Origin of the sequence: Flavobacterium zhoui, from assembly GCF_042787235.1 — a bacterium.
Lineage (GTDB): Bacteria > Bacteroidota > Bacteroidia > Flavobacteriales > Flavobacteriaceae > Flavobacterium > Flavobacterium zhoui.
In genome coordinates this window covers 173,014-230,684 of the sequence record NZ_JBHZPY010000004.1, presented here as the reverse complement: position 1 = coordinate 230,684, position 57,671 = coordinate 173,014, and the positions used below count along the sequence as shown (strand labels likewise).

At 33.7% G+C, this 57,671-nt stretch carries 52 protein-coding genes (2 of these 52 only partly in view); 24 read left to right on the top strand and 28 right to left on the bottom strand.

The genetic code is table 11. The features are described 5' to 3' along the window. The 3 genes from ACFX5F_RS07035 to ACFX5F_RS07025 all read right to left on the bottom strand — a co-directional run. Window positions 1-253 carry the 5' portion of a DoxX family protein gene (locus ACFX5F_RS07035; RefSeq protein ID WP_379851239.1) on the bottom strand. 104 nt of this gene lie to the left of the window's left edge, so the window shows 253 of its 357 coding nt (coding positions 1-253); the start codon lies at window positions 251-253; the stop codon falls past the left edge of the window. Between the two features lie 62 nt (window positions 254-315). Then, a complete protein-coding gene (locus ACFX5F_RS07030; RefSeq protein WP_379851237.1) occupies window positions 316-1,212 on the bottom strand; it encodes an EamA family transporter in 897 nt (298 codons plus the stop codon). Between the two features lie 92 nt (window positions 1,213-1,304). After that, window positions 1,305-1,706, bottom strand: a complete 402-nt coding sequence (locus tag ACFX5F_RS07025) for a DUF2721 domain-containing protein (protein WP_073210054.1) — start codon at window positions 1,704-1,706, stop codon at window positions 1,305-1,307. A 286-nt stretch (window positions 1,707-1,992) separates the two neighbouring features. Here ACFX5F_RS07025 and ACFX5F_RS07020 point away from each other — a divergent pair, with 286 nt between their 5' ends. Next, the gene (locus tag ACFX5F_RS07020) at window positions 1,993-3,546 is read left to right on the top strand and encodes a DUF2254 family protein (protein WP_379851235.1); all 1,554 of its coding nucleotides are present in this window, start codon (window positions 1,993-1,995) and stop codon (window positions 3,544-3,546) included. A 77-nt stretch (window positions 3,547-3,623) separates the two neighbouring features. Here the strand turns inward: ACFX5F_RS07020 and ACFX5F_RS07015 are convergent, their stop codons facing one another. Then, entirely contained in the window at window positions 3,624-4,544 is a 921-nt protein-coding gene (locus tag ACFX5F_RS07015) for a LysR family transcriptional regulator (RefSeq protein WP_379851233.1), read from the bottom strand. Window positions 4,545-4,631: 87 nt separating this feature from the next. Between ACFX5F_RS07015 and ACFX5F_RS07010 the strand changes: the two genes are divergently transcribed. The 6 genes from ACFX5F_RS07010 to ACFX5F_RS06985 are packed head-to-tail and all read left to right on the top strand — an operon-like array spanning window position 4,632 to window position 9,366. Beyond that, window positions 4,632-4,901, top strand: coding sequence for a hypothetical protein (locus ACFX5F_RS07010; protein ID WP_379851231.1), 270 nt, complete (start codon window positions 4,632-4,634; stop codon window positions 4,899-4,901). Window positions 4,902-4,911: 10 nt separating this feature from the next. Further along, on the top strand, window positions 4,912-5,214 hold the full coding sequence (locus tag ACFX5F_RS07005; RefSeq protein ID WP_379851230.1) for a hypothetical protein: 303 nt from the start codon (window positions 4,912-4,914) through the stop codon (window positions 5,212-5,214). Next, window positions 5,207-6,043: a DUF6671 family protein gene (locus ACFX5F_RS07000; protein ID WP_379851228.1), complete on the top strand. Its 837-nt coding sequence runs from the start codon at window positions 5,207-5,209 to the stop codon at window positions 6,041-6,043. Before ACFX5F_RS07005 ends, ACFX5F_RS07000 begins: the two co-directional genes overlap by 8 nt. A 3-nt stretch (window positions 6,044-6,046) precedes the next feature. Beyond that, window positions 6,047-7,006, top strand: a complete 960-nt coding sequence (locus ACFX5F_RS06995) for an L-threonylcarbamoyladenylate synthase (RefSeq protein ID WP_379851227.1) — start codon at window positions 6,047-6,049, stop codon at window positions 7,004-7,006. Window positions 7,007-7,009: 3 nt separating this feature from the next. Further along, window positions 7,010-8,362 carry a dihydroorotase gene (locus tag ACFX5F_RS06990; protein ID WP_379851225.1) on the top strand — a complete coding sequence of 451 codons (1,353 nt, stop codon included), beginning with the start codon at window positions 7,010-7,012 and terminating at the stop codon, window positions 8,360-8,362. A gap of 38 nt (window positions 8,363-8,400) precedes the next feature. Continuing rightward, a complete protein-coding gene (locus ACFX5F_RS06985) occupies window positions 8,401-9,366 on the top strand; it encodes a sodium-dependent bicarbonate transport family permease (protein ID WP_379851223.1) in 966 nt (321 codons plus the stop codon). A 354-nt stretch (window positions 9,367-9,720) separates the two neighbouring features. Here the strand turns inward: ACFX5F_RS06985 and htpG are convergent, their stop codons facing one another. Then, window positions 9,721-11,622 (bottom strand): molecular chaperone HtpG, encoded by a 1,902-nt coding sequence (gene htpG / locus ACFX5F_RS06980; protein ID WP_379851221.1) that lies wholly within the window; start codon window positions 11,620-11,622, stop codon window positions 9,721-9,723. 177 nt (window positions 11,623-11,799) lie between these two features. Between htpG and ACFX5F_RS06975 the strand changes: the two genes are divergently transcribed. The 3 genes from ACFX5F_RS06975 (at window position 11,800) to ACFX5F_RS06965 (ending at window position 14,040) form a co-directional block, all read left to right on the top strand. Continuing rightward, complete coding sequence (locus ACFX5F_RS06975) at window positions 11,800-12,273, top strand: lipocalin family protein (protein ID WP_379851219.1); 474 nt, start codon at window positions 11,800-11,802, stop codon at window positions 12,271-12,273. 18 nt (window positions 12,274-12,291) lie between these two features. After that, window positions 12,292-12,987 (top strand): YiaD family glycine zipper/OmpA-like lipoprotein, encoded by a 696-nt coding sequence (locus ACFX5F_RS06970; protein WP_379851217.1) that lies wholly within the window; start codon window positions 12,292-12,294, stop codon window positions 12,985-12,987. A gap of 105 nt (window positions 12,988-13,092) precedes the next feature. Next, a complete protein-coding gene (locus ACFX5F_RS06965) occupies window positions 13,093-14,040 on the top strand; it encodes an ABC transporter ATP-binding protein (protein ID WP_379851300.1) in 948 nt (315 codons plus the stop codon). Window positions 14,041-14,270: 230 nt separating this feature from the next. Here ACFX5F_RS06965 and ACFX5F_RS06960 read toward each other — a convergent pair whose 3' ends face one another. Further along, complete coding sequence (locus tag ACFX5F_RS06960; protein ID WP_379851215.1) at window positions 14,271-16,727, bottom strand: S9 family peptidase; 2,457 nt, start codon at window positions 16,725-16,727, stop codon at window positions 14,271-14,273. Window positions 16,728-17,015: 288 nt separating this feature from the next. On the opposite strand from ACFX5F_RS06960, the gene ACFX5F_RS06955 reads away from it, so the two are divergent. Continuing rightward, window positions 17,016-18,023: a 3-oxoacyl-ACP synthase III family protein gene (locus tag ACFX5F_RS06955; protein ID WP_379851213.1), complete on the top strand. Its 1,008-nt coding sequence runs from the start codon at window positions 17,016-17,018 to the stop codon at window positions 18,021-18,023. 88 nt (window positions 18,024-18,111) lie between these two features. On the opposite strand, the gene ACFX5F_RS06950 is transcribed toward ACFX5F_RS06955, so the two are convergent. Then, window positions 18,112-20,481: a TonB-dependent receptor gene (locus tag ACFX5F_RS06950; protein ID WP_379851211.1), complete on the bottom strand. Its 2,370-nt coding sequence runs from the start codon at window positions 20,479-20,481 to the stop codon at window positions 18,112-18,114. Between the two features lie 225 nt (window positions 20,482-20,706). Here ACFX5F_RS06950 and argS point away from each other — a divergent pair, with 225 nt between their 5' ends. Then, window positions 20,707-22,497 carry an arginine--tRNA ligase gene (gene argS, locus ACFX5F_RS06945; RefSeq protein WP_379851209.1) on the top strand — a complete coding sequence of 597 codons (1,791 nt, stop codon included), beginning with the start codon at window positions 20,707-20,709 and terminating at the stop codon, window positions 22,495-22,497. Window positions 22,498-22,629: 132 nt separating this feature from the next. Here the strand turns inward: argS and ACFX5F_RS06940 are convergent, their stop codons facing one another. The 3 genes from ACFX5F_RS06940 to ACFX5F_RS06930 are packed head-to-tail and all read right to left on the bottom strand — an operon-like array spanning window position 22,630 to window position 26,619. Then, on the bottom strand, window positions 22,630-25,164 hold the full coding sequence (locus ACFX5F_RS06940) for a TonB-dependent receptor (protein WP_379851207.1): 2,535 nt from the start codon (window positions 25,162-25,164) through the stop codon (window positions 22,630-22,632). Next, entirely contained in the window at window positions 25,145-26,056 is a 912-nt protein-coding gene (locus ACFX5F_RS06935) for a FecR family protein (RefSeq protein WP_379851205.1), read from the bottom strand. The genes ACFX5F_RS06940 and ACFX5F_RS06935 overlap by 20 nt, the downstream gene beginning before the upstream one ends. 41 nt (window positions 26,057-26,097) lie before the next feature. Beyond that, a complete protein-coding gene (locus ACFX5F_RS06930) occupies window positions 26,098-26,619 on the bottom strand; it encodes an RNA polymerase sigma factor (RefSeq protein ID WP_379851204.1) in 522 nt (173 codons plus the stop codon). 106 nt (window positions 26,620-26,725) lie between these two features. On the opposite strand from ACFX5F_RS06930, the gene ACFX5F_RS06925 reads away from it, so the two are divergent. The 5 genes from ACFX5F_RS06925 to ACFX5F_RS06905 all read left to right on the top strand — a co-directional run bounded on the left by ACFX5F_RS06925 (window position 26,726) and on the right by ACFX5F_RS06905 (window position 31,560). Next, on the top strand, window positions 26,726-27,754 hold the full coding sequence (locus tag ACFX5F_RS06925; protein WP_379851203.1) for a hypothetical protein: 1,029 nt from the start codon (window positions 26,726-26,728) through the stop codon (window positions 27,752-27,754). Window positions 27,755-27,858: 104 nt separating this feature from the next. Next, window positions 27,859-28,581: a hypothetical protein gene (locus ACFX5F_RS06920; protein WP_379851201.1), complete on the top strand. Its 723-nt coding sequence runs from the start codon at window positions 27,859-27,861 to the stop codon at window positions 28,579-28,581. A gap of 130 nt (window positions 28,582-28,711) precedes the next feature. Beyond that, entirely contained in the window at window positions 28,712-30,061 is a 1,350-nt protein-coding gene (gene ffh, locus ACFX5F_RS06915; RefSeq protein WP_379851199.1) for a signal recognition particle protein, read from the top strand. Between the two features lie 158 nt (window positions 30,062-30,219). Next, window positions 30,220-31,107, top strand: a complete 888-nt coding sequence (locus ACFX5F_RS06910) for a bifunctional 5,10-methylenetetrahydrofolate dehydrogenase/5,10-methenyltetrahydrofolate cyclohydrolase (RefSeq protein ID WP_379851197.1) — start codon at window positions 30,220-30,222, stop codon at window positions 31,105-31,107. 45 nt (window positions 31,108-31,152) lie between these two features. After that, window positions 31,153-31,560 carry a DUF1801 domain-containing protein gene (locus ACFX5F_RS06905; RefSeq protein ID WP_379851195.1) on the top strand — a complete coding sequence of 136 codons (408 nt, stop codon included), beginning with the start codon at window positions 31,153-31,155 and terminating at the stop codon, window positions 31,558-31,560. A gap of 129 nt (window positions 31,561-31,689) precedes the next feature. Here ACFX5F_RS06905 and rluF read toward each other — a convergent pair whose 3' ends face one another. The 4 genes from rluF to ACFX5F_RS06885 form a co-directional block, all read right to left on the bottom strand. Further along, complete coding sequence (gene rluF, locus ACFX5F_RS06900; protein ID WP_379851193.1) at window positions 31,690-32,502, bottom strand: 23S rRNA pseudouridine(2604) synthase RluF; 813 nt, start codon at window positions 32,500-32,502, stop codon at window positions 31,690-31,692. Between the two features lie 102 nt (window positions 32,503-32,604). Continuing rightward, window positions 32,605-33,453 (bottom strand): alpha/beta fold hydrolase, encoded by an 849-nt coding sequence (locus ACFX5F_RS06895; RefSeq protein WP_379851191.1) that lies wholly within the window; start codon window positions 33,451-33,453, stop codon window positions 32,605-32,607. Between the two features lie 39 nt (window positions 33,454-33,492). Next, on the bottom strand, window positions 33,493-34,272 hold the full coding sequence (locus tag ACFX5F_RS06890) for a zinc ribbon domain-containing protein (protein WP_379851189.1): 780 nt from the start codon (window positions 34,270-34,272) through the stop codon (window positions 33,493-33,495). Between the two features lie 3 nt (window positions 34,273-34,275). Beyond that, window positions 34,276-35,370, bottom strand: coding sequence for a Nif3-like dinuclear metal center hexameric protein (locus tag ACFX5F_RS06885; protein ID WP_379851187.1), 1,095 nt, complete (start codon window positions 35,368-35,370; stop codon window positions 34,276-34,278). A gap of 118 nt (window positions 35,371-35,488) precedes the next feature. On the opposite strand from ACFX5F_RS06885, the gene lpxK reads away from it, so the two are divergent. After that, window positions 35,489-36,538, top strand: coding sequence for a tetraacyldisaccharide 4'-kinase (gene lpxK, locus ACFX5F_RS06880; RefSeq protein WP_379851185.1), 1,050 nt, complete (start codon window positions 35,489-35,491; stop codon window positions 36,536-36,538). Further along, window positions 36,510-37,322, top strand: a complete 813-nt coding sequence (locus ACFX5F_RS06875; RefSeq protein WP_379851183.1) for a purine-nucleoside phosphorylase — start codon at window positions 36,510-36,512, stop codon at window positions 37,320-37,322. The genes lpxK and ACFX5F_RS06875 overlap by 29 nt, the downstream gene beginning before the upstream one ends. A 6-nt stretch (window positions 37,323-37,328) precedes the next feature. Here the strand turns inward: ACFX5F_RS06875 and ACFX5F_RS06870 are convergent, their stop codons facing one another. From ACFX5F_RS06870 to recF, 13 genes are all read right to left on the bottom strand, one after another. Further along, window positions 37,329-39,503: a tetratricopeptide repeat-containing hybrid sensor histidine kinase/response regulator gene (locus ACFX5F_RS06870; RefSeq protein ID WP_379851182.1), complete on the bottom strand. Its 2,175-nt coding sequence runs from the start codon at window positions 39,501-39,503 to the stop codon at window positions 37,329-37,331. Between the two features lie 14 nt (window positions 39,504-39,517). Beyond that, window positions 39,518-40,525, bottom strand: coding sequence for a type I glyceraldehyde-3-phosphate dehydrogenase (gene gap, locus ACFX5F_RS06865; RefSeq protein ID WP_379851180.1), 1,008 nt, complete (start codon window positions 40,523-40,525; stop codon window positions 39,518-39,520). A gap of 74 nt (window positions 40,526-40,599) precedes the next feature. Next, the gene (lipA, locus tag ACFX5F_RS06860; RefSeq protein WP_379851179.1) at window positions 40,600-41,499 is read right to left on the bottom strand and encodes a lipoyl synthase; all 900 of its coding nucleotides are present in this window, start codon (window positions 41,497-41,499) and stop codon (window positions 40,600-40,602) included. A gap of 332 nt (window positions 41,500-41,831) precedes the next feature. Further along, window positions 41,832-42,650 carry an energy transducer TonB gene (locus ACFX5F_RS06855; protein WP_379851177.1) on the bottom strand — a complete coding sequence of 273 codons (819 nt, stop codon included), beginning with the start codon at window positions 42,648-42,650 and terminating at the stop codon, window positions 41,832-41,834. A gap of 178 nt (window positions 42,651-42,828) precedes the next feature. Continuing rightward, window positions 42,829-43,380: an RNA polymerase sigma factor gene (locus tag ACFX5F_RS06850; RefSeq protein WP_073210103.1), complete on the bottom strand. Its 552-nt coding sequence runs from the start codon at window positions 43,378-43,380 to the stop codon at window positions 42,829-42,831. Further along, a complete protein-coding gene (locus ACFX5F_RS06845) occupies window positions 43,371-44,477 on the bottom strand; it encodes a glycosyltransferase (RefSeq protein ID WP_379851175.1) in 1,107 nt (368 codons plus the stop codon). Before ACFX5F_RS06845 ends, ACFX5F_RS06850 begins: the two co-directional genes overlap by 10 nt. Window positions 44,478-44,563: 86 nt before the next feature. Then, window positions 44,564-45,178, bottom strand: a complete 615-nt coding sequence (locus tag ACFX5F_RS06840) for an FMN-binding negative transcriptional regulator (RefSeq protein WP_379851173.1) — start codon at window positions 45,176-45,178, stop codon at window positions 44,564-44,566. Window positions 45,179-45,204: 26 nt separating this feature from the next. Next, window positions 45,205-46,218, bottom strand: a complete 1,014-nt coding sequence (murB, locus tag ACFX5F_RS06835) for a UDP-N-acetylmuramate dehydrogenase (protein ID WP_379851171.1) — start codon at window positions 46,216-46,218, stop codon at window positions 45,205-45,207. A gap of 37 nt (window positions 46,219-46,255) precedes the next feature. Next, window positions 46,256-48,103: an asparagine synthase (glutamine-hydrolyzing) gene (asnB, locus tag ACFX5F_RS06830; RefSeq protein WP_379851170.1), complete on the bottom strand. Its 1,848-nt coding sequence runs from the start codon at window positions 48,101-48,103 to the stop codon at window positions 46,256-46,258. A gap of 2 nt (window positions 48,104-48,105) precedes the next feature. Then, window positions 48,106-49,113 (bottom strand): glycosyltransferase, encoded by a 1,008-nt coding sequence (locus tag ACFX5F_RS06825; protein WP_379851298.1) that lies wholly within the window; start codon window positions 49,111-49,113, stop codon window positions 48,106-48,108. Window positions 49,114-49,182: 69 nt separating this feature from the next. After that, window positions 49,183-49,857, bottom strand: a complete 675-nt coding sequence (locus ACFX5F_RS06820) for a DUF2461 domain-containing protein (protein WP_379851168.1) — start codon at window positions 49,855-49,857, stop codon at window positions 49,183-49,185. 7 nt (window positions 49,858-49,864) lie between these two features. Next, complete coding sequence (locus tag ACFX5F_RS06815) at window positions 49,865-50,563, bottom strand: thioredoxin domain-containing protein (RefSeq protein ID WP_379851166.1); 699 nt, start codon at window positions 50,561-50,563, stop codon at window positions 49,865-49,867. 80 nt (window positions 50,564-50,643) lie between these two features. After that, window positions 50,644-51,723 carry a DNA replication/repair protein RecF gene (gene recF / locus ACFX5F_RS06810; RefSeq protein ID WP_379851164.1) on the bottom strand — a complete coding sequence of 360 codons (1,080 nt, stop codon included), beginning with the start codon at window positions 51,721-51,723 and terminating at the stop codon, window positions 50,644-50,646. A gap of 231 nt (window positions 51,724-51,954) precedes the next feature. On the opposite strand from recF, the gene ACFX5F_RS06805 reads away from it, so the two are divergent. Together ACFX5F_RS06805 and ribH are read left to right on the top strand one after the other, a co-directional pair. Then, window positions 51,955-52,728, top strand: coding sequence for a tetratricopeptide repeat protein (locus tag ACFX5F_RS06805; RefSeq protein WP_379851162.1), 774 nt, complete (start codon window positions 51,955-51,957; stop codon window positions 52,726-52,728). A gap of 81 nt (window positions 52,729-52,809) precedes the next feature. After that, complete coding sequence (ribH, locus tag ACFX5F_RS06800) at window positions 52,810-53,385, top strand: 6,7-dimethyl-8-ribityllumazine synthase (protein WP_073210121.1); 576 nt, start codon at window positions 52,810-52,812, stop codon at window positions 53,383-53,385. 155 nt (window positions 53,386-53,540) lie between these two features. On the opposite strand, the gene ACFX5F_RS06795 is transcribed toward ribH, so the two are convergent. After that, entirely contained in the window at window positions 53,541-54,113 is a 573-nt protein-coding gene (locus ACFX5F_RS06795) for a YciE/YciF ferroxidase family protein (protein WP_379851160.1), read from the bottom strand. 253 nt (window positions 54,114-54,366) lie between these two features. Here ACFX5F_RS06795 and mutL point away from each other — a divergent pair, with 253 nt between their 5' ends. The 3 genes from mutL to ACFX5F_RS06780 all read left to right on the top strand — a co-directional run. Further along, window positions 54,367-56,208, top strand: coding sequence for a DNA mismatch repair endonuclease MutL (gene mutL / locus ACFX5F_RS06790; protein ID WP_379851158.1), 1,842 nt, complete (start codon window positions 54,367-54,369; stop codon window positions 56,206-56,208). Continuing rightward, window positions 56,205-56,951: a rhomboid family intramembrane serine protease gene (locus ACFX5F_RS06785; protein WP_379851156.1), complete on the top strand. Its 747-nt coding sequence runs from the start codon at window positions 56,205-56,207 to the stop codon at window positions 56,949-56,951. The genes mutL and ACFX5F_RS06785 overlap by 4 nt, the downstream gene beginning before the upstream one ends. 125 nt (window positions 56,952-57,076) lie before the next feature. Continuing rightward, window positions 57,077-57,671, top strand: partial view of a rhomboid family intramembrane serine protease gene (locus tag ACFX5F_RS06780; protein ID WP_379851154.1) — the 5' portion only. It continues 269 nt past the right edge of the window; only the first 595 of its 864 coding nucleotides appear in the window; it begins with the start codon at window positions 57,077-57,079; its stop codon lies beyond the right edge, outside the window.

Here is a 57,671-nt window from a genome sequence, read left to right as displayed (position 1 = left end):
TGTAGAGATGTGCTGGAAAAATAGCAATTAACAAGGCGATAACTCCCCATGCAGCATAACTGGAAAGTAACGGAATACAGAGTGTAATACCTAAAATTATTTCAGTTAATCCGCTTATGGAATTCAAAAGTTTTGGATTTGGAAAATAAGAAGGAATGATTTTAAGATACAGTCTTGGATTTCTGAAATGGTTTAATCCTGCGATAAAGTAAATAAATGCCATTGCATATAAATGCCAAGGTAAATTCATCATATAGTTTTGTTACGAATTTAGAAAAAAATCATTGTACTTGGTTATTTTATTTAAAATAGGAATTATGATTTCTTCTTGAAGTTCACATTCATAATTATAATGGCCAAAATAATTAAGACTATTCCAAACCATTGTACTGTATTTACATTTTCGTTTAGAAGAAAATAAGCCATCATAACAGACACAGGAAGTTCCAGCGCAGAGACAATACTTCCCAATCCAATTCCGGTTAACGGAAAACCGGCGTTAAATAGCAAAGGAGGAATAACAGTTCCAAAAAGTGCCAAAACGATTCCCCATTTCATAAAAATCTCAAAATTGAAAGGGGTAGTTTGTGTTGCAATCGCAAATCCAAATATAATTACGGCTCCACCCAATAGCATATACAAACTGCGTTGCGCTGAGGAAACGTGAGTTGCCACACGATTAGCGGTAAACATTGTGGTGGTAAAGGAAGCTGCTGCCAAAAGCCCTAAAACAATACCGTGCCAGTCTAATTCTATTTTACTCTGAATAAGATTCGTAGCAAGTGCTGTTCCAATTAATACGATAGCAACTGATATAATTTTTTGAGTTGAAGGTCTTTTCTTTTCTAAAATCATTTCGAATAAAACGCCCATCCAAACGGTTTGCATCAATAAAACAATAGCAATGGAAACGGGAATGTATTTTACGGCCAAATAATAAAAAATACTCGTCATTCCTAAGGAAGTTCCGGCCAGCATTAACTGACCAATGTTTTTCTTGGATGCTTTTACTACCTCGTTTCCTTTTTTCGCTTTTTGAAAGACATTGATAAGCAATAGGCCAAGTAGTCCATATACAAATTGTGCGGTTGTTACTTCGGGTGTGGTAAAACCTTCGCCATAAGCCATCTTTACAAAAGTTGCCAGCATCCCATAACTTGTTGCACCCAGTCCTACTAAGAAAACTCCTTTTAATACGTTATTTTTTGTCATTTTTTAATTTTAAAAAGCGGGCAAAGATAGGTTTTAAGATTTAAGATTTGTCTTTAAAAACAGAAGAATATAAGTTTTAAATAGACGGATTTTTATTTCACTTCTTTCTCTATTAAATCACTCAAATGCAGACGAAGTGCATCAACCGAAATGTTAATTTCCCAAAATGACAGACCCAACGAAATAAGTAAACTCAGTAAACTCAGTCCAAAAAAATAAATGCCAAATAATTGTTGCTCCAGAAATAGCATCATCATGGCAAAAACGGATAAAAATAAACTCAGAACGCCAGCCATTTGCATATAGCGAATAAGTGTCAGACGCAAGTTGAGGTTTTTTATTTCCAGTAAAATCATCTTGTTTTCTTTCTCTTTGTATGTTTTTTTCAATCCCCTGACTATTGTGGCAACGGTCAAAAACCGGTTTGTGTAGGCCAATAAAATTAGCGAGGTAGCCGAGAAAAGCAGGGCGGGAGTTTCAATATGTAAAGTCATTTGCTGTTGAATTAAAATTTATATAAAAAAAAACCATTGTTTCAATTCGTTTTTATGTTGCGGATTGTTAAAAATAGGATTGTCTTAATATTAAAACAAAAGTAAATAACATCCTGCTAATAGGAATATCCCAATCCGGAAATTTTTAAATATGGGAATGGATTATTGGTATGCGTGGTCATTTTGTCAAAATTAGCACTGCTATCGCAAATTAATTTAGTGAATACTAACCATGATTGAAATTATAGGCAGATTTGTATTAAATTTACTATTTGAATTTTAAATCATGCTACAAAAAAGAAGACAACAGGCCAAAAATATATTGAATCATCAGATAAAAGATATAGGAACATTTATGAGCGGTATTTATGCCCTAATAATTGGTTCGGTTCTATTGACTGTAGATTATAATATTTATTTTGGATTAAATTTAAATATCAATGAAGTTGAAATTTACAGTAGGCTGATTTCTGTTACCAATGTTTTAATTTCCATTCTTATCGGAATTTCGCTAACTACTTTTTCGGTGATTTTTGTGGTTATGCAATTGGCATCTTCTCAGTTTTCGCCAAGAATTTTAAGACATTTTTTGTCAAATGATATTAAAATGCAAAAATTTATCGGATTATTTGTGGGTACTATTTCCTTGTGCGTTTTACCTCAGTTAGCATCCGTTTTTTTTTATAAAACTCCTTTTCTTTTGACACTTTCTGTGGGCTCTCTTCTTGCATTTTATTGTTTGACATGGTCTTATCCTACTATGATTACCTATTTAAGTGTAAATATGAATGTCTCCAGTATAACGAATCGAATAAAAACGGAAATGATTGGAGAAATCAATGTGTTGTATCAAGAAAATTGGAGTATTGGAAAAAAATTACTTTATAAAAGGTCAAAAATAAACCCAGATAAATTTCAGATAAAGATTGTAAGTCCATTTGAAACGGGCTATCTGGATAGTGTTAATTATAAAAAACTAGAAAGATTAAGCGCATATATTCTTAATTCTGATGTGGGGCTGCAATTTGAAAATGCCTATCAAAAACCTATTGTAGGGGAGTTTATTATGAAAGACACCACCACGCTCTTAGTATTAGTTTTTAGTGAAGAAATTAAACCCAGTCAGGTCATTAGTTTAAAAAAAGAAGTCGGAGTGATTGTTAGAGATGCTTTTAGGGTTGAGCTGTTTAGAAGCCATACTCAAGATGTAAATTTTGGGGTCAGAAAATTGGTTGATATTGCCATAAAAGCCATTTCTCCTGCGGTTAATGACCCAACGACCTGTTTGAATTGTATCGATCAGATAGGGGAAATTGCAAAAGAATTAGCAATAAGAGAATTCCCTTCTACGGATTCCAGAACTTTGGGATCAAAAAAAATTCAAGTAAATGAATTTAATTTTGAAGAATTTATTGACTTTTGTTATGATCAGATTTTTCAATGGGGAAAAGAGGATCCAACTGTGGTAAAAAGGATTATTAGATCAATCCGGATTATTTTACCGTTAGTTGAAAATCCTTTCAATTTAAAGATCTTGATACAACAAGTAGAGGAAATGGATTTGCTTGAGATTTATAACTTGTCGAATTACAAAAATGGAAAGCTGAAGATATCAAAAGAAAAATTAGTTACTGTAGAGATAGAATTATCCAAATTTAGACAAAAAGCAAAACTACAAATTAAAGTACTGGAGTTAAAAGGAGTACTTGATCATTATGAAGCGAATCATTATTCGGACAATTTAGAAATTACAAATGCGGAAATCGCGGCCATTAAATATCTAACAGCCTACAAAATTTTTGATGAATCCGTTTATGAAAATGGAAATGAATTAACATAAAAAAAACAAGGCCGCAGTATCAATTTGGAAAGTCTTCTTCTTGCAAGCTTCTATTTGTTCTTTATATGTTAATCGCATTATTGTTTAATCCAATTAAATTTTTCCTCGATAATTCTTGTTTTTTCTTCTTGAATAAATTTTAAATATGCGTTGGCTACAGGTGAAAATTTCTTGCCTTTCAGCCAGATTAAATTCCAGTTGGATTGAATTGGTAAGCCCTTTACCGGAATGATTTGTAAATCGCCGTTATTGAGTTCGTTTTTTATCCCAATCAGTGGCATAATAGAACATCCAAGGCCAGCCAGTACTGCTTGTTTTACGGCTTCGTTTCCGGTTAGCACCATTTTTTTTTGAACAGTTAGTTGATTGTTCTCTATAAATTTTTCTATCACATATCTTGTTCCAGAGCCTTGCTCGCGATAGATTATTGGTAAGGTTTCAATAATTTTTTTATCCTGAATTCCACTCTCTATTTTTTGATCAATGTTAGCAACTAGGAAAAGTGCATTAGGCATAAGTTCTACTTTTTCTATTTGGATGGTTTCTGGTAAAACGGAAACTAACGAAAAATCTACTTCATTTTTTTCTAAATTTTTCAAGACTTTAGTTTTATTGGTGACATCAAGGCTTAATTCGACACCTTCATTTTGTTTTAGAAAATCAGTTAAAAAATAAGGGATGACATATTTACCAGTTGACACCACGGAAATTTTCAGCCGTCCCGATAGTCGTCCTTTGAATGCCATCGTTCTATAATTGATAGCATGTACTTCGTTTAGAATTTTTTCAGCCGCTATAGCAATTTCTTTTCCAAAATCGGTCACATATAGTTTTCTTCCGATAACTTCTGTAAGCGGGACATCAAATTGCTCTTGAAAATTTTTTAATTGGATGGATACAGCAGGTTGTGTAAGGTGCAATTCCATAGCCGCCTTAGTGATGCTCTTGTTTTGGGTTATTTTTAAAAAAACCTGTAGTTGGTGGAGGGTATAGTTCATAAATAATTTTTATGTAAAGTATAACAAAGATAAATAAAAATTTATGTTTTTGCCGTTTTATCTTTGTAAAAAATAAATAAATAAAAAATGATGCAAAGAATAACAATAGCAAAAGGCGACGGTAAAGGTCCTGAAATAGTGGATGCTACTCTAAAAAACAGTAAAGTAGTAGGTACACTAACAAATTTAAATGAAGTTGACGCAGATGAAAAAATTAGTTTACTCGTTGGGGCGATTTGGCTAATTTGTGGGATAGTATTTACCGTCTTGGAACCTAATAATATCTTTTTCACCTTGTTTTTAGGTCTAGGAATATTTTTCAGTGTGTACGCACTAACGAAAACTCAAAAATTTTAATAAAAGTGCTATGGAAAAAGAATATCAATTTAAGCTAATTGAAGGTCAGTTTGCACCATCAGAAGCGGGTAAGGTGCTGTTTTCTTTAATAAACAGTAAGATCAACTATCATAATTTGGAAATATTTAGTAATCAAATTCGGTTTGATGAGGAGAATCCACATTCAAAAATAAGAATTAAGACTCTTTCAGATGCTGCTGAATATATTAAAGAACTCATCAAAGAAGGTTCTTTAAAGGATATGGATCTAAAAATCGACGGTGTAATTCAAATTGTACTCCTACCAAAAGTCAAAACAGAATTAGATGTTTAAAGACAGGAAATTGCTTATTGCAACTAAACATCACAAAGAGCAGGTGATTGCTCCAATTTTTGAAAAAGGTTTAGGTGTTCACTGTTTTGTGCCTGATAATTATGATTCGGATATTTTTGGTACTTTTTCAGGAGAAGTGGAGCGAAAAAACACGGCAGTGGAAACTGTCAGGGCTAAATGTTTGGCAGCAATGGAGGAATTTGATTGCGATCTGGGTATAGCCAGCGAAGGTTCCTTTGGGTCACATCCTTCTATTTTTTTTGCGCAGGCCGATGATGAGTTTTTAATTTTCATCGATAAAAAAAACGACTTAGAAATCATTGCCAGAGAACTCAGTTTGGAGACTAATTTTTATGGAGCAGCAATCAGTACCAAAGAAATGCTTATTGATTTTGCCGGTAGAGTTCAATTCCCGTCACACGCCATAATTTTGAGAAGCAAGCCGGACGACCTTACTGCTATAATTAAAGGGATTACCACAACGAGCCATTTGGAGGAATCTTTCGAACACTTAAGGAGCGTTTATGGGAGTGTTTATGCTGAAACCGATATGCGTGCGCTGTATAATCCCACCCGGATGGGCGTGATAAAAATAGCGGCAAAAAAACTATTGGAAACGATAAAAACAACTTGTCCAAGCTGTAAAACACCTGGTTTTTGTGTTACAGATGTGGTACAGGGCTTGCCTTGTTCGTGGTGTTCAGCGCCCACTCGTTCTACATTGAGTTTTATTTATAGCTGCAAGAAGTGCTCTTTTAGTGCAGAAAAAATGCATCCACATCAAAAAATAACCGAAGAACCAGGATTTTGTGATTTTTGTAACCCTTAAAATATGAGTATAGTTAGTAATTCGATTCCAAAAGCTGTTGCCCTTTTAAATAAGGATGAGATTATCGGTATTCCTACCGAAACGGTTTATGGTTTAGCCGGTAATATTTACAGTGTAAAAGCCATTCAAAATATTTTTGCAATGAAACAAAGGCCTTCCTTCAATCCTTTAATTGTTCACATTAAGTCGGTAAATGACTTGTCTGAAATAGCAAGAGACATTCCTGAAAAAGCGTTGTTGCTGGCAGCTGCTTTTTGGCCCGGACCTTTAACTTTAGTATTAAAAAAACAACCTTGTATTTCAGATCTAGTCACTGGAGGCAAAGACACTGTAGCGGTCAGAGTTCCGAATCACACATTGACCTTAGCCCTATTGGATCAGTTAGCCTATCCTTTAGCGGCTCCAAGTGCTAATCCTTTTGGTTGTATCAGCCCTACTATGGCAGCACATGTAGCGCGCTATTTTGAAGAGGTGTTACCAATGGTCTTGGATGGGGGAGCTTGTCATAGGGGAATAGAATCCACCATCATAGGATTTGAAAATGGAGAGCCTGTTCTATATCGTTTGGGTTCTTTGGCTACAGAGGATATTGAAGCAATTGTAGGGTCGGTAAAAATGATTACACATGATGATCTCGCTCCAGCGGCACCTGGGATGTTTTCCAGACATTATGCACCCTTGACTACGACTTTTTTGACAACTGATGTTAAGGAGAAGCTGAAGACGTTTCCGTATCAAAAAATAGGAGTTATAGTATTCCAAAAAGGGATTGATGATCCAAAAATTGTGCAACAGGAAATTTTATCTTCAACAGGAAATTTAGCAGAAGCAGCTTCGCAATTGTATGCTGCTTTGCATCGATTGGATAACTGCCATCTTGACTGCATTATAGCAGAACGATTTCCAGATGTTGGCTTAGGCAAAACAATAAACGATCGTTTAAAAAGAGCCACAAAAAAATAAAATATGGATATTATTATAAGAAATGCAACTGTAGTTAACGAAGGTCAAATACGTGTTTTAGATGTGTTAATATCAGCAGAAAGAATTGAAAAGATAGCTCCATCGATTGTCGTAAATCCAGCTAAAAAAATCATCGAAATTGACGCAACTGGACTTTATCTGTTACCCGGTGTGATTGATGATCAAGTTCATTTTAGAGATCCTGGACTGACCCATAAAGGCACCCTTTTTACGGAATCTGTGGCAGCTGTGGCTGGTGGCATCACCTCCTTTATGGATATGCCCAACACGATTCCCAACACGCTGACTCAAGACTTATTAGAAGAAAAATACACGATGGCGGCTGAGAAATCAATTGCTAATTATTCGTTTTTTATGGGTATTTCAAAAAATAACTTGGAAGAAGCTTTAAAAACAAATACCGAAAATGTATGTGGAATTACGGATGATGGGCTTTATTTTAATAATGATGAGGGGATTTTAGCCAATTATCCGGAATTTTTGGAGCAACTTTTTTCAAGAACCGACACCTTGGTAGCTTTGCACAGCGAAGATGATTCACTGATAAAAAAGAACACGGAGGATTATAAACGTCTCTATGGAGCTGAAATTCCTTTTTTTTATCATTCTCTAATTCGTGATGAGGAAGTTTGCCTAAAAGCTACCAAGAGAGTAATTTCTATTGCTGAAAAATACCATACTCGTTTACATTTATTTCACATTTCAACTTTGGCGGAAGCCAAATTATTCGATAATAAAATGCCAATTAGAGAAAAGCGAATCACAGCTGAAGCTTGTGTGCATCATCTTTGGTTTTCAGACGCCGATTATAATACGTTGGGTTCCAAGATTAAATGGAATCCCTCCATTAAAACAGAGCAAGATAGAAAAGGTTTAATGCAGTACCTACTAAATAATTCAATAGATATTATTGCTACGGATCATGCTCCTCATACAGTAGAGGAAAAATCAGGGAATTATTTTCAGGCACATTCAGGCGGACCTTTAGTGCAGCATGCTCTTTTAGCAATGTTAGAATTATTTCATCGCGGGGAGATTCCTTTGGAGAAAGTAGTGGAAAAAATGAGCCATAATGTAGCCGAAATATATAGAATAAAAGAACGAGGCTATATACGGGAGGGATATTTTGCCGATTTAGTTTTAGTTGATTTAAATAAGCAACAGGAAGTAACTGCAAATTCTATTTTATACAAATGCAAGTGGTCTCCTTTTTTAGGACAGGTTTTTACAAGCAGTATCAATTCTACTTTTGTTAATGGAAATTTAGTGTATGATAATGGACTTGTAAAGACGCATGTTAAAGGAAAAAGATTACGATTTGAAAAGATAAGATAATCAAAAACAAGTAACATAATTTTTAAAAACTATAAAATATGAATTTCAGTTTATTATTAGATAATTTAACCAATCCAGCCTTGCTGTTTTTTGTTTTGGGAATTATAGCCGTCTATGTCAAAAGTGACTTGGAAATTCCAGAGAACACTTCCAAATTTATATCGCTATATCTTCTTTTTTCCATTGGTTTTAAAGGCGGACAGGAATTGGCCCACAGTCATTTTACTTTGGACATACTTTGGTCTATTATCTTTGGGGTCTTAATTGCGGTATTAATTCCATTGTATACTTTTTTTATCTTAAAGAAAAAGTACAGTATTGAGAATTCGGGTGCTATAGCTGCGGCTTATGGATCCGTGAGTGCTGTAACTTTTGTAACCGCTATTTCTTTTTTAGAAATTCAAAACTACACCTTTAGCGGACACATGGTTGCCGTAATGGCGCTGATGGAGGCTCCGGCAATTATCATAGGTGTTATCTTAATCCGATTGTTTAGTAAAGAAGAAGTTCAAAAAACTAAAATGAGAACTATTATTAAACATTCTTTTACCAATGGAAGTGTATTATTGATCTTGGGAAGTTTAGTGATTGGATTTTTGGCCAGTGAGCAACAGGCGTTAGGCATTAAGCCTTTTACAACGGATATTTTCAAAGGGTTCTTGGCTTTGTTTTTATTGGATATGGGAATTGTAAGTGGCCGAAAACTAAATGATTTTTTTAAAAGCGGTTGGTTTAGCATCTTTTTTGCGATTGTTTTTCCTCTGATCAATGGATGTATCGTCGCTTTTTTAAGTCAATTCGTAACAGAAGACGTTGGGAATCGTTTTATTTTTGCAGTCCTATCGGCAAGCGCTTCTTACATTGCAGTTCCGGCAGCGATGAAAATAGCCGTTCCAAAGGCGAATCCAGGGATTTTTTTGCCAATGGCTTTGGCGGTAACTTTTCCTTTTAATATTACTTTTGGGATGCCCATTTATTTTTCAATTGTATCGTATCACTTCTAATTTTTATCAGATGTGGGGAATGCTTATTAATTTCAAATGAAGTATTATAATAATTGATTTGATAAGAATATAAATTAACATAAAAAACCTGCAAGTTTGAGCTTGCAGGTTTAGTATTAAAATTATCGAGTTACTTACTTAAATACCAATAGTAAGTCTAATAAACTCAAAGTTTGTTGTAGTTTTTAACGACTGTGAATACTTTAGAGTAGCATTAAAAAAATGAAACATTTGCATTTTAAACAAAAACACACCCCTAACCCCTCTAAAGAGGGGAATTCTCCCCCGTTAACATTTAACTTTTAATTGTTTATTAAGTAAATAAGTCGATAAAATTAAATTATCTGAAAAATCTTATTTAATCATTTCAAAACTTCTCTTCACAAAAGCGGTTAACGCTTCTCCCTTTAATAAGTTTTGTGATAATTTAGCTAAGTCTAAGGCTTGTTTTACTAGGCTTTCCTGAGCAGATTTGTCTTTATTATTTAGGATACTTGTTGCCAATTCAGAATTAGTATTCACCACTAAATTATACATTTCAGGCATATTTCCCATTCCGAACATTCCGCCACCACCTGACTGACTCATTTCCTTCATTCTACGCATAAATTCCGGTTGCGTGATAATAAAAGGTGATGCATTACTGTCTAAAGCTTCCAGTTGTATAGAATAGGTTTGTTTAGGAACGATAGCTTCTAAGACAGTTTTTAAGTTTGTTTGTTCTTCTTCCGATAATTTAGAAATCGTAGTTTCCTCTTTCTTGATTAAATTATCAATGTGATCAGAGTCAACACGTACAAAAGTCATATTACTGTTGTCTCCTTCAATTTTTTGAATTAAATGAGAGATAATTGGAGAATCAAGTAACAAAACTTCATATCCTTTGTCTTTCGCAATTTCGATATAAGAGTGCTGTGCATCTTTATTTCCGGCATATAAAACAACTAATTTTCCGTCTTTGTCCGTTTGATTAGCCGCAAGATTTTCTTTTAATTCTTCGAGCGTGTAGAACTTACCATCAACTGTTGGGTATAAAACAAAGGCACCTGCTTTTTCATAGAATTTATCTTCGGAAAGCATTCCGTACTCTAAAACGATTTTGATATCGTTCCATTTTTGTTCAAAATCTGCGCGATTTTCAGTGAACAATGATTTTAATTTATCGGCAACTTTACGAGTGATGTAATTTGATATTTTCTTAACCGCAGCATCTGCTTGTAATCCGGAACGAGAAACGTTCAATGGAATATCCGGGGAGTCGATAACTCCTTTCAGCATCGTTAAAAATTCAGGTACAATTCCTTCCACATTATCTGTTACATAAACCTGATTTTGGTATAATTGGATTTTGTCTTTTTGAATTTGTAAATCAGAACCTAATTTAGGGAAATACAAAATACCGGTTAAGTTGAACGGATAATCTACATTTAAATGAATGTGGAATAAAGGTTCTTCAAATTGCATTGGATATACTTCTCTGTAGAAATTTTTATAATCTTCATCTGATAATTCTGTTGGCTGTTTCGTCCAAGCCGGATTTGGATTGTTGATGATATTATCTACTTCAACTTCAGTAAAAATTTTGTCTTTATCTTCTGCAGCAACTTCTTCGCCCTTTTTTTGTTCAATTTTCTCCGTTTTGGTTCCAAATTTAATTGGAATAGGCATGAACTTATTGTACTTATTAAGGAGCTGATTGATTTTAGAATCTTCTAAAAATTCCAAAGAATCTTCGGCAATATGCAAGATGATTTCTGTACCTCGAGTGGTTTTGTCAGCAGGTTCTAAGGTAAACTCAGGACTTCCGTCACAAGTCCAATGCGCAGCTGGCTCGTCTTTATAAGATTTAGTGATGATTTCCACTTTTTCAGCAACCATAAAAGCCGAATAGAAGCCAAGACCAAAATGACCTATAATTCCAGAATCTTTGGCAGAATCCTTGTATTTGTCAAGAAACTCTTCAGCACCAGAGAAAGCGACTTGGTTGATGTATTTTTCAACTTCATCAGCAGTCATTCCTAAACCTTGGTCGATAATGTGTAATTTTTTCCCTTCTTTATCAATTTTGATCTCGATAATAGGATTGCCATATTCTACTTTGGCTTCACCAATGCTTGTAAGGTGCTTCAGTTTTAAAGTTGCATCTGTCCCGTTCGAAATCAATTCACGCAAGAAAATTTCGTGATCGCTATATAAGAATTTCTTGATTAAGGGAAAGATGTTTTCTACCGAAACATTAATTTTACCTGTTGTCATATTTTGAATTTTTAAGTTTTAATTTGAAACTAATTAGTCAAATAGAATACCAAATTATATTGATGTGACAAATTGGCGGAACAGTTAATTATGATATAAAATGATTTAATTTTGAAACTATTTTGTTTTTTATCTTTTGTATCTTTGTCCTTAATATTAATATCAAATGTTTAAAAAATGAAAAAAATTATTTTATTATGTGCATTGTCTGTTTTAATGTTCGCTTGTAAATCAACATCAGCAACTAGCACAAATATCGATACGAAAGCACAAGTTGCTATGAAAGGAAATTGGGTAATCAGTTCAGTTAGCTATCCTGGTTCTCAATATGTAAAAGTGAATTCATTTCAAATTGCTGATTCAGATTGTTTTGTAGGAAGTACTTGGAAGTTTGTTTCAAACAATAATAAAGGGAGCATGGCTTTGACAAAAGCAAGTTGTACTTCATTTAGTTCGCCAATCACATGGTTTGTAAATAAGGACAAACAATTTGTGTTGAAAGTTCTAAATGCAGGTATAAAAGCTAAAAAAGTTAAAGAGGGATACATCCTTATGTTAGCGAACCAAACTGCAACGTCATTCCAATTGGTTGATAAAATAGACGTAGCTGGTAAAATGACTGATGTAGTTTACCAATTTCAAAAAAACTAATTAATTAAAAAGACAAATATGAAAAAGATTTCAATAGTTGCATTAGCAACACTAATGATTATGGGTTCAATGTTTACAAGTTGTGAAGCATTAAAAAACACGAATAACGCACAAAAAGGAGCTGGAATAGGAGCTGTTGGTGGTGCGGTAATAGGAGGAATTTTAGGAAATAACCTTGGAAAAGGTGGAAAAGGCGCACTTGGTGCTGTTTTAGGTGGTGTTGTTGGTGGAGTGGCCGGTAGTGTTATTGGTAATAAAATGGACAAACAAGCAAGAGAAATCGATGCTGCACTTCCAGGAGCTGAAGTAGTTCGTGTAGGAGAAGGGATTAAATTAGTTTTGAATGAAAATGCAGTGCGTTTTGATACAAATAAATCTACATTGACTGCTACTGCAAAAGCTAATTTAGATAAATTAGTTCCAGTTTTTAAAGAATATCCTGATACTGATATCATTATTTACGGATATACTGATAATACAGGTACTGCAGCTTACAATTTAAAACTTTCTGCTTCGAGAGCGGCATCAGTTAGAAGTTATTTAGCTAGCAAAGGAGTTTCTTCGGCTAGATTTCAAACAACTGGTTTAGGAATTGCTGACCCAATTGCATCAAATGAAACTGTAGATGGTAGAAGTCAAAACCGTCGTGTTGAGTTTGCTATTACTGCAAATGAAAAAATGATTAAAGAAGCAAAAGCGGAAGTGAAAAACTAACGTTAAAATATACTAAAAAGAAAAGCTGTTTCGTAATGAAACAGCTTTTTTTTTGGCTTTTTATTTAAATTAAACAGTGTAAATTTGCGCTCTTAAATCACAATGATGCTTGAAATTAAAAACATTTCTTTTACTTATATTGAAAGTCCGGTTATTAAGAATGTTAGTTTTACGATTGGCAAAGGGCAAAATATAGCTGTTATTGGCGAAAGCGGCTGCGGTAAAAGTACGTTGCTAAAACTCATTTATGGTTTATACGATCTGGATCAAGGAGTCATTTTGTATAACGAAAAACCAATTCTGGGACCTAAGCACAATCTTGTTCCGGGTGAGGATTACATAAAATATTTAGCGCAGGATTTTGACCTGATGCCTTATACAACCGTTGAAGAAAATGTAGGTAAGTTTTTGTCGAATTCGAATATCAGCGCAAAACAAGAAAGAGTTCACGAGCTATTAGAAATGGTAGAAATGACCGAGTTTGCAAAAGTAAAAGCAAAATTCCTTAGCGGAGGTCAACAGCAGCGAGTGGCATTGGCAAGAGTTTTAGCGGTAGAACCGGAAATAATTTTGTTAGACGAACCTTTTAGCCAAATAGATACTTTCAGGAAAAACTCTTTACGTCGAAATTTGTTCCGATACCTGAAAGAAAAAGGAGTTACCTGTATTATTGCTACGCATGATAGTACTGATGCTTTATCATTTTCTGATGAAACTATTGTAATGAAAAACGGAAATGTGATTGCGAAAGGAGACTCAAAAACCTTGTATGAAAATCCAACGAATAAATATGTTGCTTCCCTTTTTGGAGAAGTAAATGAGTTGAAATTATCGCAACTAATAGAACTCGAGGAAGACCAGGACGAAGTTCTTTTATTATATCCGCATCAGTTAAAAGTGGTAGATAACGGAATGATGAAAGCGGTGGTAAAGCAGTCCTATTTTAAAGGAAGTCATTATTTAATTAAAGCGGCATTTGAAAGAAGAGCAATTTTCTTTGAACATGATTCAGAATTAGAGTACAATCAAGAAGTGACTTTGATCTTAGCTTAAGAAGCAGTGTTCAGTACTCAGTGTTCAGTGATCAGTGTTCAGTGATCAGTGTTCAGTGTTCAGTGATCAGTGTTCAGTGTTCAGTGTTCGGTGTTCAGTGTTCAGTGTTCAGTGTTCAGTGATCAGTGATCAGTGTTCAGTAATCAGTAATCAGTGCTCAGTGTTCAGGAAAAAGAAAAACCCCAAAATTTTATAGATTTTGGGGTTTTTCTTTTTAAAGGAAAAGTTTTTTACAGACTTTTAGCAGTTTTTGTTTTCTCTGTTTTTACTTCGTCATTATTTTTTAAATACTTTTCTAAGAATTGATCTTGTTCCCAAAGTAAATGCAAAATATTTTCTTTTGCCACATAACTATGCGCTTCTTTTGGTAAAATTACCATTCTGGCTGGAGCACCTAATCCTTTCAAAGCTTGGAAATAACGCTCGGTTTGTAAGGTAAAAGTTCCGGGATTATTATCGGCTTCACCGTGAACTAAAAGCATTGGAGTTTTCATTTTATCCGCATTCATAAATGGTGACATTGTGTTGTATACTTCTGGAATTTCCCAGTAGTTACGCTGCTCGCTTTGGAATCCAAACGGAGTTAAGGTTCTGTTATACGCACCGCTTCTTGCAATACCACAAGCAAAAAGGTTAGAATGCGTCAATAAATTAGCAACCATAAAAGCACCATATGAATGCCCACCTACGGCCACTTTTTTCTTGTTGATATAACCTAAAGCATCCACTGCATTTATTGCTGCTTCCGCATTGTCGACTAATTGCGACATAAAATTATCATTTGGTTCTGTTGTTCCTTCCCCGATAATTGGGAAAGAAGCATCATCAAGTACCACATAACCTTTGGTTACCCAATAGACAAAAGATCCATAATAAGGAAAGGTGAACTCATTTGGATTTTGATTGCTTTGTCCTGCTGATTTTTTGTCTTTATATTCTGCCGGATAAGCCCAGATCAATAGAGGCAATTTTTCTTTTTTTACTTTATTGTAGCCTTCTGGCAAATACAAAGTTCCTGATAATTCCACACCATCTTTTCGTTGGTATTTAATTACTTCTTTACTCACGTTTTTGATGCTTTCAAACGGATTTTTAAAAGTGGTGATTGGTGTTAAACTATTTTTTTGTTTAATGTTTCGAAAGTAATAGTTTGGATAATCATTTTTAGATTGGATTTGAACTAATATGTCTCCTTTTTTGAAATCTTCAATCTCCAATAAATCTTCTTTTTTGTCCTTATAGGTTGAGGTATATAGACGTTTTGGCTGTAATGTTTTTAGATTGAATTCATCAATAAAAGGGAATTGTCCGTCTTTTGTAAATCCATTTCCAATACGATATGCATTATCATTTTCGATAGCCAATACATATTTATTGTATTGGTTTTTTCTGGTTTCAAAATTACCTGGGTCAGAATAAATATCCTGTGAATTTCTATCCGAAATTACTATTAGTTTTTGGTTTAAATCGGATGGATTTATCAAATACGTTTTGGTATTACGAGTATCATACCATTCATCTGAAACTATGGCAACTGCATCATTTCCCCAGATTATTCCACTATAACGTTGTGGTGTTTTTACCAATGAGGTTGCTGCACCATCAAATGGAGCATTCCAAAGAAAAACTTCATCTCTAAAATCAACTTTGTTGGCTTGGTCACCTTCATCTAAAGCAACAACATACGATAAGGTTGCTGGCTTGTCATTTCTCCAGCTCATTTCTCTTTTTCCTTTGCGAACTGCCATAAAACCTTTTGCCATAATTTCGTTAAGCGGTACTTCATTGACTGTTTTTATTTCAGTACCATTTGTGTCATAAACTACTGATTTTAATGGAAAACGACTCAACGGAACAATATAAGAAAATGGTTTTTGAATGGTGGTCAGCATTAAAAAATTACCGTCTGGAGAGAAGCTTTCTCCCGCATACATATCGGCCGTTTTGAATAAAGTTGCTGTTCCGTTAATATTTACTTTGTACAATTCAGAAGTAATGATGTTTTCAAAATTGATTTCGTCATTTTTATTTTTCAACATATCAGGATAGGTTCTGTTTTGTGATTTTGAACCGTTCGCATTTGAAATAATCGGACCTGTTGGCAAATCTTTTTTGGCATCCAATAACGCGGCTCTGTTTTTTGGCAGCATTTTTACCAGGATAGTTTCGTTGTTATTGAACCAACTGAATGGATTACCAAGATTGGCGTTTACTGTGGCTTCGGTTAATTTTGTAGCTTTTGCAGCAGCAACATCTAATACCCAAAGCTGCACTCCCGTATTTGTAGAATGAGAGAATAGAATTTTCTTGTCATTTGGTGACCAAGAAATATTGCTAATACGAGGATTTTCAGGTAATCCCGAAACTTGTATTTCAGTTTTGTCTTTTATTTTTCGTAATTTAATGTTTGTGATATAGGTAACGGTGCTCGAAATATTGGTTACCGGATTGATTCGCAAACCGCCTAATCGCAATTCTTCCTGATTTAGGTCATCTAAAGTTTTATAGGTATTTCTATAGCTTAAGAGCATGTATTCTTTTTTAGTATCCATGGACACTGAAGGAGCTCTTTCATAATCTGCTAAATCTAAAATGGATTTAGATGGTTTTTGGTAGCTTAAGTTTTCTTGTGCCAATGCGGTTAAGCTTAGGCCAAGAAACAACAAGAAGGTGAGTTTTAATTTCATAGATTTAAATAGTATCAATTATTACAGAGTTATTGTTCTGATTGGTCTTAAATAATTGAATAATGTTACATTGAAAAAGAATTGTTGTACGATTTAGACTTTTTAGCCCCGATGGGAGCGGCATCCTTTTATTATCGTTTTTTAACGAGAATGAAAGATATAGCGTACAGCGGGAAATAGCTTCTAAAAAAAATATAATTGCTTATTACTAAAAAAGTATTAATTTGTGGTCAGATATTTTAAAGAATATTTAAATTTGCATCCTTGATTTTAATAAAATAACAAAATATGTACCATTCTAAAATAGCAGGATTAGGATTTTATGTTCCTTCAAATGTGGTCACTAACGATGATTTGTCAAAAATCATTGATACCAACGATGAATGGATTCAGGAAAGAACAGGGATTCAAGAGAGAAGACACATAATAAGAGGTGAAGATACGACCACTTCGATGGGAGTAAAAGCGGCTGAAATTGCCATTGAGCGTTCCGGAGTTGCAAAAGAGGATATTGATTTTGTAGTTTTTGCTACTTTAAGCCCGGATTATTATTTTCCTGGACCAGGAGTTTTAGTGCAACGTGATTTAGGTTTAAGAACCGTGGGTGCATTAGATGTTAGAAATCAGTGTTCTGGTTTTATATATGCTTTGTCTGTTGCCGATCAATATATTAAAACGGGAATGTATAAAAATGTTTTGATTATTGGTTCTGAAGTGCATTCGACAGGACTGGATATGACTTCTCGTGGTAGAGGCGTTTCTGTCATTTTTGGTGATGGGGCGGGAGCAGCCGTTTTGAGCAGGGAAGAAGATTTGACAAAAGGAATTTTATCTACACACTTGCACTCAGAAGGACAACATGCCGAAGAATTAGCACTAGTTGCTCCAGGAATGGGCGCGCGTTGGGTAACCGATATTATTGCTGATAATGATCCAAATGATGAAAGCTATTACCCACACATGAACGGACAATTTGTGTTTAAAAATGCAGTAGTTCGTTTTGCAGAGGTAATAAATGAAGGCTTGCAAGCGAATAACTTACAAGTTTCTGATATTGATATGTTGATTCCGCATCAGGCGAATTTGAGGATTTCTCAATTTATTCAGAAGAAATTTGGATTGACGGATGACCAAGTTTATAATAATATCCAAAAATACGGGAATACTACCGCCGCTTCTATTCCTATTGCTTTGACTGAAGCTTGGGAACAAGGAAAAATTAAATCAGGAGATACCGTGGTTTTGGCTGCTTTTGGTAGCGGATTCACTTGGGGAAGTGCTATTATAAAATGGTAGTTTATCTTTTTATAAACTAGTTTGCCTTATTTTAAAATGTAAAAAACCCGGAGTTGGCAAACTCCGGGTTTTTTTTGTAACAAACTATTTATAGAAGCCCACCACTACCTTGGGTTTCATTTTTGTCACGTTGTTTTCTTTGAATGGCTTTGTTTTTTCCACTACCAAAACGGTAATTGAATCCTATATATGCTGATTGACTTTCCCAATTGAATTGTCCTTGTTGTCTTTTAGGTTTGCTGCCTTCGAATGCGAAATTCATGCTGTTGAAAATATCGCTGAATCTTGCTGATATGGTTCCGCTGCCTTTTAGAATAGTATAACTGGATCCAAAATCTATTTTCCACATCGGTTGTCTTTCAAATTGTAATCCTAAATCACGTCCTCTGTACATTCCTGATAATTGAAGACGTAAATTTTTGGAAGGTTTAAAGGTGTTACTAATACGAGTATTGAATGTAGTAACATCTACTTCTACAAATTCATTAGCAACAATTCCTTTTGTCTTTTTATTATAGGCGTCAAAACTAATGTTTGCACTCCACCATTTTTTAAAGTCTAAATTTCCTGAAATTTCAAACCCATAAGCATTGTTATCATTGAGGTTAGCGTATGATAAAATTAATTTTGAGGAGTCATTAGGATTTTCGAATAATGTTCTGGTAATTTCATCGTTGATTCTTCTGTAAAATACACCTGAAGTTATTGATCCTATTTTTGTTTTTCTTGTATAATTCAATTCATATGAATTGGTGAACTGAGGGAAAAGTTCCGGATTTCCTTCAGAGTCAATCTGAGGGGTGCTCCATTCTCGTATTGGGTTTACCTGACTAATACTTGGTCTGTCTACACGTCTTGAAAAACTTAAATTGAAGGAGTTTTTATCATTTGGGGAATAATTGATAAATGCTGAAGGATAAAGTGTAAATAAATCGTCTTTAAAAGTTGCATCGGTTTTGTTTACTTTTTTAAATAATGCTTTTGCGTCGTATTTTTCAAATCGACTTCCCGCTTGGGCACTCCATTTCCCCCATTGTTTAGACAGCGTGGCGTAAGCTGAATAAATATTTCTGTCGTAAGAGAAATCCGAATTATAAACATTGTCTTTTAAGAAATTATTGCGGGTATTTTCAATTCTGCTTTCTAATCCCAATTCTAGTTTGGCTGTTTCTGATAAAGGATTCGTATAATCTAAGTTGATTAAGGTGTTGTTTCCTATATTAGTAATATAATTTGTCGCAGGAGTACTGAAGACCCCATTTTCCTTGTTATTGTCTTTACTGTAATTTACCTCAAGTTCGATATTGTGGCCTTCTTTTTTGAATTGTTTTTTGTAATCAACATTGTAAGTCTGTGTATAATTATTGTTTTTGTTATTAAACAATTGAGTTATATCTGTTTTTGAAGGATCAAGGAAATCAACGGCAGTTACTGAGGCTCCTTGTCCATTGTACTTGTTGTGCGTAGAGTAAAATGAAATAGTATTTTTATCATTCAAATAAAAGTCAAAACCTACTTTGGCTAAATGGGAAGTATTATTATCTACGAAAGTAAATTTTTGAAAATCCTCTTCACCTGGTTCCAAAGTTTTTATGAATCCACGATTGGATTGTTTACCCGTATTCAGACCATAATTTCCATATAAATTGAACTTTCCAGTACGATAGTTCATGTCGAAAGAAGAGTTTAATTTTGGAGTTTTACCAAAAGTTACTCCGTTATTTACACTTCCATTAAAACCAATTTTACTGTTTTTATTCAGTACAATATTAATGATTCCGCTCATTCCTTCCGGATTGTATTTAGCAGAAGGGTTCGTAATTAATTCAATTTGTTTAATTGAAGCCGATGGAATTTGTTGTAATATTTGTGAAGCTTCAATTGTAGTAGGTTTTCCATCTATTAATATTCTCACATTTGAATTTCCACGCAACGATATAGCATTAGTTTGTGGATCAACACTTACGGATGGAATGTTATTCATGATTTCTCCGGCAGTTGCTCCAGCGGAAATCAAATCTTTACCTACGTTGATAATCTTTCTATCTATTTTTTGTACAATGGTTGATTTTTCACTTACTACTTCAACCCCTTTCAGTTCAATTGCATCTTCTTCTAAAGGTATGGTGTTTAGGTTAACAATTTTGCTTTCGGTCGTTAGTGAAATTGCTTTAGAAACCGTTTTGTATCCAATGAATTGTATTTCTACAGTATAATTTTTTAGGGCCAAATTTTTTATTACGAAGGTTCCATTGTCAGCAGTTATTCCACCGGTAACTACTTTATTTACTTCTTTTACCACAATGTTTACGTACGATAGCGGTTGGTTCGTTTTCTTGTCAATTACTTTACCGGAGATACTTCCGGAGTTCTCCAGAAGTGTTGGTTTGACCGAGTTTTGCGCTTGCATCGAAACCATCGTTCCGAATAAGCAGACTAAGATTAATTTGAGATTCATGATTGTTGTTTTTGATTTAAATTGATTGATGATATTTAATATTTTTAAAAGTTACCTAATAGACTCTTTAATGGATATATTGTTACAAGTATTTCTGAAATAAATAACGGAACTGTATTCAGTAATTAGAATAATACGATATTTTGGGAAGGAAATTATATTGTTTTCCAATTTTCAAATCGATGTAATATGACTATATTTGCAACCTTAAAATAAACACATAAAATGACATTATCACAAATTCTTACGCCCTCGATTGAAAAAGCGGTTCAAGCCTTATTTGGCATTGCTATTGACAAAGTAGAATTTCAAACTACTCGGAAAGAATTTGAAGGAGATATCACTGTGGTTATTTTTCCTTTATTGAAGGTTGTAAAAAGTAATCCGGTAGAATTAGGAAATAAAATCGGGAATTATTTAGTAGAAAATATTGCTGAAGTAAGTCGTTTTAATGTCGTTTCAGGTTTTTTAAATATTGTTATTTCAGACCAGTATTATATCAATTTCTTTAATGAAATTAAGGATGATGCCAAATATGGTTTTGTTACTCCATCCCGAAGCGTCGGGACTGAAGATAAAGCGGTGATGGTTGAATATTCTTCACCAAACACTAACAAGCCATTGCATTTAGGTCACGTTCGTAATAATCTTTTGGGTTATTCCGTTGCGGAAATTATTAAAGCTTCTGGAAAAAAAGTATACAAAACCCAAATCATAAACGATCGAGGAATTCATATTTGCAAATCAATGCTAGCTTGGCAGAAATTTGGAAACGGACAAACTCCAGAAAGCACAGGTTTAAAAGGCGATAAATTAGTAGGAAATTATTATGTGGCTTTTGATAAAGCTTATAAAGCAGAGATTGCTCAATTGATGAGCGAGGGCAAAACAGAAGAAGAGTCCAAAAAACAAGCACCGATAATTCTGGAAGCTCAAGAAATGTTATTGAAATGGGAAGCTGGTGATGAAGAGGTGATTTCGCTATGGAAAACCATGAATAAATGGGTTTATGATGGTTTTGCCATTACCTATAAAAATCTGGGAGTTGACTTTGATTGCTATTATTACGAAAGCAATACCTATTTATTAGGTAAAGATGTTGTTCAGATTGGTTTAGAAAAAGGAGTATTCGAAAAAGATCCTGATGGTTCTGTTTGGATTGATTTGACTGATGAAGGTTTGGATCGTAAAATCGTGCTTCGTTCCGACGGTACGGCTGTTTATATGACGCAGGATATTGGAACTGCAATACAACGTGTGAAAGATTATCCAGATGTAGGTGGAATGGTGTACACAGTAGGTAACGAACAAGATTATCACTTTAAAGTGTTGTTTTTAATTCTGAAAAAACTCGGTTTTGATTGGTCTAAAAATCTATTTCACTTATCGTACGGAATGGTAGATTTGCCTTCTGGGAAAATGAAAAGTCGCGAAGGAACGGTTGTAGATGCAGATGATTTGATGCAGGAGATGACAGATACAGCACAGAAAATTGCAGAAGATTTAGGGAAATTAGATACTTATTCAGGAGACGAAAAAGCTAAATTATACAATACAATAGGACTAGGAGCTTTGAAATATTATATTTTGAAAGTGGATCCTAAAAAGCGAATCCTTTTTAATCCGGAAGAATCAGTTGATTTTGCTGGAAATACAGGGCCGTTTATTCAATACACCTATGCCAGAATTCAATCTATAATTCGAAAAGCAAATTTTGATTTTTCTAATAAATCAGAAATAGTAACCCTCCATGAAAAGGAAAAAGAATTGTTGAAGCAACTCGAATTATTTCCTGAAGTCATACAAAATGCGGCACACAATCACAGCCCTGCATTGCTGGCAAATTATACGTATGATTTAGTGCGTGAATACAATTCATTCTACCAAGCGGTTCCTATTTTGGGATCAGATGTAGCTAATGAAAAAATATTCAGAGTGCAACTTTCTAAAAAAGTAGCGGATACGATTGCGGCTTCGTTTCGACTATTAGGGATTAATGTGCCGGAAAGAATGTAATAAAACCAAAATAATCAAAGAAAGCGGCTGCAGTTTGGGGGCCGCTTTTTTGTTTAGGTGTAATTCGTAATAATAAAATAGAGCTCTATTTCAATTATTAAACAGTATTAGACCTGATTAAGTGTAGTTCTTTTAAATACTTAATTTTAAACTTAAATTAGGGGTTCGCTCTAAAGAGTAAGTATCAATACTTTCGACAGAATTATTGGTCGTGTTCACACGGTAGTATCGATTAAGAATGTTTTTTTTATTTAAAATATTCAGAATTGAAACGCCTATTTGAAGCTTTTTTTTTGAATTCAAGTCCCAATTTTGTGATGCCGAAAAATTGATTTGAAAATAATCGTTCAACCGCCCGCTATTAGGGTTGTTATAAGTTATTTTAGGGCTATTGGGGTAGTCTGAAACCAAGTTGTTATTCAAAGGAGTTGTTGTGGGTTTGCCAGAATGCCATTTACTTCCTAAAGCTATTTTTAGATTTTTCCACTCGTAGCTTCCTGCCCATGAAAATGTATGTGCAATATCTAAATTATTTGGGAATACATTGGGTTGATATTCCTTGAAAGAGTATTTATTATCACTAAAGTTGTAACTCAACCAAGTATAAAAATGGTTGAAATTCTTTTGAATCAAAAATTCAGTACCGTAAATAGTATATTCTCCATAGATGTTTGTGAATTCTAATTGATTTTGAAAACCTTGATCACTACTTGTGATTCCTGTTACTTTTTTGTAGAAATTATCTAGGGTAATTAACCATTTTTTATTCTTATAAGTGAAACCCAATGATAGCTGTTGACTTTTTTGAATCGGGATTGTACCGTCATTAGTCAATACCCAACGTTTTTTTTCCAGTCCTAAAAAATCTTGTTGTAAATCAATAATTTGAGACGAGGTTTGGCTTTTCAGCTCCGCTAATATTTCTAAATTTAAAGTGTTAGATAGCTTATGATTAAACTGGATTCTAGGTTCTACTATAAATTTATTAAACTTCTCTAGATAATTTATTCGAATACCTGACTTTAAAAAAGTAGCGTTGTTGAATGAAGTATATTGTGTCTCGAAGATTAAAGCATGATTTTCTTGTACTTCTGTACTTTTTCGATAAAAAGAGGGAAAGTTAGTTTGGTCAATATTTGAGACAATAATTTTATTGTATTGATAGCCATTACTGAAGCTAAAAACAGAATTTAATTTATGCTTATTCTCTACCCTAAAGCCCATATCAAAGACGCCATTTTGTTGATCCAAAACTTGATTACTTTCAATTGACTGATTAGTTGAATTTAATTTATAAGTGGTGCCGTAAAAATTGAACTGAGTTGAATTGTTTTCGTTCCAATTTGTTTTCCAATGTATGCTTCCCCCAAAATTCCGTTGACTTAGATTACTATTTTTTGAAATTGGAGTTTGGGATGCTATTGAGTTTTGAGTAAAAGTCAGCTGATTATTTATTCCAATTAAATCAATTATTAATTCATTTTTATTACCTATTTTCTTTTGAAATTGTGTTGTAAAATCATAAAAATAGAAGTCTTCGCTTGACTTATAATTGACAATATTATTACTGTTTAAATTCGTTACTATAGTATTTTGAAAAACTCGATTATAGTATTTTTTATATGTTGGAGAAGAAATTAGATCGGTAAACGAACGTCTTCCCGATATTTCAATTGAAGAGGTTAAAGAGGTTTTTATTTTGCTGTAAAAGTCAGTACTGATTAAATTACCACCAATATTTGTATTAGAATTCTCTATTTCTTTTGGATGGGTAGAAATGTCAATTACGCTTGAAATACTTTCGCCATAAAAAGCGGAACTACCATTTTTATATATTTTGATGGTATGTGCCAAAGAAGGGTTGAAAGCAGAGATCAACCCGAAAAAATGTCCCGTTTGAAACATTCTAATTCCATTCCAAAGAAATAAATTTTGATCGTGAGTACCCCCTCTAACACTAATATTTGAAATAGTTTCGTCTGGACTATTAATGCCAGGAATTTGTTGAATAGTTTGTAATATGTCTGGTTCAATCAATCCAGGTAAAATCCCAAATTTTTTGGGTTTTAATTCGTAAAGTCCGCTTAGTTTTTTTGATATTCCTGTAGTTAAATAATTTGAGACAACTACTTCAGATAATGTTTCAATAATTGGATTTAAGTAGATGTTGGTAAAATTTTCTTGAAGTATATTTTTGACAGTAATTGTTTTTGTTGCATAGCCAATACAACTGATAACAATATCACTTGGGATGGATTTGCTAAATTCGAAATAACCATTTTCTTGCGAAACTATAGGAAGTGCTTCATTTGGGGTTTTAAGTGTTACATTTCCTAGAGGTTTATTTGTATCTATATCAAAAACATAACCATACAGCGTTTTCTTACTTGAAATTGCGATATGTTTTTCATCTAAAATAGTTATAACAAGAGAGGTGTTTTTTCTGAGATAGGTCAGTTTCTGTTTTAGTGATAATTTGGCATTTGGAGGTATTAGTTTAGAAACGAAAATGTCTTCATCAATATAGCTAAACCCTACTTCATGCTGATTTGAAATAGCAGTTAAAATATCTTTAAGTGGAGTTTTTATAGTGTTTCTTTCTTGAGAAAAAACAGATAGCGAAACAACAAAAAAAAGCAGAGAATATTTAAAGACTTTTATTTTCATTTGATTGAAGTATCAATTTTTTAGCGGTTTTAGTTTGTTCTAAATGATAAGTAGTGCTAATAATTTTCATAACGATATCAATATTATCTGTTGGGAGTATTCCTGTAAATTTTTGATCAGTTGAGATGGTCTTTAATTCGATAGCAATATTATACTGTCTTTCAATTTCAGCAATAACATCAACTAAATTTTCAGAGCTAAATTTCATTTCATGATTCATCCAGTTTGGTTGTGATTGATTTAAGGGCAAAGCATCAATTTGATTGCCATTTTGAATAACTATATTTTGACCTTTTGTAAGAAATGTTTTTTTTCCATCAAACTGTACTTTTACTTTACCTTCATAACATTCTACTTCAAAGCGGTTTTTTCTGGATTTCACATTGAATTGTGTCCCGACAACAGTTACTGTTCCTAAAGTTGTTTTTATATCAAATGTTTTTCCTTTTGCTACTTTAAAAAAAGCTTCTCCTACAAGCTTACATTCTCGATTGTTATCCCAATTTGATTTTTTATAGGTCAATTCAGATACTGAATTTAATACTACTTGAGAATGATCTGGTAATAAGAAAGAATTTCTTTTTCCAGCTTCAGCCATTTGACTTACTGAGCTTAAGTTTGAATAAAGAAATCCAATTCCAATAAACAAGGTGATTACCGCGGCAATTTTCCAAACCCAATTGTTTTGCAATAAAAAAACAGTTTTGTTTTTTTTGGATCGAAGTACTTTTTGATATATAGCATCAGCATCAAAATCAGGAGGGGTTAACTGACTTGAAAAATCTTTGATTTTAGTATAAGTATAATATTCAGGACTTTTTTTAAAGGCTTCTAACTGAATTTCTGTCATTTCCCCCGCTAACCATTTCCCTAGATTATAATTCTCTTTCATTATATCTTGTTTTATATTAAACAGATAAAGTTGGTAAAACCCTACCTGATGTTGTCAATTTCTTTTTTAAGAGACACTAATGCGCTGTGAATTCTTTTCTCTACTGCTTTTACACTGATATTTAATATCTCAGCAATTTCCATATACTTCTTTCCTTCAATTCGATGTAATAAAAAAGTAGTTCTTTGCGCTTCGGTTAGGGTATCAATTGCTTTTTGGAGTTTACGTTTAAAATCCTTCTCCTCTAAAATAAATTCGGGACTTTCAGATGTATACTGAAGGTGTTTTGAATTTTTTTCGTATTCTAAAACTACTTTTTGATGTGCAATTTGATTTAAATAGGAATTGTTTGCAATAGTATAAATGTATGATTTCGCTTTGTCCAAAGGAACTTTATGGCAGTTTTCCCATAATTTTATAAAAGCTTCTTGGCAAACATCTTGAGCATGTTCTTCGTTTCCATATCTGTAATACAGGTAGTTTCGCAAAGTTTTTGCATTCTTTTTAAAAAAGTTTGAAAAAACTGATGTTTCGCAAATGCCTGATAATGATGAGACTTTCATAACTTGAATAAAAAATTCTGTACGAAATTAAAAAAAAATAAGTTGTCTAGGTAGGGTATTTCCTTTTTTAACTGTTTTAATATAAAATAATATTATTTGCTCTATTATGAAACCGATTAAATATTTGTTATTAAGTTTTGTGGCAATTTTATTTATAGCTTGTCAAAAGGATGAACTAGTGGTCATTCAAGATAACACCCAAAACTTAAGTTATAATTCGCCTCTAACAAATTTGATTTCTAGAGTAGCTCAAAGTGCTACTTCTAAAGATAATGTTTTAGATAATTCTAGTTGCTTCAGCATTCATTTACCAGTGGTTGTTAATGTAGATGGAAAACAAATTATCGTTTCTAATGAAAATGATTATAAAACGGTTCAATCAGTATTGGATGCTTTTTCTGATGATGATGACGAAATAGATTTTGTTTATCCAATAACAATTCAGTTTAAAAATTTCAATACGCAACAAATTTTAAATTCAGATCAATTAGCCGAAGTGATTAATAATTGTAATCAAGATAATAAAGATAATAAAGATGATTTTGATGAAATTGAGTGTATAAATATGAACTACCCAATAAAAATTAGTGTTTATAATGCAAATAATCAAATTGCAAATACGATTACTATTCAAAGCGACAGGGATTTATTCAATACATTAAAGAATTTTGGAGGTAACTTATTTATCGCTATCAACTATCCGATTTCTGTAACGAATTCTAATGGTCAAAAAGTTATAATTATAAATAATTCTGATTTTGAGACTATTATTGAAGCTAGTATTAAAAATTGCGGTGCTAATTCAGGAGGAGTAGGGAATACGAATTTCGTTTCAGTTTTAACAAATGGAAAATGGCAGATTTCTTATTTTTTTAAAAGTAGAGATGAAACTCTAAATTACAAAGTTTATAAATTTATCTTCAATTCTAATGGAAGTATTATAGTTACTGAAGGTATTAACAACAGTACCGGCGATTGGTCAGGTTTTGTAAATAATGGTCAACAGGGCTTGCAGTTAAACTTTGATAACAATAAATTAGATAAATTAGAAAGCGAGTGGAAAATAATGGAATATACAAGTACTAGTATTAGACTTAAAAAGGAAAATGAGTATCTGTCTTTTACTAAAAAATAACCCAAACTAATAAAACTAGTAGGGGGCGATTTAAAATTTTCATCCCAAACATTAATTATTAACCCATATTTATATATTACTTAACCCTTAAAAAAATGAAAAAAATGAAAAAAATTTCAACCTTAGCTTTACTCGTGATAATGGCGAGTGCATGTACAAATGATTCAGCTACAACTAGTGGAACTGTTGCTTTAAAAGCCTCAGCCGTTTCAACAACAGGAAAAACATCTTTAACGGCTCGTTCAACAGCAACTTCAACAGTGGTGATTACTGATTTTAAGATAAATATCGGAAATATCAAATTTGAAGTTGATGATCAGGATGAAATGCATAATACAGATCCTTCACATGAAGACGTTAAACTTAACGGACCATTTTTGTTAGATTTATTAAATCCTAATACTACTTTGTCCCAAGCGATTGCTTCTGTTAATATCCCCAATGCAAAATATGAAGAGATTAAATTTAACTTTGTACCAAGTATTCTTCCAGGAGAAATGAGTGGTAAGAGTTACATGATTGTAGGTACGATTAATGGGATACCTTTTAAGGTATGGAGCACCAAAAATGTTGAGTTAAAGATGGATTTTAGTGATCCTACTAAAGATTTCACAGTAAACAGTAACGATCTTTCTCTTAACATTAAATTTCAACTTGATGCATTTATGGCTAAGCTAACTTATTTAGCTAATCAGGGTTTATTGATCGATACTGATCAAGATGGAGTAATAGAGATAAGTACGGAAAGTGATGATAATCATCAGGATATTGGAGAATTAATTAAAAAATTACTTGAAAACGAAACTCATTTAGATGATAAGGATTAATTAAAAAATATTTTTATTCTATTCATAAAAGAGGCTGTCTTATTAAGACAGCCTCTTTTTATTTATAATAGTATTTAAACTTCAAAATCAAATGCTTAAATTTGCAGCTTAATTAAAGAGAAATAAAATTATGTTTGATAATTTAAGCGATAAATTAGACAAAGCTTTCCATATACTAAAAGGTCACGGAAAAATCACTGAAGTAAATGTTGCCGAAACTTTGAAAGAAGTTCGTCGTGCCTTACTTGATGCCGATGTGAATTTTAAAATAGCTAAAGATTTTACCACCAAAGTAAAAGAAAAAGCAATCGGTCACGATGTGTTAACTACCCTTCAGCCAGGACAATTATTAGTAAAGTTAGTTAAAGATGAGCTTACGGAATTGATGGGTGGTGATGTTGCGGGAATAAACCTTTCCGGAAATCCAACCGTTATTTTAATGGCAGGTTTGCAAGGGTCTGGAAAAACAACATTTTCAGGGAAACTAGCGAATTATCTTCAAACAAAAAAGAATAAAAAGCCGCTTTTGGTGGCTTGTGATATTTATCGTCCAGCGGCAATTCAGCAATTATACGTTGTTGGAGATTCGATAGGTGTTGAGGTTTACTCAGAACCAGAAAATAAAAATCCTGTTGAAATTGCACAAAACGCCATCAAACATGCAAAAGCAAATGGCTTTAATGTAGTGATTGTGGATACGGCTGGTCGTTTGGCTGTAGATAAAGAAATGATGGACGAAATCGCTAAAGTTCATAAAGCGATTGAACCACAAGAGACTTTATTTGTAGTTGATGCAATGACAGGTCAAGATGCGGTAAATACAGCTAAAGCTTTCAACGATATATTAAATTTTGATGGGGTTATTTTAACCAAATTAGATGGTGATACTCGTGGTGGAGCAGCTATTTCAATTAAATCAGTAGTAAACAAACCTATAAAATTTGTTGGTACTGGTGAAAAAATGGATGCTATCGATGTGTTTTATCCTATTCGTATGGCAGAACGTATCCTTGGAATGGGAGATGTTGTATCTTTGGTAGAAAGAGCACAAGAGCAATTTGATGAAGAAGAGGCAAGAAAAATCCAAAAGAAAATTGCCAAAAACGAATTTGGTTTTGATGATTTCTTATCTCAAATTCAGCAAGTAAAGAAAATGGGTAATATGAAGGACTTGGTAGGAATGATACCAGGCGCTTCAAAAGCGATGAAAGATGTAGAAATTGAAGATGATGCTTTCAAACATATTGAAGCAATCATTCACTCCATGACTCCGACAGAGAGAAGCAAACCTGCTATAATTGATGTTAAAAGAAAAGCCAGAATATCAAAAGGTTCAGGAACCAAAATAGAGCAAGTTAATCAGCTGATGAAACAGTTTGAGCAAATGAGCAAAATGATGAAAATGATGCAAGGACCAGGAGGGAAAAACCTCATGAAGATGATGGGCGGAATGCCAGGTGGTATGCCGGGGATGAGATAATATTTTTGTTTAAGGTTTAAAGTTTCAAGTTGATTGAAACCTTAAACCTTAATTTTTTGAAATACAATTACAACAACTATTCAGTTATGAAGTTTTTTGTTTTTCGGTTCCAAGGAGAACTTTAAACGTTAAACTTTTAAACTTTAAACTAAATTAAAATGCAACTACTAGACGGAAAAAAAACGGCGGAAGATATTAAAAGTGAAATCGCAACAGAAGTACAAAAGATGAAAAATAATGGGGAGAAAGTTCCTCATCTAGCAGCAGTTATTGTAGGTAACGACGGAGCGAGCTTAACTTACGTGGGAAGTAAGGTAAAAGCTTGCGAACGAGTAGGTTTTGAATCGACTTTAGTAAAAATGCCGAACACTACATCTGAAACGGAATTGCTTAAAAAAATAAAAGAGTTAAACGAAGATCCTAATATTGATGGATTCATCGTTCAATTACCACTTCCCGAACAGATTGATGAGCAAAAAGTATTAATGGCTGTTGATCCAAGTAAAGATGTTGACGGTTTTCATCCTGAGAATTTTGGGAAAATGGCATTAGACATGAGTACTTTTATTCCGGCGACTCCTTTTGGAATTCTGGAATTATTAGAAAGATATGGAGTAGAAACTCAAGGAAAGCATACCGTTGTAATTGGACGTAGTCATATTGTAGGTAGACCTATGAGTATTTTGATGGGAAGAAAAGGTTTTCCTGGAAATTCAACAGTGACCTTGACTCATAGTTACACTAAAAACATCGAAGATATCACGATTCAAGCAGATATCATTATTACTGCACTTGGAGTTCCCAATTATCTAAAAGCTAATATGGTTAAGGATGGTGTAGTAGTTATAGATGTGGGTATTACCAGAGTTGCTGATGAAACGAATCCTAAAGGTTATGTAATCACTGGAGATGTTGATTTTGAAAATGTCAGTAAAAAAGCCTCTTTTATTACCCCGGTTCCAGGTGGAGTAGGGCCTATGACAATTGCTATGTTGCTAAAAAATACACTTTTGGCAAGAGAGATGAAAATATTAAAATTACAATAATAAAAACACTTAGCCTATTCACTCGAATAGGCTTTTTTTATACTTATGGGAAATACACAAGGATTAGAATTTAAAACGACTGAGGAGTTTTTAGACTATCTGAGTGAAGAAGAACTGGAAATTGTTCTTTTTCTGCGTAAAATTATTCTAGAATGTATGCCTGATTGCAAAGAGAAATTAGCTTACAACGTTCCTTTTTATTATCGCCATTCCCGAATTTGTTATATCTGGCCGGCTTCTATTTCTTGGGGGAAAGTTGAAAAAGGAGTAGCGATTGGTTTCTGCAAAGGCGCTTCATTTTTAGACGAAACTTTTGAAACTACAAAATTTGCTTCAAAACTAACCTTCAATTTTGTTAAAGAAATTGATGTCCCATTATTGAAACAGCAAATCTACGAAGCAATTTTAATTGATGAACAAATCGTTAAAGCGAAACGTAGAAAAATTCAGTAAAGTCAATTTGCAATAGAAAATAATTAGGCGTAATATTCAAACACGAATTTCACTAATTTGCACAAATTAATTTGTGTAAATTAGCGAAATTCGTGTTTTGCTTTTTAAATATTGCTGATTTTCTTTATGTTAATAATCGCCTCTTCCTTTAAATCTCGGATCATCTCTTTTGATGAATTCCGTTCTCCTTTTAGTAGGTTCTGATTTTGGTAAACTCGCTTCTTCGGTTTTGCTGGAAGGTTCGATCAGTTCGTTCAATTCTTTGATTTCGGCATCGGTCAAATCGCGGTATCTTCCCACAGGGATATCCAGTGAAATATTGATGATTCTAATGCGTTTTAAAGCAGTTACTTCAGAACCTAAATATTCACACATCCTACGAATTTGGCGGTTTAGACCTTGTGTAAGAATGATTTTGAAAGTGTATTTGCTAATTTGTTCTACCTTACATTTTCGGGTAATAGTATCCAAAATTGGAACTCCATTTCCCATTCGTTCAATAAAACGATCCGTTATAGGTTTGTTTACGGTAACGGTATATTCTTTTTCGTGATTGTTTCTGGCGCGTAATATTTTATTAACGATATCGCCGTCATTGGTCATGAAAATCAATCCTTCACTGGCTTTGTCTAATCGACCAATCGGGAAAATACGTTTAGGATAATTGATGTAATCTACAATATTATTGCGAACGTCTAAGTTGGTAGTACATTCGATTCCTACCGGTTTATAAAAGGCAAGATAAACGGGTTTCTCATTTTTTTCACGGATTAATTTTCCGTCAATACGCACTTCATCATTTGGGGAAACTTTAGTACCTAACTCAGGAACAACTCCATTGATAGTCACACGACCTTCTTCAATGATTTTGTCTGCTTCACGGCGGGAGCAGTACCCGGTTTCTCCTATGAATTTATTGAGGCGTTTTAGATTTTCTTCCATACTGCAAAAGTAATGCTAAATTGTTTAATCGTTTATGTGGTTATTTGTTTATTTGAAAAATTAAAAATTCAGTATAATATTGTACGAATTGATTATTTTTAATTACTCTGTTTCAAATAAAAAATTAATTACTTTTTTATATAATTGTTCATCATGCATGCTGTGTCCTAAGCCGTTTGTTTCGATGAAAATTGAATCTTTCCAGGTGCTTGCTATTTTTTTTCCTTCTTCAAATAAAACAACTTTATCATCAGTATCATGAGCGATAAAGCCCTTTGTTTTTATTTCAGATGCAAAGTGTTTAGCAGAAAATTTTTCCAGTTCTAGCTTAAAATGGTTTAGATAATGTGCTTCGAGTCCTTTTGAAATTTTAGAATTCAAACTCAACATTGCAATATAATTATTAAGAATAATTTTGAAATCACTGGGAGATCCTAAAATCACCATTTTCTCAATACTGTTATTTTGATAAACGGATTGGTAATATAAACAGGTTTTTCCTCCTAAAGAATGGCCAATGAGGTATTGTGGTTTGAATTTTTGAACAATAAAATCAATAGACTTGGCATATTGTGGGATATTGAATTCCTTTCCGCTGGATAAGCCGTGGGCAGGAGCATCAACAGCTATAATGGTGCTACCAGTTTTTTTTAAATAAGGTAACATTTTTTTCCAGCGTGAGGCATTGCTTTCCCATCCGTGTACGAGTAGTATAACCGTATCATTTCCTTTCCAGGTATATGTTTGAATATCGTGTCCGTTATGTTGGAATGTTTTAGTCTCTGTTTCCTGCAGTATTTTAGGGAGCTTTGCCTTTGTAAGTCTGCCTTCTCGAGGCTCGCTAAAAAGGGAATAGGCAAGTTGGGTTGCTTTGTCAGGAAGTACGTAGCTTAATAGATTTACGTATAATCCGACTGATTTGGTGAACAGGTAATAAAGTGTTTTTTTCATAAAAAAAAAGTCCCGATATGTATCGGGACTTAACTGTAATTAGAATTTAGAAAATAATTTTTCCATTTTTTCTTTTTCTTCGTCAGCCAATGAACTATCGACTAATATTCTTCCGGAATGCTCATCCGTGATGATTTTCTTTCTTGAAGCAATTTCTACTTGCGTTTGCGGTGGAATTGTGAAGAATGATCCTGTCGATGCGCCTCTTTCAATAGAAACAACAGCTAAACCATTGCGAACACTTGTTCTAATTCTATTGTAAGCTTTCAATAATCTTTCTTCGATTAATGCTTGGTATTCTGCTGATTTTTCTGTTAAAAAAGCTTCTTCTTTAGCAGTCTCAGACATAATAGCATCCAATTCTGATTTCTTATGTTTCAAGTGATTAGATTTTGTTTCTAATCTTTCTTTTGACTGAGAAATCACTTCTTTCTTATGTTCGATAGAGGCTTTCATTTCTTTTATTTGTTTTTCAGACAACTGAATTTCTAATTCTTGAAATTCAACCTCTTTAGTCAACGAATTAAATTCTCTGTTGTTACGAACGCTTTCTTGTTGTTTTGTGTATTTTTTGATAGCCTCTTTATGCTCATCAATCGCATTCTTTTTTACCTTGATAAGATCTTCGATAGTTTCAAGTTCATTTTTCAATTTTTCTGAACGGGTGCTTAAACCTGCAACTTCATCTTCTAAATCTTCTACTTCTAAAGGAAGTTCTCCTCTTACGTTTCTGATTTCGTCAATTCTAGAGTCAATTAGTTGTAAATCGTAAATTGCTCTTAACTTGTCCTCAACACTTAATTCTTTCGTATTCGCCATATTCTATAAGTACTTAACTGGATTTGAATTTTCTTCTGATAAAATAACTGCAAAATTAAGGTTTTTTTTCCGAAGATACTCAACAATATAATTTTTTGTATAGCGTTCGCTTTCAAAATGTCCGATATCGGCCAATAATAGCTGATTTTCGGCTTCGTAAAACTGATGATACTTTAAATCTGCCGTTAAAAACACATCGGCTCCAGCCTGAATTGCATTTTTTATGGCAAAACTTCCAGCTCCGCCAAGGACGGCTATTTTTTTTACTTCTTTTCCTATAAAGTTGGAATGTCGAATGCCGTCCGCTTGCATTTTCTCTTTTGCAAAAAGCAAGAATTCTTTTTCTTTCATTGGATTTTTCAATTCGCCAATCATTCCTAAACCAATATTCTGATGTTGGTTTTTCAAATCATAAATTTCATAGGCGATTTCTTCATAAGCATGGCTTTTGAACAATGCTTTTAGAATTTTATTTTCTAAATGCTTTTCGAAAGTGACTTCAATTTTGATTTCGTCTCCCTGGACAAACTCAAAACGTTCACCAACTTGCGGATTACTATGTTCATTACCCATATAGGTTCCAATTCCTTTCGAATTAAAACTGCAATTTTTGTAGTTGCCAATATTTCCGGCACCGGCATCAAATAATGCATTTCGCAATTCTTCAGCATTCTCCGGAAGAGTATAGGTTACTAATTTCCGAATAAAATTTTGTTTCGGAATAAGAATTTTGGTGTTTATTAGTCCAAGCGCATCGCAGAAAATTTTATTTACGCCTTCTTGATGATTGTCTAAAGCAGTATGGACCGCGTATATAGCGATGTCATTTTTTATGGCTTTTATAATGGCTCGTTCCACATAATTTTTACCTGTAATTTTTTTTAATCCAGAAAATAAAATGGGATGAAAACAAACGACCAAATTGCATTTTTTAGCGATTGCTTCGCCAATTATATTTTCTAAAGCATCATGACAAACTAAAATACCAGTTGTTTCTGATTCAGGATCACCAACCAATAATCCCACATTGTCAAAATCTTCGGCATAGGCCAATGGTGCCATTTCTTCCAGCACGGAAAGAATTTCTTTTATTTTCATTTTTATTTCGATTTTTAGATTGTTGGATTTCTAGATTCTTCAATTTATCGAATAACCAAATCACCGAATAACCAAATCAACTTTTTTTTATAAAGATAATTTATTCTACTTTCGTAAAATGAATTTACTTCGAAAAATACTATTCCCGTTTGCCATTTTATATGGTATCATAACGAGTATTCGGAATTTTCTTTTCGATAAAGGTATTTTGAAATCCTATTCTTTTGATTTACCTGTTATTGCTGTAGGGAATCTTAGCGTTGGCGGAACCGGAAAAACACCCCAAATTGAATATTTAATTCGGTTGCTAGCTGATAAATATAAAGTTGCCACATTAAGTAGAGGTTATAAAAGACAATCGGAAGGTTTTATTTTGGCGGAAGCCAGTTCTAATGCGGCAATTCTTGGCGATGAACCTTTTCAGTTTTTTCAAAAATTCAAAAATATTCAAGTTTCGGTTGATGCTAATCGAAAGAACGGAATAGAACAATTGCTTTCTCTCCCAGAAAAACCGGAAGTTATTTTATTAGACGATGCATTTCAACACAGAAAAGTAAAAGCTGGTTTCCATATCCTGCTTACTAGCTATGGGGATTTGTATTCGGATGATTTTATGTTGCCAACCGGAAATTTACGCGAAAGCAGGAGTGGAGCAAAAAGGGCTAACGTGATTATTGTAACCAAATGTCCTTTTAATCTCTCCCTTGACAAACAGGATGATATTAGTAACAGATTAAAGGTTTCAGCAAATCAAGAATTATACTTTACTTTTATAGCCTATGACAATTTTATTTATGGGGAAAACCGAAAGATAAATGTAAACGAAATTCAGGCAGCTGCTAAATTGCTGGTGGCAGGAATTGCAAAACCGGAACCGTTTTTTGCCTATTTACAAGATACAAATGATGTCTGTCTGTCTTTCCCGGACCATCATAATTTTACTGATAAAGACATTTTAGAAATTAAAAATTTAGCGCAAAACAATATTATTATCACTACCGAAAAAGATTATGTACGATTACAAGGAAGTTTACCAAGTGACCAACTTTTCTATTTACCCATACAAAGTTCTTTTATTGCCGGTCCAGATTCCGATTTGTCGGAACGGAGTGATAATTTTGATAAAAACATTTTAAATTATGTGGGAACAAGTACAAGAAACCGTTAATTATATAAACGGAAAAGTAAATTTCACTCCAGAATACGGTGTGATACTAGGATCAGGGTTAGGCAGTTTTACTGAAGAAATGAAAGTAGAATATACCTTGCCTTATAATGAAATCCCAAATTTTCCGGTATCGACAGTTCAAGGTCATAAAGGAGCATTAGTTTTTGGAACAATAGGAGAAAAGAAAGTAGTAGCAATGCAAGGCCGATTTCATTACTACGAAGGGTATTCCATGACCGAAGTAACTTTTCCCGTGCGGGTGATGAAGTTTTTGGGTGTTCAAAAATTAGTTGTTTCGAATGCTTCAGGTGGAGTTAATCCAAATTATAAAGTGGGATCTATTGTAATTATTAAAGATCATATCAATATGACTCCCGAGCATCCGTTACGTGGAAAAAATGACGAACGTTTTGGGCCGCGTTTTGTAAATATGAGCGAACCCTATTCAAGAAAGATGATTACCAAGGCCAAAGAAATAGCATTAGATTTAAACATTGAAGTTTTTGATGGAATTTATTATGGATTACAAGGACCAACTTTTGAAACCTTGGCAGAATATAGAATGGTCAAAATTCTTGGAGCTGACTGCGTAGGAATGTCAACCGTTCCGGAAGTAATCGTGGCGCGTCACATGGATGTTGAAACTTTTGGGATTTCTGTAATTACTGATATGGGAAATGAAGAAAGTATTGACACTATTTCGCATGATGAAGTATTGGAAGCAGCAAAACAAGCAGAACCTATGGTGCGAAGTCTAATAAGAGAATTGATTCTAAAATATTAGATACTTCTAAACATAATTGGCAATTGTACTGTAAAATTCGTCGGGATTGAATGGTTTTGTAATTACATCATTCATTCCAAAGGATAACAGCATCTCGCGATTTTCATCCAATGATATTGCAGTAAGTGCGATAATAGGTGTGTTTGGATCAAATTTTCGGATTTGTTGCGTTGCCACTGTACCGTTGATCCCCGGTAAATGAACATCCATCAGGATTAGGTCAAATTTATTGTTTCGGGCAGTTTCTATTGCGTCTTCTCCATTATCAATAATATCGCAAATTATTCCTTTGTTTTCTAGCATTTTTGCAGAAACCATTTGGTTGATTTTATTGTCTTCCACTAAAAGAACTTTTTTATTCATTAAAACAGAATCATCATAAGATTTCTGCTTTTGTTCTACTTTTAATAATTCGGAGCCTACTTTAAACTTTAGTTCAAATGAAAAAGCAGATCCTTTTCCTACAATGCTTTTTAGCGTTATATGACCGCCAAGGGTTTTAATTATTTTTTTTACGATTGTTAGTCCTAGACCAGTTCCTCCATATTTGCGATTTACCTCTATTGAACCCTGAGAAAAACTGTCAAAAACACTTTTTAATTTGTCTTCAGGAATTCCAATCCCAGTGTCAGTCACTTCAAAATATATAGTAGCATTTTCGTTGGCTATCGATTTCAGTTTTGCAAATACATTTACAGTGCCGTTTTTGGTAAATTTTAAAGCATTGTTTATTAAATTCATCATGATCTGAGACAATTTTGTAGGATCGCCAATCAAATAATCAGGAATTTCCGAATCTATTTTTAGAAAAAATTGGTTGTTATTTACTGAGGCTAGTTCTTTTAAAGAGTTTTGTATATTTTCTAATAATTGTTTAAGATTAAAATTGATGTATTCTATTTCGAATTTATGAGAGTCGATTTTATTTATTTCCAGAATTTCATTTATAAACTTTGTCAGATAATCTCCTGAAAATTTCAAGGAAGACAAATAATGCATTTGTGATTTCTTTGGTTTTTCTTCCAATAATAAATGAGTGATTCCGTTTATGGCATTAAGTGGTGTACGAAGTTCATGGCTTACAGTGGACAGAAATTCAGATCTTGCATTAGAGGCTTTTTCCGCTTTATCTCGGGCAATTTCTAATTCTTTATTTTTATCTTTTAGCATCAGATTCGATTGTGTCCTGATGATATTATTTTTATATAAAGATAAACTCAGTAAAGATAAAATTGAAATTAATGCAATTGCCAGAATACTGATTAGTTTTGAGAATTTATTGGTCTTTTCCTGTTGTTTGTTTTTATTGACAATTTGCCTGATTTCTTTTAATCGCTCGGACTCTTTAAATTCATCATAATCATCTATTCCAAGTCTTTTGTCATTCAAAAGGGAAATATTTTCTTTCAGGTTAAGATGCTGTTTTAGATAAAAGTAGGCATTATTTTTATCTAACATTTTATCGTAAACAGAACTTAAGGCGATTAAAATATTAGATTTTTGGTCTAAATTTTTATTTTTAATATTGAGTTCCAGTGCTTTATTGAGATAGTTTAGCGCTAAATTGTACCTTTCTTTTGTAGCTTCAATAGTACCAATCTGGTACAGCGCTTCGGTTCTCGAATTCCGTATCTCTGGGTTGTCCGGTTTGGCTATTATTGTCTTGAAAATTGCCGAAGCTAATTCGTCATTTCCTTTATATTTGCTTATTATTCCTTTTTGCAGATCGAGTAAGTTATTTATTTCAGTAGTATCGGGGCTTTTTAATCGATCCGATATTGATTTTGTTGTGTTAAAATAAATTCCGGCATCGTTAAAATTTCTTTTTTCAATAAAACTTAAGCCTATGTAATAGTTGCTATATGCGTAATTAGTACTGGGCTCTAGTTTTTTATAAAATTCGATGCTGTTATGAAAAGTTTTAATTGCATCATTGTATTTTTTTAAATCAAAATACATTTTGCCTAATCGGAATGTTTGATCCGCTTGAGCTTGGATATTGCGTATTGCTTTCGAGTGATTTATGGCTTTTTGTGTGTAGAATAAAGCTTTTTTGTAATTATCCGCTTTAATATTTGAATTAGCCAAATTACTGTAATACTTTATGCTATCTATTTTCTCATTGGTTTGAGAATACAGAAACGAGGTGAAAAAAAAGATAAAAACAAAGAAATACTTCATTTATAGCTGAGTTTTTAGGTTCTATTCTTACGCTCCATCAAAAGTATCAAATCAATTATTCGGGATGAATATCCTATTTCATTATCATACCATCCAACAACTTTTACCATTTTGTCAATAACAGAGGTCAGTAGAGCATCAAATATACATGAATTTTTATTACCAATTACATCTACAGAAACGATTGGATCTTCGGTGTAATCCAGAACGCCTTTTAAATTAGTTTGTGCTGCAATCTTGAAAGCAGCATTTATGTCATTTATGGTAACCGCTCTTTTTACATTAAAAGTAATGTCAGTCAAGGAACCATCTGGAACGGGTACTCGAATTCCGCAGCCGCCAATTTTCCCTTGCAATTTAGGGAAAATTTTTGTCAGTGCTTTAGCTGCACCTGTTGTAGTTGGAACTATTGATTGGCTGGCACCACGAGCCCTTCGTAAGTCTTTATGGGGTTGGTCGTGCAAACTTTGGTCAGTAGTATAAGAATGAATGGTTGTGATGTATGCCTGTTCAATACCACAAAGTTCATCAATAACTTTCATCATTGGTGCGGCATTGTTCGTTGTGCAACTCGCATTAGATACGATAGTTTCAGTACCATCAAGAATATTTTCATTCACACCTAAAACTACCGTTTTTATAGTGTCAACCTCTGAAGGAGCGGAGAGAATTACTTTTTTGGCGCCCGCCAAAATATGGGCATTTAGCTCTTCAAAAGTCTTGAATTTTCCAGTTGATTCAACTACATAATCTATATTTATGCTTTTCCAGTCGAGTTTTGAAATACTTTTTTCATGAAAAAATAAAAAGTGTTTGCTGTCTACAAAAAAACCTTTTTCATCCTCAGTTACCTTATATGGCAAAACTCCGTGAATACTGTCGTATTTAACTAGATGTGCCATTGTTTTTGTATCGGCAATATCATTGATGGCAATTACTTCAATATCGGGATGGTTTAAAAGAAGTCGAAATAAATTTCTTCCTATTCTTCCAAAACCATTAATGGCAATTCTTGTTTTCAATATTTTTTTGTTTAAAGTTTCAAGTTTAAAGTTTCAAGTTGAGCAACTTTAAACCTTAAACTTGAAACATTTTTTTAAAGAATGTGTTTCTGCGCTTTGTAAGAAGAACGTACTAATGGACCACTTTCTACATGACGGAAACCCAATTCCAAACCAAATTTTTCGTAGATAGCAAATTGGTCTGGTGTTATGAATTCTTTTACAGGCAAATGTTTTTTACTGGGCTGTAAGTATTGGCCTATAGTAACAATATCAACATTGGCGTTACGCAAATCTCGCATCGTTTGAAAAACTTCGTCTTCTTTTTCTCCTAGTCCAAGCATAATTCCAGATTTAGTTCTGTTGATGCCTTTTTCTTTTAAGTATCTCAAAACTTCCAGACTTCGGTCATATTTAGCCTGAATGCGCACTTCTCGAGTCAGCCTGCGAACAGTTTCTACATTATGCGAAACTACTTCGGGATTGGCCTCCACAATTCGATCTATATTTCTTTCGATACCTTGAAAATCAGGAATCAAAGTTTCTAGTGTAGTGTTGGGATTCATTCTGCGAATAGCTTTTACGGTTTCTATCCAAATAATAGAGCCACCATCTTTCAAGTCGTCCCTGTCGACGCTGGTGATAACGGCATGTTTAATATTCATGATCTTGATGGAGCGTGCCACTTTTTCAGGCTCATCCCAGTCTACGGTTTCTGGCCTTCCTGTTTTTACACCGCAAAATCCACAAGAGCGCGTACACACATTTCCTAAAATCATGAACGTTGCCGTTCCTTCTCCCCAGCATTCCCCCATATTGGGACAACTTCCGGAGGTACAAATCGTGTTCAAACTATATTTATCAACTAAGCCACGAAGCTCTGTGTATTTTTGTCCAATTGGAAGTTTCACCTTCAACCATTTCGGTTTAGCTGCGCTCAGTTCGGCTCCGCCTCGGGTCCCAATCGGTAAAGTATTTTCTAAAACAGTTTCCATATATAAATTTTCAAAGCACAAAGATAAGGAATGTACTTTATTTGTGGATTCGTTTGTTTGTTTATTTAAGGGAAGAGTAATGGAAGATTTAGGAGCAGAATATTCGGTTTTTTTAAGCAATGGTTGTCCTGCTTTCCGTTGTATCCGCGCTGATTGTTTCGTTCTTCACAATGGCAGCGCGGGATGCCACTACAATCAGGGCTAGAGTAGTACTATATGTTGTTTTAAGAGAATAAAATTTGAATATAGTTTTTTTATGACAGTGCATCCCTGAAACTATTTTTAAACAGAAAAGCAGAATCTTTCGACTCTGCTTTTCTTATTTTTTGAAATTAATCCATCTGTACTGTGATGGGTAAATTATAGGCAGTTCGTACTGCTTTTGAACCAATCATTCCCGGAGACCATTTAGTTTTTAAGGATTTTAGTACTCTGATGGCTTCTTTGGCCATCCCATAACCAGGATCTTTTTTTACCTGAATATCAGTCATGCTCCCGTCTTTTTCAATTACAAAAGACACATAAACTTTCATGGTGCTGCCACCATCAATTTCTGGTTTTTCAAAATTATTTCCCACATACGTATAGAACTTATTTATTCCTCCCGGAAACTCAGGTAGTTTATCAAGTGCAACACTTGCAACAACAGTATTTCCAAGGTCAGCAGTATCAGTTGTTGTTCCTTGTCCGAGGGAAGAAGTCGGATTTGTACCAATAGTGGTAACTCCTGCAGTACTCGTATTTGTACCCGTAGCATTATTCGTGTTCTTTGCTATCTCTTGGTTCGCCTGCTGTGCTTGTACAATTTCAGGATTCACAAGTTGGTCGCTTTGAATAGGTACTTCGGTATTTTTTGTTTTTACCTCGGGAAGAACCGGCTTTTCTATTTCCTGAAGTTGATTGGGTATAATGTCAGTGACGTTGACTATGGTATTGGTGAGATCGGGTAGCGTTATCCTACTTTCAGGATTAAAATAATGTAAAATGACAGGAATACTCAACGCCGATGTTAAAAGCAATATTCCCATAAAAAATGCAAATAGGGAAGTTTTAGCACTTTCTTTGCGCAACTGATACGCTCCATATTCTTTGTTTTTGTATTGAAAAACAAGGTCAATCCAGCTGGTTTCGTAAATACTTAATTTTGACATGGTTTATGGATTTAATGGTTAGGTATCAGTTAAATCATAAGCATACGGTGTTTTATTTAACAACGTAAATAACAAGAATTTTAGTATGTAAATCATGAATTATTTTTTAGTTTAATTGTTTAATCGTTTATTCGATTAACTGAGTAATCAAATAGAAGAATAAACCCCAACAAAAAAACTATCTTTTATTCTGAATGATTTCTGCCAAAAGTTTCTTGGCGCGGAGCAGTTTTATTTTTACATTACTCAAGGGTTCGTCAATTTTATTGGCAATTTCCTGATAACTCATTTCCTGAAAATAGCGAAGTTGAATAACCTCTTGATAATGCGGTTTTAATTCTTTGATGAACTGAAGTAACTGAGAAAGATTTTGTTCTGTGATTAATTCATCTTCTGCCGAGGGAGTGGTGTCGGCAATATTATACGCTTGTTGGTCTTCTTCATCTGTAATTTCGACAAAAAGACTTGATTTCTTTTTTCGAAGCAAATCAATATGGACGTTTTTTGCAATAGCGATAAGCCAGGTGTTAAACTGAAATTCTGAATTGTAAGTGGCTATTTTGTCAAACGCTTTCGAAAAAGTTTCAATAGTAATATCTTCGGCATTAGTTTCGTTTTCCGTGCGTTTTAGCATGAAACCATACACTTCGTTCCAATAATAATCCAATAGAAAAGTGAAGGCAACCTGGTCACCTTGTTTCGCTTTTTCTATTTGTTTGTTTATTTCCAATGTACCGGTTTTGAGAATGTATTTGTTATAAAGATATTAATTTGTGTGAATATAAGTACTAATTCGATTGCCGGATACCAATATACCACATCTTTTTCTTTTAATTTCCCTGCCGAAAACCCAATAACTGTCCAAGCTATTATGTATCGGACGCAAAATAAGCTTAATACTATTATCCACTGAAACTGAAAAGCCAGTAATACGATGGCCAGTAGTATAAAAAGCAACTGCGAACAATAGAATACTCCTAACTGAAATTTATCGAACTTTTTGTAATAGTTTGCCGTAGCAATATGTCTTCTTTTTTGTATGATCCAATCTTTATATGTCGTTTTTGGCTTAGAATAAGTAAAACTTTCAGGCATAAAAGCAATCGTTGTGTTTCTTGCATTTGCCGCTTGATTGACAAACAAATCATCATCACCGGAACGAACTTTCATGTGCTCTATAAAACCATTTACATTAAAAAATTCTTCTTTTTTGTAGGCTAAATTCCTGCCCACGCCCATATAGGGATGACCCATTTTTGCCCAGGAAAAATATTGAATGGCCGTAAGTAAAGTTTCGAAACGAATTATTTTATTCAAAAATGAATTAGCAATTTTTTCATATTTTCCATAGCCCAAAACAATAGTTTTTTGCATTGTAAATTGAGAACTCATTGCCGTAATCCATTCTTTTGATGTAGGATAGCAATCTGCATCAGTAAACAATAAATATTCTTTTTTTGCTGCCTTTATTCCTAACGTTAAAGCGTATTTTTTGTTGCCCCAGAAGGCTTCATTGTTTTGCACTTTAACCAAACGTACATTTGGATATTGTTTTTCAAAACCTTCAAATATGGTCAAGGTATTATCATTTGAAGCATCGTCAATTAAGACAATTTCAAAATCTGGATAGTTCTGTTCAGCGAGTAACGGAATAAAATTTATTACATTTTCTTCTTCGTTTTTGGCACAAACAATAACCGATATCGGAATTTTTTTAGGCGTTATTTTCTGCGCTTTTGCGAAAGCAAATTTCCCAAAAAAGCCTAAGTAAAATAAAATCTGAACGGCAACAATAAAAATAAAAAAGTAAAGAATGATTATAAGCATCGGAGTTTAATGAGTTTCTAAATCGAATGCAAAGGTATGAATAGAATTAAGAATTATTAATCATAAACTGTGAATTTTGAAAGAATTTATCTGGGACATTTCTTCATTTCATTTGCAACAGCAATGGACTGATTTGTGTTGGTGTTTTCCAACTCAGAAATGATGTTTTGGTAGTTTTTATCGTCACGGTTTTGCGACATTTTTTGTTGAGCCTGAATTTCTTCTATTTCGATTTCAAAAGCTACAATTCCCCTAGTTTGCATCATGGTTTTCTTAGACAAATCTTCTATTCGAACAGGGTTTTTGGATTTTTTTTCGTATTTATCTACTAGTCTTTTCAGCGATTGAATAACTGCATCGCCTTCAATAATTTTGATTTTTCCGTAAACATGAACTGCAATATAGTTCCATGTTGGTACATTTTCGTGATCGTACCAAGACGGAGAGATATAAGAATGTGGTCCTGAAAAAATGGCTAATATTTGGTCATTCTCCGCGAAACCTTTCCATTGTGGATTTTCTTTAGAAATATGTCCCTCTAAAATTGTTTTCCCATTTTTATTGGTACCCAGTTGTAACGGAATATGAGTTGCCCACAATTTTCCATTGGTTTGATTGATTAGAATGCCAAAACTGTTTTCTTTTAGAAAAGCGGTAATGGCTTCTTGATTTTCGTTTTTGTAGATATCTGGAATGTACATGTTAGTTTTGGATTTTAAATAAAAGATTAAATCACATTTACTTCGGCCTCAATATGAATTCCAAAAGTCTTAAAAATGGTCTCTTGGATATTCTTGGAAACATTCAAAATTTCCTGTCCGGTCGCATTGCCGTAATTGACTAAAACCAAAGCTTGATTTTTATGTATTCCGGCATCTCCAAAACGTTTTCCTTTGAAACCAGCTTGTTCAATGAGCCATCCTGCAGGAACTTTTACTTCGGTATCCGAAATGTCGAAATATTTCATCTCCGGAAATTGTTGGTGAATTTTCTCGAAGTCAGATTTTAAGAGGATAGGATTTTTAAAGAAACTACCGCTATTTCCCAATTCTTTTGGATCTGGTAATTTGCTTTGGCGTATCGCAATAACCGCATTACTCACATCCTTTAAAGTAGGATTGATAATGTCATTTTTTGTTAATTCAGCCGTAATATCTCCGTAAGAAATATTGATTTTATGATTGCATTTTGTCAATTTGAAAACAACAGATGTGATAACATATTGATTTTTAGCTTCGTTTTTAAAAACGCTTTCTCGGTAACCAAAATTACAGTCCTCCTTTATGAAGGTTTTAGTTTCTTGATTTTCGATAGTCATTGCTTCGCAGGAAACAAAAGTATCTTTAATTTCGGTACCATAAGCACCTATGTTTTGAACAGGGGTTGTGCCTACATTCCCTGGGATTAGAGACATGTTTTCCAAACCGCCAAAATTTTGGTTGATGGTCCAAAGCACAAATTCATGCCAGTTTTCACCAGCTTGGCTTTCAACCCAAACGAATTCATCATTTTCTTCGATGATTTTTTTTCCTTTTAAGTCGATATGAATGACCAATGCGTCAATATCTTTTGTCAAAAGCATGTTGCTTCCGCCACCCAAAATAAATTTTTTCTGCGCTTTATTTTCTTCTAAAATAACTTTCAAATCGTCTGCAGAATGAACCGCTGCGAATTGTTTTGCTTTGGCTTCAATGCCAAAAGTATTGTATTTTTTTAAAGAGATATTATGTTGTATTTCCATAAAAGAGATTGCTTTTTTGAATCCTCAAAAGTAAGGATTAAAATTTATTTACGTAGGATTTCATCCAGATATGCATCATAAAAAGAGGCATAATATAAGGAGTCATTAGGTCATCTCCTTTTTGTAAATTCTGAACGAGCTTTTTGATGTTTATATTTTCAAAATAAGGGTTTTGAAACAGATCACTTTTCGAAAAAGATTCTAATTCTTCTTTAAATGCGGGACTTTTCGTGATATAATCGCCCCAAGGAGCGCTTAATCCCACTTTTCTGAATTTTAGGATTTCATCTGGTAATCGTTCTGCCATAGCTGATTTTAGAATGAATTTCCATTTTTTTCCTGCAAATAGCCATTTGTCTTCCAATGAGCCTAAGCCAATTACTAATCTGGGGTCCAAAAACGGTTCCCGGCATTCTATTGAAGCACCCATAGTGCAGCGGTCATTTCTGTCCAGCAACGAACATAAATAGGTATGTTGGTCAAAATAAAGCGCTTGTCTTCTTAAATTGGCGGGGTATAATGTTTTTGCCTCTTTATAAATTTGTTTCCTGTATTCATTTTTTGGAAGCGTTTCAATTCCATAATTCTCCTCAATATCTTTCGGATAAATATTCGAGCCATTAAAAATTACCAACTCAGATTTTTTAGTAATTTGGGCATATCGCGTTAACTTTTCGTAACGCGGCTTATTTGTGAATAGGTCTAAATTGCTAATTGTTGCTATGGAATTCAATAGTGATGGATATTGTAAGGCCTTATATCTAACATAACCGCCCATTAATTCATCGGCTCCTTCACCGGAAAGTAATACTTTTACGGATGGTTTTGCCATTTGTGAAACTGCCAATAAGTGCGGTTCACTCAAATGCATGATGGGTTCGTCCTGAAAATAAGTAGCGCTTATTAATTTATCGTAAAGGTTTTTATTCTCTAATTGCATCGTATGAAAACCATAATCGAATTTCTCTGCCATCATTTTGGCTAAATGCGCTTCGTTATGTTCTTTCTCTTTGAAACCAATGTTAAAAGTTTGTATGTCTTTGTAATTCTGATGGTGTAAAGATGCCAAAACAGAGGAAGAATCCAGTCCGCCGCTTAATAAAACACCAACAGGAACATCACTTACCATTCGTAATTTTATGGAATCATCAAATGTTTCCCTAAACCATTCCACTGGATTTTTTATTTCAGGCTGGTTTTGAATTTCCTTTTTCAAATTCCACCATTTTTCTGTAGTGACTTTTCCTCCTTCGTGAATAGTCATTATATGTCCAGGCAGCACTTTTTTTACGTTTTCGTATAAAGTGTTTTCGCCGGCAACAAACCGATTAAAGATATATTCTTCTAATCCTTCTTGCGCCATTTTGAGAGGTACGCCGGCTGTGAAAAGTGCTTTTTGTTCAGAAGCAAAATAGAAAGTCTCATTGTAAAAGGAATAATATAGAGGTTTGACGCCCATTCGGTCTCGAACTACGGTCAGTTTTTTTTCCATTTTATCCCAAATAGCAAAAGAAAACATGCCGTTAAGACGGTTGAGCATTTTTAAACCATGCAATTGAAATAATTTCAACAAAACTTCAGTATCAGAATTTGTTCTGATATCAAATCCGTTGCTTTTTAGTTCGGGATAAAATTCCTTAAAATTGTAAATTTCTCCATTATAAACAAGTACATATCTACCGTCATCTGAAAGAAAAGGCTGGTGCCCCGCCATGGAAACATCAAGAATTGATAGTCTCCTGTGGCCAAAACCAATATTATTTTCAACGAACAATCCTTGATCATCAGGTCCGCGATGCTCTAGCGAATCACGCATCTTTGTCAGAATACGTTCGTCAACTTTTTTTTGTGATTGTAAATGCAAGATTCCATTAATTCCACACATATTTAATTGGTGCTAGTAGTGTTAATTAACAGGTGGTATTTATCAGCAATAATTTTCATGTTTGTATTGTAATTGGCATTTTCTTCTACAAATTTTCTGTTTTTCAAAACAGCATTATTTCTATGATCACTATTATTATAGGACCATATTAATTCATCAGCGAGCATTTCATAATCATCAACCGGAATTAATTGACCGTTTTCTCTGTGCTTAATCCAACTTTGGTTTCCTATTATGTCTGTGACAACAGGATAGCAATTGCAGGCCATTGCTTCAAATAAAGAGGCTGAAACCCCTTCGGTAATTGGCATACTAATATAAAAGTTAGATTGCTGCAATAATTTCGGTAATTCTATATTTGGAATTCTTCCGGTAAAGTTTACTTTATTTTCAATTTTTAGTTTTTTGGCTAATTCTTTCAATTTTGAAAGTTGGGTTCCGTCTCCAATGATAGTAAGAACAAAATCGATTCCCTTTTGGTTTAAAATACCAAAAGATTTTAAAATGATATCATGACGGTATTCTGGCAGCAAGGAGCGGGTTACAATAGCACAAATTTTTTCAGGATCAGCATTGTTTTTATTTGCAAATTGCACTAAATCAATTCCTTTTGGTAATACCAAAACTTTGCTCATATCTACCTTGGCTTCAATCATGGAAATAGTCATCACTGGACCCCAAGCATGTATCAAATCTGCTTTTTTAAAAGCATAATGTTGAATGACTTTTTTTAGCGGTAATAAAATGGATTTTTTAGGCCATAAATCTGTTTTACCCTGTTGCGCAATTGCAACGGGTTTCACTCCGGATAAGCCAGCAAGAAAACCGTAACTGGTGGTTCTCTCGGCAATAATCATATCTGGCTGATGTAATTTGATTATTTTTTTTATTTTAAAAATGGCAAATTTAAATTCGAAAATCCTTAAAATTCGTTTGTGAATGCAATTACTAGGCATTTTTAATTCCCATGTAATAATTTCAAAATCCCCAAATTCTTTCAGACCATTCATCCATGTGATGGCGTCAGCTCTGTAGGATTCTCCAAGGAAAAGTATTTTCTTTTTTTTTGCCAAAATATATTATTCTTCAGAAGTTAGGGCGCGATTGATAAAATCATTCAACGGTTTTAGTGCTATTAATTTTTTACTCACTGTAGCAACAAAATCTTTTTTTGTTACTGCTGAAATATCAATTCTCTGAGTAGACTCAAAGCTTTTTAGTTTTAATAAGTCAATCGCAGGATGGTCTTTTTCGTAACCTCTTGGGGGATTTTTAAGTGTGTTCTTTTCATTTCGATCAAAATCCGTAAACTCTTTTTTGAACTCTTTTGCATTAAGGATTGCTTCTAAATCATCATGGAAATAAGCAATTTCTTTGCGCATTTTTTTTAAATCCGCCGCTTCAGGACAATACAGTCCTCCGGCAATAAAGCTGGCTCCTTTTTCGATTTGAATATAATATCCTGAACGATTCATTCCTTTTGCACCAGAAGAAATCCAAATGCCCACGTGTGATTTATATGGGGACTTGTCTTTGGAGAATCGAATATCCCGGTTGATTCTGAAAGTACAATTCTTTACTTCCAGCATTTCTAGTGATGGGTCCAATGGTTTCATTGCATCAAGTAAATCACCAATGAGCTGATGTAAATCTTTTTTGAAAGCTTCGTACCGTTTTTTATTCTCCAAAAACCAATCTCTATTGTTATTGGCTTTTAAATCTTCCAGAAATTGTAAAGTGTCTTTTGAAAGCATCTAAATATTATTGTAATTGTTTTTTTAAATCTTCTTCACTAATAAAACCGGAATGTTTCCATTTTACTTCTTTATTTTCATATAATAATAAAGTAGGGAGTTCGCTGATTTTCATTTCAGAAATTAAAGTTTTATTTTCATCAGCATTCAATCTCACAATTCTTACTTTATCGGCTAGCTCTTTTTGCATTTGTAAAATATACGGAGTCATTTTTTTGCATGGAGCACACCATTCTGCATAGAAATTAATCAGTACTTTTTTGTCGGTATTTAATAGTTCACTGTATTCCTCGCTGCACATTCCTATGATTTTGTCAGTTGGTTTAGACAATCCGGCCGCATCCCATTTTAGCATTCCACCTTGTAATTCGTAAATAGTGGTAAAGCCTAATTCTTCTAATTTTGCTGCAGCTTGTTTGCTTCTTCCTCCGCTTTTGCAATACACAAAAACAGGTTTTGTTTTATCGTATGCTGCTGCTTTGGTAACGAAATCAGTACCATTCCAATTTACATTAGCGGCATTGTCGATATGTCCCGAGATAAATTCTTCAGGAGTTCGAACATCCAGAATTTGTGCGTTTGGGGTTGCTGCAATTTTTTCAGCAAAAGCTGCAGGCTCAATAGTTTTTGTTTTTTTTGAAGTTTGTCCATTACAGGATAAAACAGCAAATGATATGAGTAGGAGGAATATAAGGCGGTACTTCATGGTAACTAAGATTTGAAATTTGTGTAGGCTAAAGTAGGTAATTTTTCAACTTTCGAATTATATAAACTATTAAATAAAAGTTATAAATTAAAAATTTTATAGCTCTGATGCGTCGATTTTACAATAGCTTCTGTGCGTTCAGGATGTGTATCTGAAATAAACAACTGTCCAAAAGTGTCACTATTAACCATTTCAACTATTTTAGCCACTCTGCTTTCGTCTAATTTATCGAATATATCATCAAAAAGGAGAATAGGTTTTACGCCACTTTGTTTTTTTAAAAATTCAAATTGAGCTAGTTTCAAGGCAATCAAAAATGATTTTTGTTGTCCCTGGGAGCCAAATTTCTTGATAGGATGATTGTCTATTTCAAATGACAAATCATCTTTATGGGTCCCTACGCTTGTGTAATGTATAGCCCTGTCTTTATTGATATTTTCTTGTAAAAGTGTCAATAAATTATTTTCGAATAAATGGCTTTCGTAGATCAATTGCACCGTTTCCTGAGAACCGGTTATCGCTTGATGATGCACATTAAAAATAGGGATAAACTGATCGATAAATTCTTTCCTTTTTTCGAAAATATATTTTCCAAAATTATTAAGCTGCTCATTATATATAGAAAGGGTGTCATTTTCAAAAACATGGTTCAGCGCGAAATATTTCAATAAAGCATTGCGCTGACTCATTACTTTTTGGTATTGAATGAGTTGTTGCAGATAGTGGGAATCCAATTGCGAAATTACGCTGTCCATAAACTTTCGTCTCGTTTCGCTACCTTCAACGATCAAATCCGTGTCGGCAGGTGAAATAATGACCAAAGGAATGAAACCAATATGATCCGAAAATTTATCGTAGGCTTTCCCATTACGCTTTAATATTTTTTTCTGTCCCTTTTTTAGACTGCAAAGAATTTGTTCGTTTCTTCCGTTTTTTTCGAATTCTGCATCAATCACAAAAAATTCTTCACCATGTTTAATATTCTGGACGGCTAATGGATTGAAATAGCTTTTACCGTAAGATAAATGGTAGATTGCATCAAGCACATTCGTCTTTCCTATTCCGTTTTTGCCTACAAAACAATTTATTTTGGTGTCAAATTCGAAATTTGCTTCCGAAAAATTCTTATAATTGAATAATGAAATCTTTTTTAAATACATGGGAAGGCTTGCTGGTATTGAGAACTTTGATGTTTTTTAACAAGTGTTTCAAAGCGGGTGCAAATTATTGAAAAATATCGATAAAAATGGCTTTTAGATTTTTTCTCTGCTAATTATTTTGCCTTTGGAAAGAAAGAACCACTTGTAATATTTTTTTTGAATATAAAAGCATATTTTTTGTGTCGGTTTGAATAAAAATTTTATTTTTGCGATTCACTAAATTAAAAATAAATGGCTACTTACAGTAAAAGAGGATATAAAGCACCAAAAGAAAAAGAAGTAAAAGACACAGTTGAAGAGGTACAAGTTGATGAAAAAGACAGTGCAACTGCAGGTGTTTTTTCTAAATTAGATGAAACAGCGTCAAAAACGGAAGACTGGGTAGCCAGAAATCAAAAAATCATTATTGGATTAGTTGCCGGTGTTGCTATATTTACTGTTGGTTATTTAGCGTATCAAAAATTTATTGCTACGCCGAAACAAGACGAAGCTGCTAACGAAATGTTTGTTGCACAACAAAATTTCCAAAAAGCTACAGACGGAGTTGCCAGTGATTCATTATATAAGTTGTCTTTAAATGGTTCTGAAGGTAAATTTGGGTTTATCAAAATTGCAGATGAATATTCTGGAACTGATGCTGGAAATCTAGCAAATTATTATGCAGGGATGGCTTATTTAAATACTGGAAAATATGCGGAAGCGATTGATTTTTTGAGTAAATTTAACTCAGAAGATATTGTATTGAATGCTATGGCAAAAGGTGCAATAGGAGATGCGTATTCACAACAAAAAAAACCAAAAGAAGCTTTAGAGAATTATGTAAAAGCTGCTGAGGCAAATAAAAATGATTTTACAACTCCACGTTTCTTGTTGAAAGCTGGTAAGACAGCTTTAGCTTTAGGAAATAAAGAAGAGGCAATAAAATATTTCACAGATATTAAAGATAATTATGATGCAAGCCCAGAGGCTGCTTCAATCGATGTCTTAATAGGATTAGCACAATAAAAAGTGTTTAGTTATCAGTAGCAGTAGGCAGTTTATTCTGCTAACTGAATACTGAACACTGAGTACTGAAAACTAAAAAATATGGCTACCGTAAATAAAAACTTATCCGAGTACGATAAAAATTCAATCCCAAACGCGAAAAATTTTCGCTTTGGGATTGTTGTTTCAGAATGGAATGATTCTATAACTGAAGGACTTTATAAAGGTGCTATAGAAGCCCTTTTGGAAAACCAAGTGCCGGCCCAGCATATTATTCGCTGGAATGTTCCTGGAAGTTTCGAACTTATATATGGATCAAAGAAAATGTTACAAACGCAGAATGTTGATGCCGTTATTGCTATTGGATGTGTGATTCAAGGGCAAACGAAACATTTTGATTTTGTATGCGAAGGGGTGACTCAAGGAATAAAAGACTTGAATGTTCAAACAGATATTCCTGTTATTTTTTGTGTTTTGACTGATAATACCATGCAACAATCTATTGATAGAAGTGGGGGAATTCATGGTAATAAAGGTACTGAAGCGGCTATTGCAGCCATAAAAATGGCCTATATTCGCCAACAAGCTTCGTTGTCACATCAAATCGACAATCAACATTTATTGTCTTCGGGAGCTATTCAAATAGAAGAAGGGACGCCTTTAGAGTTAAAGGAATAAAAAATAATATTTTTTCATTATCTTAAATTATAAAGAAAACCTACTTGATTTGAGTAGGTTTTCTTCATTGAACTATTAAAGAATTTTTTAATAGTTTCTCGGTATACAAAAATGTATTACGATGATTATAAATGATAATGATTTAGCCAAAGGAATTATTCATGTGCATGAGCTGCTTCAAGATTAATATCAGACAGAGCAATTTCTGTTAATGATACATCAGCTTTTTTCTCTTCTTCGAGAGTTTTCGCCAATAAAGTTGAAGCTTTATTTTCTACCAGTGTTACTGCATAAGCATGTAATGTACCATAGGTAGCAATTTCATAGTGTTCTACTTTTTGTGCTGCGGCAATAATTGCTGCATCGCGTACAACTCCTATTTGTGTTTCTTCCATAATACCATCGGCTTCTTTCAGTAATCCTTCCATAGCATCACATTTTTTACCAACTGCTTTTAGGCCTAAAGATTCAAATATTTTTTCTAAACGATTAACATGTTCCTCTGTTTCTTTTAAATGGTGTTCGAAGGCATGTATCAGTTTTGACGAAGTAGCATTTTTTGCCATTTTTGGTAAGGCTTTCGTCAACGCATGCTCTGCCCAAAAGATGTCTTTTAATCCATCTTCAAAAAAATCTCTCAAACCTTGTGCTGCATCTGGTTTTGCTTTTACAGCTCCTTTTTTGGATTCCACTTTTGCATTTTCTTGTTTTTCATTGGTCGTTTTCATAATTGTTGTTTTTAATGGTTAACTTCTTTGATATAACAAATTTAAGTTTTAAACCTGTAAAAGGATTATAGAATTTCGTTAAAAAATTTCAAAATTAACACTTTATATCGTTGTTTATCAACCACTTGAATGGTTTAGTAAATCCTCGCTATTTTAGTCTGTGATTAATAATAAAACCCAACAGAAATTCATTAAATTTGTAGCTCTTGGTTTTAAAAACTTTAAACCTTAAACTTTAAACCTAAATTTTTTAATGTCGAGTATCATTCAATTACTTCCTGATCATGTTGCCAACCAAATTGCTGCTGGAGAAGTCGTTCAAAGACCCGCTTCTGTGGTCAAAGAATTGCTCGAAAATGCTGTAGATGCAAGAGCAACGGATATAAAATTAATTATTAAAGATGCAGGAAAGGCATTGGTTCAGGTTATTGACAATGGTTTAGGCATGTCTGTCACAGATGCACGTTTGTGTTTTGAGCGGCATGCCACTTCCAAAATTCGTCAGGCCGAAGATTTATTTTCTTTGCATACCAAAGGTTTTCGTGGCGAAGCATTAGCCTCAATTGCGGCTATTGCACACATGGAAATGAAAACCAAACAGGATCAAGAGGAGTTAGGGACGCATATAGTCATTGAAGGCAGTAAGTTTGTATCACAAGAGGTAGCGGTTTTGCCAAAAGGGACTTCATTTGCGGTCAAAAATTTATTTTTTAATATTCCTGCACGTCGTAATTTTCTAAAGTCGGATACGGTGGAATATCGTCATGTTATTGATGAGTTTCAACGCGTGGCTTTGGCCCACCCAAAAATACATTTTACCTTTTATCACAACGGTAGCGAAATGTTCAATTTGCCTCCTTCCACTTTAAGACAAAGGATTGTCAATGTTTTTTCTGGTAAAACCAATGAGAAATTAGTGCCCGTTCAGGAAGAAACGGAAATAGTCAGTATTCAAGGTTTTGTCAGCAAACCTGAATTTGCCAAAAAGAATCGTGGGGAACAATTTTTCTTTGTTAACGATCGGTTTATTAAAAGCGGTTATTTGCATCATGCTGTTATGGCTGCTTATGACGGAATTTTGAAAGATGGCACACAACCGAGTTATTTTTTATATTTATCAGTACCTCCCAATACAATTGATATCAATATTCATCCCACAAAAACGGAGATTAAGTTTGATGACGAGCATGCGTTATATGCTATTTTAAGAGCTTCGATAAAACATAGTTTGGGTCAGTTTAATGTAGCGCCAGTTTTGGATTTTGAACGGGATTCAAATTTAGATACACCTTATCATTACAAAGACTTAGAGGGCGCAACACCAACCATTCAAGTAGACGGTAATTTCAATCCGTTTTCTGACGATAAACCCAACAAGCATTATTCCAATTATAAAAAGCCGGAACCAACAGCAAACTGGGAAAGTTTATATGTAGGTTTAAAACAAGATACGGACGAAATTGGTAGTATCACTTTCGAAAATGATGAAGTCACCTCTTCTTTATTCAATGATGAAGAAGTGGATCATGCGGTACATAAAACCTATCAAATTCATAAAAAATATATTGTTTCTTCTATAAAATCTGGGATGGTAATTGTAGATCAACAAAGGGCGCATCAGCGTGTTTTGTACGAACAATTTCTTGTAAATATGACCGTTTTGCAGGCGTCGAGCCAACAGTTATTGTTTCCTTTGAACTTGTTTTTTTCATCAAGCGAAATGGAGCTCATTGGGGAGTTACAATTATCACTGATGAATACTGGTTTTGTTTTTGAAGAAACAAATAAAGACCACATCGTCATTTCAGGAATTCCTGTGAATGTTACAGAGAGTGAAGTGTCAATTGTTTTGGAACAATTATTAAGTGATTTACAAGATGGAATTCCAGAAAGCAGTTTCAGTCAAAATGACACGATTGCTAAGTCAATGGCTAAAAGTTTAGCCGTTAAAACAGGAACCCATCTTACAGAAAAAGAACAGGAAAATTTGGTAAACGGGCTTTTTGCCTGCAAGGACCCCAATGTTTCACCATTTTATAAACCCACTTTCATCACAATGCGTGTGGAAGATTTAGACAAAAAATTTGCAGTATGAGAAACGTAACGGAAACGGTTAAGCAATTAATCATTATTAATATTTTATTCTATGTTGGAACATTGGCTTTGGGGGATGTGACCTATAAGTTTCTAGCGTTGTATTTTCCTGAAAATTCCAGTTTTCAATATTGGCAACCGCTTACTCATATGTTCATGCATGGAGGATTGATGCATATATTTTTCAATATGTTTGCCTTATACTCGTTTGGTTCTGCCTTGGAACAAATGTGGGGTAGTAAAAAATTCTTGTTTTTTTATATATCTTGCGGTTTAGGTGCTGCACTGTTGCATACAGGAGTAAATTACTATTATTTTCAGGATAGTTTGAATACGCTGTTAGCAAATGGATTTCAAAAAACTCAGATCTTGCAAATTTTGAACGAAGGTAAAATCGATACGAGATGGCAGGAAATCTTATCAGTTTCTGACTTGCAAAATTTCACAAGTGCTTATCTAGGAACTGCAGTTGGTGCTTCCGGAGCTATTTATGGAGTGATAGTTGCTTTTGCTTTTATGTTTCCAAATGCCGAATTGGCATTGATGTTTATTCCGATTCCGATAAAAGCAAAGTTTTTTGTGCCAGGTTTAGTTTTAGTGGATCTTTATTTAGGAATTTCCGGCAAATCAATTTTCGGAGGTGGAGGAATAGCTCATTTTGCACACGTTGGTGGTGCTTTATTTGGTTTTATCATAATGTGGTATTGGAAGAGAAATCAGTTCAATCAAAATCGTTGGAATTAATTGAGATATCACCGTGTTGGAGATAACAAAGTTTGCGAATTTTAGATAGTCCGATGAGGGATAATAAATTGAAAATAGAATTTTATATATTTACGAAACAGAATTCTTAACCGAAAAAATAGACAATGAGTATTATTGATGACTTGAAATTACAGTATAAATTAGGTGGAATTGCCCAAAGGTTAATTTATTGGAACGTATCCTGTTTTCTGATTTCATTAATTTTTTTCTATCAATTTAAGTTAGGAGCGTTTGATTTTCCTTCTTGGATTGCTCTTTCTTCAGAGCCTTCTAATTTTATTTTTAAACCTTGGACTTTCCTAACGTATTCTTTTTTTCATGATGGTTTTTGGCATTTGTTTTTCAATATGATGGTCCTTAATTTTTCAAGCTCTTTGTTTTTGACTTTTTTTACTCCTAAACAATTTTTGGGACTTTATATATTGAGTGGTATATTTGCAGGGATCGCTTTTGTTGCGGGGTATTATTTTTTAAATTTAAGTGCTTCGATTGTAGGCGCTTCTGCCGCAATTATGGCTGTTTTGGTTGCTGCGACCACTTATCATCCTCTAATGAATGTTCGATTGTTACTTATTGGTAACGTAAAACTATGGCATATCACCTTTGTAATTGTTTTACTGGATCTAATGCAATTTAGACTGGAAAATACTGGCGGCCATATTTCTCACCTTTCAGGAGCATTATTTGGTTTTATTTTTA

What these genes read in the sequence shown, in the direction of transcription:
- ACFX5F_RS06985 (WP_379851223.1), top strand. Translation starts at nt 8,401, where the DNA reads ATGAATTTCAGTTTATTATTAGATAATTTAACCAATCCAGCCTTGCTG.
- ACFX5F_RS06815 (WP_379851166.1), bottom strand. Translation starts at nt 50,563, where the DNA reads ATGAAGTACCGCCTTATATTCCTCCTACTCATATCATTTGCTGTTTTA.
- rluF (WP_379851193.1), bottom strand. Translation starts at nt 32,502, where the DNA reads ATGGAAGAAAATCTAAAACGCCTCAATAAATTCATAGGAGAAACCGGG.
- lpxK (WP_379851185.1), top strand. Translation starts at nt 35,489, where the DNA reads ATGAATTTACTTCGAAAAATACTATTCCCGTTTGCCATTTTATATGGT.
- ACFX5F_RS06960 (WP_379851215.1), bottom strand. Translation starts at nt 16,727, where the DNA reads ATGAAATTAAAACTCACCTTCTTGTTGTTTCTTGGCCTAAGCTTAACC.
- ribH (WP_073210121.1), top strand. Translation starts at nt 52,810, where the DNA reads ATGGCTACCGTAAATAAAAACTTATCCGAGTACGATAAAAATTCAATC.
- ACFX5F_RS06940 (WP_379851207.1), bottom strand. Translation starts at nt 25,164, where the DNA reads ATGAAAATAAAAGTCTTTAAATATTCTCTGCTTTTTTTTGTTGTTTCG.
- ACFX5F_RS06805 (WP_379851162.1), top strand. Translation starts at nt 51,955, where the DNA reads ATGGCTACTTACAGTAAAAGAGGATATAAAGCACCAAAAGAAAAAGAA.
- ACFX5F_RS06890 (WP_379851189.1), bottom strand. Translation starts at nt 34,272, where the DNA reads ATGGCGAATACGAAAGAATTAAGTGTTGAGGACAAGTTAAGAGCAATT.
- ffh (WP_379851199.1), top strand. Translation starts at nt 28,712, where the DNA reads ATGTTTGATAATTTAAGCGATAAATTAGACAAAGCTTTCCATATACTA.
- lipA (WP_379851179.1), bottom strand. Translation starts at nt 41,499, where the DNA reads ATGGAAACTGTTTTAGAAAATACTTTACCGATTGGGACCCGAGGCGGA.
- ACFX5F_RS06955 (WP_379851213.1), top strand. Translation starts at nt 17,016, where the DNA reads ATGTACCATTCTAAAATAGCAGGATTAGGATTTTATGTTCCTTCAAAT.
- ACFX5F_RS06975 (WP_379851219.1), top strand. Translation starts at nt 11,800, where the DNA reads ATGAAAAAAATTATTTTATTATGTGCATTGTCTGTTTTAATGTTCGCT.
- ACFX5F_RS06990 (WP_379851225.1), top strand. Translation starts at nt 7,010, where the DNA reads ATGGATATTATTATAAGAAATGCAACTGTAGTTAACGAAGGTCAAATA.
- ACFX5F_RS06910 (WP_379851197.1), top strand. Translation starts at nt 30,220, where the DNA reads ATGCAACTACTAGACGGAAAAAAAACGGCGGAAGATATTAAAAGTGAA.
- ACFX5F_RS06795 (WP_379851160.1), bottom strand. Translation starts at nt 54,113, where the DNA reads ATGAAAACGACCAATGAAAAACAAGAAAATGCAAAAGTGGAATCCAAA.
- ACFX5F_RS07010 (WP_379851231.1), top strand. Translation starts at nt 4,632, where the DNA reads ATGATGCAAAGAATAACAATAGCAAAAGGCGACGGTAAAGGTCCTGAA.
- ACFX5F_RS06820 (WP_379851168.1), bottom strand. Translation starts at nt 49,857, where the DNA reads ATGCTTTCAAAAGACACTTTACAATTTCTGGAAGATTTAAAAGCCAAT.
- recF (WP_379851164.1), bottom strand. Translation starts at nt 51,723, where the DNA reads ATGTATTTAAAAAAGATTTCATTATTCAATTATAAGAATTTTTCGGAA.
- murB (WP_379851171.1), bottom strand. Translation starts at nt 46,218, where the DNA reads ATGGAAATACAACATAATATCTCTTTAAAAAAATACAATACTTTTGGC.
- ACFX5F_RS06825 (WP_379851298.1), bottom strand. Translation starts at nt 49,113, where the DNA reads ATGAATGGTCTGAAAGAATTTGGGGATTTTGAAATTATTACATGGGAA.
- ACFX5F_RS07005 (WP_379851230.1), top strand. Translation starts at nt 4,912, where the DNA reads ATGGAAAAAGAATATCAATTTAAGCTAATTGAAGGTCAGTTTGCACCA.
- ACFX5F_RS06855 (WP_379851177.1), bottom strand. Translation starts at nt 42,650, where the DNA reads ATGTCAAAATTAAGTATTTACGAAACCAGCTGGATTGACCTTGTTTTT.
- ACFX5F_RS06935 (WP_379851205.1), bottom strand. Translation starts at nt 26,056, where the DNA reads ATGAAAGAGAATTATAATCTAGGGAAATGGTTAGCGGGGGAAATGACA.
- mutL (WP_379851158.1), top strand. Translation starts at nt 54,367, where the DNA reads ATGTCGAGTATCATTCAATTACTTCCTGATCATGTTGCCAACCAAATT.
- ACFX5F_RS07030 (WP_379851237.1), bottom strand. Translation starts at nt 1,212, where the DNA reads ATGACAAAAAATAACGTATTAAAAGGAGTTTTCTTAGTAGGACTGGGT.
- ACFX5F_RS07015 (WP_379851233.1), bottom strand. Translation starts at nt 4,544, where the DNA reads ATGAACTATACCCTCCACCAACTACAGGTTTTTTTAAAAATAACCCAA.
- ACFX5F_RS07025 (WP_073210054.1), bottom strand. Translation starts at nt 1,706, where the DNA reads ATGACTTTACATATTGAAACTCCCGCCCTGCTTTTCTCGGCTACCTCG.
- htpG (WP_379851221.1), bottom strand. Translation starts at nt 11,622, where the DNA reads ATGACAACAGGTAAAATTAATGTTTCGGTAGAAAACATCTTTCCCTTA.
- ACFX5F_RS06925 (WP_379851203.1), top strand. Translation starts at nt 26,726, where the DNA reads ATGAAACCGATTAAATATTTGTTATTAAGTTTTGTGGCAATTTTATTT.
- ACFX5F_RS06845 (WP_379851175.1), bottom strand. Translation starts at nt 44,477, where the DNA reads ATGCTTATAATCATTCTTTACTTTTTTATTTTTATTGTTGCCGTTCAG.
- ACFX5F_RS06995 (WP_379851227.1), top strand. Translation starts at nt 6,047, where the DNA reads ATGAGTATAGTTAGTAATTCGATTCCAAAAGCTGTTGCCCTTTTAAAT.
- asnB (WP_379851170.1), bottom strand. Translation starts at nt 48,103, where the DNA reads ATGTGTGGAATTAATGGAATCTTGCATTTACAATCACAAAAAAAAGTT.
- ACFX5F_RS06785 (WP_379851156.1), top strand. Translation starts at nt 56,205, where the DNA reads ATGAGAAACGTAACGGAAACGGTTAAGCAATTAATCATTATTAATATT.
- ACFX5F_RS06870 (WP_379851182.1), bottom strand. Translation starts at nt 39,503, where the DNA reads ATGAAGTATTTCTTTGTTTTTATCTTTTTTTTCACCTCGTTTCTGTAT.
- ACFX5F_RS06885 (WP_379851187.1), bottom strand. Translation starts at nt 35,370, where the DNA reads ATGAAAATAAAAGAAATTCTTTCCGTGCTGGAAGAAATGGCACCATTG.
- ACFX5F_RS06895 (WP_379851191.1), bottom strand. Translation starts at nt 33,453, where the DNA reads ATGAAAAAAACACTTTATTACCTGTTCACCAAATCAGTCGGATTATAC.
- ACFX5F_RS06970 (WP_379851217.1), top strand. Translation starts at nt 12,292, where the DNA reads ATGAAAAAGATTTCAATAGTTGCATTAGCAACACTAATGATTATGGGT.
- ACFX5F_RS06930 (WP_379851204.1), bottom strand. Translation starts at nt 26,619, where the DNA reads ATGAAAGTCTCATCATTATCAGGCATTTGCGAAACATCAGTTTTTTCA.
- ACFX5F_RS07020 (WP_379851235.1), top strand. Translation starts at nt 1,993, where the DNA reads ATGCTACAAAAAAGAAGACAACAGGCCAAAAATATATTGAATCATCAG.
- argS (WP_379851209.1), top strand. Translation starts at nt 20,707, where the DNA reads ATGACATTATCACAAATTCTTACGCCCTCGATTGAAAAAGCGGTTCAA.
- ACFX5F_RS06965 (WP_379851300.1), top strand. Translation starts at nt 13,093, where the DNA reads ATGCTTGAAATTAAAAACATTTCTTTTACTTATATTGAAAGTCCGGTT.
- ACFX5F_RS06950 (WP_379851211.1), bottom strand. Translation starts at nt 20,481, where the DNA reads ATGAATCTCAAATTAATCTTAGTCTGCTTATTCGGAACGATGGTTTCG.
- ACFX5F_RS06840 (WP_379851173.1), bottom strand. Translation starts at nt 45,178, where the DNA reads ATGTACATTCCAGATATCTACAAAAACGAAAATCAAGAAGCCATTACC.
- ACFX5F_RS06905 (WP_379851195.1), top strand. Translation starts at nt 31,153, where the DNA reads ATGGGAAATACACAAGGATTAGAATTTAAAACGACTGAGGAGTTTTTA.
- ACFX5F_RS06920 (WP_379851201.1), top strand. Translation starts at nt 27,859, where the DNA reads ATGAAAAAAATTTCAACCTTAGCTTTACTCGTGATAATGGCGAGTGCA.
- ACFX5F_RS07000 (WP_379851228.1), top strand. Translation starts at nt 5,207, where the DNA reads ATGTTTAAAGACAGGAAATTGCTTATTGCAACTAAACATCACAAAGAG.
- ACFX5F_RS06875 (WP_379851183.1), top strand. Translation starts at nt 36,510, where the DNA reads ATGTGGGAACAAGTACAAGAAACCGTTAATTATATAAACGGAAAAGTA.